Here is a 57,671-nt window from a genome sequence, read left to right on the forward strand (position 1 = left end):
CGGGCCGCAACGGCCTCACGCTGACCGTCGCCCCGCTGTACGACAACACCGCCCCACCACAAGGAGAACAATCATGATGGGCTTCACGTTCGGCTTCAGCAGCCTGCTGTTCGTATTCGCGCTGTTCGTGATCGCGTCGGCGATCCGCATCTTCCGGGAATACGAGCGCGGCGTCGTGTTCCTGCTCGGGCGCTTCTGGAAGGTCAAGGGGCCGGGCCTCGTGCTGATCATCCCGGTCGTCCAGCAAGTGGTGCGGATCGACCTGCGCACCGTCGTGTTCGACGTGCCCGCGCAAGACGTGATCACGCGCGACAACGTGTCGGTGAAGGTGAGCGCTGTCGTGTATTTCCGCGTCGTCGATCCGGAAAAGGCGGTGATCCAGGTTCAGCGCTACTTCGACGCGACGAGCCAGCTCGCGCAGACGACGCTGCGCTCCGTGCTCGGCAAGCACGAGCTCGACGCGCTCCTCGCCGAGCGCGAGCAATTGAACGCCGACATCCAGAAGACGCTCGACGCGCAGACGGACGCGTGGGGGATCAAGGTATCGGTGGTGGAGATCAAGCACGTCGACCTGAACGAGACGATGATCCGCGCGATCGCGCGGCAGGCCGAGGCCGAGCGCGAGCGGCGCGCGAAGGTGATCCACGCGGAAGGCGAGCTGCAGGCGTCCGAGCAGTTGCTGAAGGCCGCGCAGCGGCTCGCGCTGCAGCCGCAGGCGATGCAGCTGCGTTATCTGCAGACGCTCACGACGATCGCCGCCGACAAGAACTCGACGATCGTCTTTCCGTTGCCGATCGACCTGCTCAGTTCGGTGCTTGAACGCTTCGGCGGCGCACCGCGGTAATCCGTTGTGCCCGTCGCGGGCTGCCCCGTCGCGGCCCGCCGTTCGCCGCCTGGCGTCCGCCGTCGGCCGCGCCGTCCGCCGTCCGCTGTCCGCTGTCCGCTGTCTGCCGTCTGCCCATCCGCCATCCGCCGATCGTCCGATCCGCCGGCTCGATGATTCGATGATTCGGCCGCCCGCCGGCCCGACCGCTCACTCGCCGGCCGTTCGTCCGGCAGATCGCTCCCCATTTCAACTTCCGTTTCGACGCCCATTTCACCCCGTAGCGGCCCACGCCGCGCCGCCGCGCTTTTCGCCGACGAATTAGGAGAAGTACTCATCACAAACGCACGCTCGCGCGCGGTCAGTTGCTATAAGATCCTTACATTGATCAATGTCACATTTGCTGACGCAGCGCAATGACGGCACGCATCCGCGGCCGGCATCGCCGTTCAGAACGACGAAGAAAGGGAGACGACGCCATGGCCGAGCATCCGCTGCCGGAAATCCATATCGAAGAGCTGGACCAGTTCCGCTCCGTCCAGCAGCTCGCGTACCGCTGCGTCGAGACGGTCGGCGACATGCTGTACCCCGGCATCACCGAGAAGCAGGCTGCGAAGCTGATGATCGAATGGGCGCAGGACCACGGCGTGCACGACTGGCTGCACAAGCCGTTCGCGTGGTTCGGCGATCGCACCGCGTTCGAGGGCTTCTCGGGACTGAAGCACCTGGGCGGCTTCAACCTCGCATTCTTCCCGAGCAACCGCACGCTCGAGCCCGACATGCCGGTGATCCTCGACGTCGCGCCCGTCGTCGACGGAATCGTCGCCGACGTCGGCTACGCAACCTGTCTCGGCCACAACCCGGTCCTCGAGCAACTGCAGGACGACCTGATCGCGCACCGCGAGATGATCGTGAAGCTCGTCAAGGAGCGCCGCACGCTCGCCGAAGTCGCGCAGGAAGTCGACGCGCTGTGCCGCCGCCAGGGCGTCGAGCCGCGCCACAAGGCGTATCCGTTCAAGGTGCTCGCGCATCGCGTCGCGAAGCTGCACAAGCTGTCGAAGCCGCGTTTCGTCGCGCGCTTCGGCCTCAACTCGACGCGCAACCTGCTGCTCGAGCAAACGCGCGCGGGCAAGGAACAGGGCTGGTCGCCGCTGTGGTCGATCGACGCGCGCTCCGATCACGCGCCGACGCCCGGCCTCTGGGCGGTCGAGCCGCATCTCGGCTTCGCCGGCGTCGGCGCGAAATTCGAGGAGTTGCTCGTCATCACCGACGACGACGCGTACTGGCTCGACGACGACCTGCCGCACGTGCGCCGCTGGCACGCGCGCGAGGCGAGCAAGCAGCTTGCGCAAGAACAGGCCGCGTGACCGGATTCGCCGCGCGCCCTCCTTTCCGACAACAAGACAAGACATCACGATGCAGCCTCTTTCCGACGAAGCGCCGCTCGCGCTGTTCGAATCGGTTCACGCCGAAACCGCCGTTCCGGCCGGCGACGTCACGCTCGCCGCGAAGACCTGGGGCGACGCGTCGCGTCCCGCCGTCGTGCTCGTGCACGGCTACCCCGACAGCAGCAGCGTCTGGCACCGCGTCGCGCCGCTGCTTGCGAAGTCTTACTACGTGATCGCGTACGACGTGCGCGGCGCGGGCCTGTCGACGAAACCCGCGCGCACGGCCGACTACCGGCTCGAGCGGCTCGTCGACGATTTCGTCGCGGTGATCGACGCGCTCGCGCCGAAGCGCGCGGTCCACGTGATAGGCCACGACTGGGGCTCGATTCAGGGCTGGGAGTTCGTCACCGAGCCGCGGCTCGCGGGGCGCATCCTGTCGTACACGTCGTGCTCCGGGCCGAATCTCGACCACGTCGGCTACTGGCTGCGCCAGCAGCTCGCGCGTCCGTCGCCCGCATCGATCAAGCGTCTCGGCGGCCAGCTCGTGCGCTCGTGGTACGTGTATCTGTTCCATCTGCCGTTCATCCCCGAGCTCAATTGGCGTCTGTGGCTCGGCCGCGCGTGGCCTTCGCTGATGCGCCGGCTCGAGCGCACCGACGTCGGCCCGCGCCCGACGCAGACCGAGGACGGCGTGAACGGCGTGCGCCTCTATCGCGCGAACTTCATCCGCCGCGTGTTCGCGCCGCGCGAGCGCTACGCGCACGCGCCCGTGCAGGTCGTCGTGCCGCTGCGCGACAAGTTCGTGAGCCCCGCGCTGTCGGCCGACATCGCGCGCTGGGTGCCGGCCTATTACCGCCGCGAAGTGGCCGAGCGGCACTGGCTGCCGATGTCCGAACCCGAACGCTTCGCCGCGCTCGCGCAGGAGCTGATCGAAGCGGTCGAGACGGGCGCGGAGCCGCCCGCGCTCGCGCTTGCGCGCCGCGCGAGCGGCACCGGGCCGTTCGTCGGCAAACGCGTCGTGATCACGGGCGCGGGCAGCGGCATCGGCCGCTGCGCGGCCGTCGAATTCGCGAAGCAAGGCGCGTCGATCGTCGCCGTCGACATCGACGAGCAGGCGGCCGAGCGCACCGCGCTCCTCGTGCGCCTGCTCGGCGTCGAGGCGCACGTGCGGCGCGTCGACGTCGGCTCGGCCGACGACATGGAAGCGCTCGCGAACTGGGTCGGCGACGAGCTGGGCGGCGCGGACATCGTCGTCAACAACGCGGGCATCGGCATGGCGGGCGGCATTCTCGACACGTCGGCCGCGCACTGGGAGCGCATCCTGCGCGTGAACCTGTGGGGCGTGATCCACGGCTCGCGCCTGTTCGCGAAGCAGATGGCCGCGCGCGGCGCGGGCGGCCACATCCTCAACACGGCGTCGGCGGCCGCGTTCGGCCCGTCGCGCGACCTGCCCGCCTACGCAACGACAAAGGCCGCGGTGCTGATGCTCAGCGAATGCATGCGCGCCGAGCTCGCGGATCACGGCATCGGCGTGACGGCCGTGTGCCCCGGCTTCGCCGAGACCGGCATCATGGCGTCGACCCAGTACGCGGGCGCGAAGAGCGCGCAGGACGAAGCGCGGCTGCGCAAGCGCGCGACGAAGCTTTATCAGATGCGCGGCCTGAAGCCGGAGACGGTCGCGAAGGCGATGGTCGACGGCGTGCTGCAGAACAAGGCGGTCGTCGCGATCGGCGCGGAGGCGCACGCGATGCGTTTCGTCGGGCGCTTCACGCCGTGGCTCGGCCGGATGATCGCCCGCATCAGCATGGCGTCGCATTGAGCGGCGAAGCCGCCCCGACCGTTGGAGGAGACATCGATGAATGCCCCGGAAAATCACTACCTGATTAAAGCGCGCCACGTCAAATTCGATTTCGCCAAGACACCGATCCAGTGGATCGAAGGCGATCCCGAAAGCACGCACATCATCAACACGCTGAACCTGCTGTTCCCGGAAGGCGAGCTGTGGTTCTGCCGCGTGTACAACAAGGCGCTGCCCCTCATCACCGATCCGGCGCTGCACGCGGACGCCGACGGCTTCCTGCGTCAGGAAGCCGTGCATTCGCGCTCGCACGGCAGCGTGCTCAAGCACTACTACGAGCGGCATGGGATCGACACCAAACCGTTCACGCAGCGGATCAACTGGCTCTTCACGAAGGTACTGGGCGAACGCCCGCTCGGCCTGAAGATCGGCCACACGCGCTTCTGGCTGCGCCAGCAGCTCGCGGTGATCGCATCGCTCGAGCACTTCTTCGGCTATCTCGGCAACTGGGTGCTGAACGCGCGTGGGCTCGACGACGGCCGCGCCGATCCGACGGTCGTCGATCTGCTGCGCTGGCACGGTGCGGAGGAAGTCGAGCACCGGGCCGTGGCGTTCGACATTTACCAGCATCTCGGCGGCCACTATGTCGAGCGCGCGGTCCACATGACGTTCGTGATCCTGGTGCTGCTCTACTTCATCACGTCGGGCGCGAAGTACATGTACGAGCGCGATCCGAGCACCGGCCGCTATCCGGGCTTCGTGCTGTCGTGGTGGCGCGGGTCGCGCCGCGGCCATCTGCCGTCGTTCTGGAAGACGATCGGCGCGGCGCTGCGCTATTACCGGCCGAGCTACACGCCGCACGGCGAAGGCTCCACCGAGGTCGCGCTCGCATATCTCGCGCGCTCGCCAGCGGCGCAGGCCGCCGCGCACGGCGGCAACTGGGGAACGGGGAAGGCAGCGCCCTGACGCGACGGCGGACGGGCACCGTGCGAGCACGCGCGGGGCCCGATTCAATTCACTTTGTGTGCCCGCGTGTCGTCCGCTTCGCCGGCGCAGCACTCGTCGCTTCAGTTCAGCGGCGTCTCGGCCGCTCGCATCACCGCCTGGCCGGGTCGTCGCGCTTCGCCGGCTTGCCGTACTTCTCGCCTTCTCGCCTTCTCGCCTTTGAGCCTTTGAGCCTTCCGGCGCATCGAACGACGCACGTACCCACCTTGCTCGATTCGTGTCGCGCCGCGGCCGCCGCCCGCAGTCGCCGCGCATGCCACCGGAACCTGCGCCATTGGACAACCTCGGCACCTCGCGCTCGCCGCGCCGTGCCGCGCCGCGCCGCCTTTCGATCCATTCGCCCCGCGCCATCCCGGCACACCTGGAAAACGCCTGTGCGCGCCGAGCCCCATGCCGCCGATGCCGAAAACGGAATGAACGCGCCGCTTGTTGCCGTCTCCGTCGATCCGTACATTCGCGGCACGCACGCGTGACTTTATTTCACGGAAGCCGGTTTGACATTGTCATCCAATCTTCATAAACAATAACAATGACCCCGAACTTAAATTATTAAATTGCTTCATTTACAAGGAGCAAATCGTGCCGATAAGAGAATTAATAAGCGCGCCGATTACCAACGAACAAAGACGTCGATCATTTCGGGACAAACTGGCGGCCGGCCGCGCGCTGCGCTTCATCGAAAGCCACAGTCCGATTTCCGCAATGATCAGCGAGAAGGTTTACGTGGCGGACGGTGCCACGCAATCCGAGTTCGACGGCTTCTGGTCGAGCTCGCTGACCGACTCGACGCTGCGTGGCCGACCCGACATCGAGATCCTGGACATCGCGAGCCGGCTGCCGAACGTCCAGCACATTTTCGATGTCACGACCAAGCCGCTCATCATCGACGGCGACACGGGCGGCAAGCCCGAACACTTCGCGCTGAATGTCCAGTCTCTGGAACGATCCGGCGTGTCGGCGGTGATTATCGAAGACAAAACGGGGTTGAAGAAAAATTCGCTGCTCGGCAACGACGTGATTCAACACCAGGAATCGATCGACGACTTCTGCGAAAAGATTCGCGTCGGCAAAGCGGCGCAGATCACCGACGATTTTCAGATCATCGCCCGCGTCGAAAGCCTGATTCTCGACAAGGGCATGCCGGACGCGCTCGAACGCGCGGCCGCCTACTGCGAAGCCGGCGCCGACGGCATCATGATCCACAGCCGGAAGAAGGACGCGGACGAAGTCGTCGAATTCGCGCAGCGGTTTCGCGCGCTCGGCCACGACGCGTATCTCGTCTGCGTTCCGACGAGCTTCAATGCGATCTCGTTCGGCGAGCTCGCGCGGCACTTCAGCGTCGTCATCTACGCGAATCATCTGTTGCGCGCCGCTTATCCGGCGATGCTGGCGGTCGCGGAAGGCATCCTCGCGCACGGCCGCACGCTCGAAATCGAGGAGCGCTGCCTGCCTGTCAATGAAATCCTGAAGCTCATTCCGGGAACCGCCTGACCATGAAATCGGAAGACCTGATCGGCATACTGACCGATGCCGGCGTCGACCTCGCGGCCGGCGTTCCGGATTCCTTATTGAAATCGTTCTGCGGTCGCTTGAACGATCCGGATTGTCCGCTTCGTCACATCGTCGCGAGCAGCGAGGGGGCCGCGATCGGCATCGCGATCGGCCACCATCTCGCGACGGGCCGCATGCCGGCCGTCTACATGCAGAACTCCGGCATCGGCAATGCGATCAATCCGCTCGTGTCGCTCGCGGATCGCGCGGTGTACGGCATTCCGCTCGTGCTGATCGTCGGCTGGCGCGCGGAAATCGCGGCGGACGGCTCGCAAGCGCACGACGAGCCGCAGCACGCGACGCAGGGCCGCATCACGCTGCCGCTGCTCGACGCACTGTCGATCCGTCATCTCGTGTTGAACCGCGCGTACGACGATGACGCGGCGATCGCGCGGCTGATCGATGACGCGCGGCGCACGTCGCAGCCCGTCGCACTCGTCGCGCGCAAGGATACGTTCGACGATGCGCCCGCCCACCGGACGAACGTCGCACACGCGCAGCTCGGCAAAATGACGCGCGAACGCGCGATCGAGCTGATCGTCGAGCATGCGGGCGACGCGACGGCGATCGTGTCGACGACGGGCGTCGCGTCGCGCGAGCTCTATGAGCTGCGCGAACGGCTCGGCCAGTCGCACGCGCGCGATTTCCTGACGGTCGGCGGCATGGGCCACGCGTCGCAGATCGCGGTCGGCATCGCGCTCGCCCGCCCACGACAACAGGTGATCTGCATCGACGGAGACGGCGCGCTGCTGATGCATATGGGCGGCCTCGCGTACTGCGCAAGCGCGCCGAACCTCGTGCACGTCGTCATCAACAACGGCGTCCACGATTCCGTCGGCGGACAGCGCACGCTCGCCGCGCAGTTGCGGCTTTCGCACATCGCGGCATCGTGCGGCTACGCGTTCGCCCGGACCGTCGCGACGCCGATCGAGCTGGAGAGCGCGCTTCATCACGCAAGCCTCCTGGACGGCAGCGCGTTCATCGAAGTGACGTGCCGGCCAGGCTATCGAAGCGATCTCGGCAGGCCGCGCACGTCGCCCGCCGAGAACAAGCGCGGTTTCATGGCGTTCCTATCCCACAACGGAGCAACACATGATCGAAACGACCACGCGCAGGAAAGTGGCGTACAGGACGCTGTCCAGTGCGCTCGGCAGTGAGGTGTACGGCTTCGACACGCCGTTCCCTAACGATTCCGACGCCGTTCGGACGCTGATCGACGCGTGGCATGCGGGCGGCATCTGCCGGCTTCGCCAGCAGCGGCTCGGCATGGCGGAGTTCGTCGAGTTCAGCCGGATCTTCGGCAAGCCCGAACGCGCGCTGAACCAAGAGCAGAAGCTGACGTCGCGCGACGATCTGCCCGAGCTGATGATCGTGTCGAACATCTTGGAGAACGGCGTGTCGATCGGGCATCTCGGCTCGAAGGAAGCGTACTGGCACACCGACATGTGCTACACCGACGTGCCGCCCATCGCGAGCATCCTGTATGCGATCGAGGTTCCCGCGCATGGCGGCAACACCGAGTTCATGAACATGTACAGCGTCCACGACGCGCTGCCCGCGTCGCTGCGCAAACGGGTCGCCGGCCTGTCGATCAAGCACGATCGCAGCTACACCGCGGTCGGCGAGCTGCGCTACGGGTTCGACTCCGTCGTCGACGTGACCGCCTGCCCCGGCTCGGTCCATCCGATCGTGCGCGTCCATCCGGTCACGCAGCGGCCGTATCTGTATCTCGGGCGCCGATTGAACGCGTACGTCGTGGGCCTGCCCGTCGACGAATCGGAAGCGCTCCTCGACGAACTGTGGCGCTACACCCGGCTCGACGGCATCACCTGGACGCAGCGATGGGAAGTCGGCGACATCATGATCTGGGACAACCGCTGCACCATGCATCGGCGCGATGCGTTCGACGAGCATGCGCGGCGCCTGATGTGGCGCACGCAAATCGAGGCCGATCCCGCGCGGCCGCTGTAGCACCCGCGCATCCGACACGAACGATTGCGAGGCCCAATTGACCGCTCATCGCACCGCCGCTTTCGACCGCGTCGCGCGCGCGCTCGGCGCCCGTGGCAAAACGTCGTCCGGCACGACGCTCATCGTCAGCAATCCGTACAATCGCGAAACGATCGCCGAACTGCCGCTTAACGACGGCGACGACGCGCGGCGCAAACTGCAGGCCGCCGCGCGTTTCAGGAGCACGCTCAGCCGCCACGACCGCATCGCCGTGTTCGAAAAGGCAATCGCGTTGCTCGCGGCCGAAAAGCGCGACGCGTCGATCCTCGTCACGCTCGAATCGGGCCTGTGCCGCAAGGACACGATGTACGAGATCGACCGCGTGATCAACGTGCTGCGCGCGGCGATCGTCGAGCTGAACCGAGACGACAGCCAGACATTCTCGTGCGACAACACGTCGAGCGCCGACAAGCGCAAGATCTTCACCGTTCGCGAGCCGCTGCGCGGCGTCGTCGCCGCGATCACGCCGTTCAACCACCCGATGAACCAGGTCGCGCACAAGATCTGTCCGGCGATCGCGTCGAACAACCGCGTCGTGCTGAAGCCGTCGGACAAGACGCCGCTGTCGGCGCTGTACCTGCTCGATCTGTTTCGCGAGGCCGGATTGCCGGAACCGATGTTCGACGTCGTGATCGGCGAGCCGGACGTGGTCGGCTCCGAACTCGTTCGCAACGAGCATGTCGAACTCGTCGCGTTCACCGGCAGCGTCGCGGTCGGCAAGCGGATCGCCGAGATGGCCGGCTATCGGCGCGCGATCCTCGAGCTCGGCGGCAACGATCCGCTGATCGTGATGGAGGACGCCGACCTCGACCGCGCCGCGCGACTCGCCGCCAGGGGCTCCTACAAGAATTCCGGTCAGCGCTGCACCGCGGTCAAGCGCATCCTTGTCGAGCGATCCGTCGCGGGCAAGTTCATCGAACTGCTCGTCGAACACAGCCGAAGCTGGAAAACCGGCGATCCGATGGACGAGCACGTCGACATCGGCACGCTGATCGACGATGCGGCCGCGACCGAATGCGCGCGACGCGTCGACGAGGCGGCAGACGCCGGCGCACGCGTGTTGTTCGGCCATCGCCGCGACGGCGCCGCCTATGCGCCGACCGTGCTCGACCGCATCGATCCGGCGCTGCGGCTCGTCCAAGAGGAGACGTTCGGCCCCGTGTCGCCCGTGATCACGTTCTCTGGCGTCGACGAAGCAATCGCGATCGCGAACGGCACGCGATACGGATTGTCATCGGGCGTGTGCACGAACCGGTTCGACTACATCATGCATTTGATCGCCCATCTCGATGTCGGCACCGTCAACGTGTGGGAGGTGCCGGGCTTCCGGATGGAAAGCACGCCGTTCGGCGGCGTCAAGGATTCAGGGCTCGGCAGCAAGGAAGGCATGCAGGAGGCGATCAAGAACTTCACGAACCTGAAGACCTATTCGCTGCCGTGGGGCCCGCTCGCGCAACCCGATGCGGCATGAAGGAACGGGCATGCGCGATGCGGCGCGCGTCAGCCGGCAGCCGCCGCCGCGAGCCAGTCCTCGAACTTGCGATGCAGCGCGGTCTTCTGAATGCCGATCGGCGTGACCACATAGTAATCGTGCGGCGCCACCCGGATGTCGCCGAACGGCGCGACGATCCTGCCGCTCGCGAAATCGCGGCTCAGCGTGACGACCGGCCCGATGCCGACGCCGAGATCGTCGACGATGCCCTGGAACGTCACATGAAAATGATCGAAGCGCTGCCGCCTCGTGAAGCGGTTCGCGTCCAGTTTCGCCGCAGCGAACCAGTCGTCCCAGTGGCGCGGGCGCGTTTCGGTTTCGAGGATCGTATGGCGCGCGAGATCCTCGAGACGATCGAGCGGCACGCGGCTCAGCAGCGACGGCGATGCGACGACCGTGTGATGATCGCTGAGAAAGCGGATCGCCGATTGGGGATTGAAGACCTGATCGTCGCGTCTTATCGCGACATCGCAATTCCCGCCGCTCGGCTGTTGCTGCGTCGTGACGGTCAACACCTGCACCATCGCGTCCGGATGCGCGTCGCGAAACGCCGCGAGACGGGGAATCAGCCAGCGCATGCCGAACGTCGTCGGCACGCTGATGCGCAGCACTTGCCGCGCGCTGCCCTTGCCGTAGCGCTGAACGATGTCCGTCAGCGCGTCAAGCGCGCCGCCGAGCTCCTGCGCGAACGCTCGCGCATGCACGGACGGGACCATCCGCTGACCGTCCTTCTCGAAGAGGCTCGTGCCGAGCCACGATTCCAGCGTCTGAATCTGGCGGCTGACCGCGCTGTGCGTGACGCACAGCTCGTCGGCTGCCGCCGTGAAGCTTCCCGCGCGGCACGCGACCAAAAACGTTCGGATTGCCGCCAATGGGGGGAGTGCCGACATGGCTCGTACTTTATGTCACGGATGCGTGAAATTTTAGCACTGTGCCCGACTTGCCGATTGACTACGATGCAAGATCGTCCCCAATCCGGAGGTCGACTGGTCGAAGAGGATTTTCAATGACTGCTTATGCGATCGTATTGCTGATCGGCGTCGTCGCGGGCGTCGTCAGCGGCGTCATCGGAACCGGTGCGTCGATCATGCTGCTGCCGCCGCTCGTGTTCTATTTCGGTCCGAAGCAGGCCGTGCCGATCATGGCGATCGCCGCCGTGCTGGGCAACGTCTCGCGCGCGTACGTGTGGCGCCGCGACATCGCATGGAAAGCGTTCTTCGCCTATTCGATCGCCGCCGCGCCGGCCGCCATGCTCGGCGCGCGGACGCTGTGGGTGCTCAAGCCGCAATGGGTCGACTGCGCGCTCGGCGTGTTCTTCCTGTCGATGATCCCATACCGATACGTAGCAAGCCGAAACGAATTTTCATTGTCGGCGTGGCAGTTGTCCGCAGCGGGCGCGGTCGTCGGCTATCTGACCGGCATCGTGTTCTCCACCGGCCCGCTGACGCTGCCGATCTTCTCCGCCTACGGGCTGCTCAAGGGCGGCCTGCTTGCAACCGAAGCAGCGGCGTCGCTCGTCGTCTATGCGAGCAAGCTTGCCGCGTTCGGGCAGCTTGGCGGCCTGCCGCTCGACGTGGTGATCAAGGGCACGCTCGTCGGCGCATCGCTATCCGCGGGCATCTCGATCGGCAAGGCGGTCACGCTGCGCCTGTCGACGAGCGCGTTCCACCGGCTGCTCGATCTCGTGATGCTGTCGGCCGGCACGACGCTGCTGTGGGGCGCTATGCGCTGATTCGAAGCCCGTGCGTCAGCCGGACCGAATAGCCGCTGCGCGCTCGGCGCGCCACGTGCCATTCGCGTTTGCGGCGAAGCCACGTTGCCGATTCGGCAACGATCCGGCAACGATCCGTTTGCGGCTCGCGCTGCCGTCGCGGAGTCGAACGACTCGCCGTGCGCCGGTCCGCTCGATTCCGCGATACGGCACACGCGATCGCTTCACGTGGCCTCGCATTGCGCCACCGATCTGATGTCGACATCCCCCTTTCGACGACTCGGCGCCCGCGCCAGTCCGGCCGTGACGCGAACCACGCTGCCGCGGCGCAACGGATTCGTTCCGCCCTACTGAGGACCGCGCGCCGCGGCGGCATGCGCGCCGGCTGGCATCGTCGTCGCGAACGCCGCGTCGCGCCGGCGAACACGGCAATCGCGCTTGCCACAATATTTTCGTTGACAAGCCAACGAAGGATGACGAAACTCATCGACATGGATACGCGCCTGCACATCGCCATCGTAAATGCCCACCCGCCAATGAACGCCCGTTGTGGCGTGTCACCGGGGGCGCTCGCGCGTTAGCTATCCGCAACATCGGATGTCAAGAGGCCCCCGCCGGAAACGGTTGGGGCCTTTTTCATTGCGCTGCGCTCCTTCCGCCGGCTCTATTCAGGAGAAGACGATGGACCAGGCAAGCCGGTTGTTATTTCGTCCCGATTCGACGCGGCACGACGGATATGACGCGATCCAGCTGCCGCGCATGACGCTTCACTTCGCGCTCGAGCCGCGCGCGATGATGACGTGGCTTGCGCGCAGCCACACCGAGATCCGCGTGCTGAGCTCGCGCGTCTGGCTCACGCGCTCGTACAGCGTCGACGACTACTGGCTGCAGCCGGGTGACGTGCTGCACGTGCCGCGCGGCGAGCGCATCTGGCTCAGCGCCGACGGGCCGTCCGCCGCGGAGGTCTCACTGACGACGGCGTACGCGCGCCGGCGCGGCTGGATCGGCGGCATGATCGACGGGCTGCTCGACATCGCGGCGGATCTGACCAGTCCGCGCCCGCGTTGACGCGTCGTGCGAGCAGACGCAGAGGCATGCCGCGCCGGCTCGACGCGACAAACGCCGTTGTGAACCGTTTGGCGTCTGTTGCTTCGCGCGATGAAGCGAAGCAACGGACGCCTCGCGAAAGCGACGGTGAAGCTCACCGTCGCGTCGCATAAATTTCGCGCAGTCGCGTCGGCTTCTATCATCAGGACCGCTATGCATTTCGAAGCCGAGAGAAGCGAAATCAACAAGCGGCCGATCGATGCCGGTACCGCGTGACGCAACTTCGCCCGTCGCCCGCGTCGGTCGAATACCGTCGGCCGTGCGTCGTCATCGGATGCATCGGATCGGAGCGCTCACGCACGACCGATCGAACAAAATCGCGCGCGCCCTTCGAATCGCGATGCGCGCACGATGATCCGTCGACGCACGACAACTGCGAACTCGGTTCGCGCGGATGCCCCGCCGACGGCCAGCCGCCAGCCGCATCGCGCACGTCGTGCCGAATCGCGTGACCGCGAGCACGCGATTCGTGCATACAAGCGCGCACGGCGTTTCAGGAAAAATGAGGAAACGTTGCGCGCACCGGTTCGGTCCGTTCCCCGAACGAACGCACGCAACGCATGTGTTGAACGACGACGCCCCGATCGATGAACGGCGCGCTCGAAATGGCGGCGAAGCGCGCACGACAAAGCGCGCCGAAAACATCGCGGCCGGCGGGCACGTGCCGCACGCCGCGAACCGTTCGCACGCGACGTTACGTGCTCGCCGCGAGACGCGGCCCCGACGCGCCGCGCACGGCCGTCGACGGCTCTTCGTCGGTCTTTTGCACCTGCGCGCTCACCCAAGGATCGATGCCTTGCTTCTGCACCTCTTCGAGAAACGACACGCGCGCGCGCCAGTAATCGGCCTGCAGCTTCGCGTCGATCACGCGCTGCTCGGCGGCGAACAACTCCATCCGTGCAGTCACGAGCATCGACGCCGCGCTCTTCTCGGGAGTGGGGGCGTGACGCAACGCCCATCGGCTGATCCAGTTCAACATGCTTGCCTCCGTATTGACGGATGAAATCGCGTGGGGCGCGTCCCACCTGCGAAACCCTGCCCCTGCACTCACCTTCAGCTGCCACTGCGAAATGCGCCGATTCCCGCGTCCGCTCCCGGCACCCAACGGCCCCGACGCGAGCATTGTCTCTATCCTAGTGAGAGAATCGCGTTAATGCGATGACGACTTGCATTCTTTTACACAAGCCACCTTATTGCAACATCCTAAAAAACAACGATATCCCATTGATCCAGAAGAAAAATATCCGTCGAAAAATATATGTAAACACCTATCTCTAAAATCAACGGATTTGTAGCAGGAATTGGGTGAATTTCCGGATGTCGATCGTTCGGCAGCGCATGCTTTCGACCGAAACCTTACGCCGATTCTCATGGACTTTTTTCTTTTCATGCGATTGGCGCGGGCATCATGCGGCCGCAAAGCCGGCGAGCTTGCCTGCCGTGCAATCCGCCAGGAATCGCGCGAGGCTGGCCATGCAGCCGCATGTTTCGACCGCGTACGTTCGAACATGACGCCGTACCGGCATGCACGACAATGGGGCGTCGCGCCGTCGCAGCGCGCGAGCACGCGCCATTGCGGCATGAAAGTCCATCACGTCGCATTCGGCCGATTTCGATGCGCCCACTCGGTCGCGCCTGCGATACGGCTCGCCGTTGCTTTCGAAGATATTACGATCGGCAATGCGAACCATGCATGACGGTCCGCCACTCGCACGCAACTTGTTCGCCACTCGTGCGCATATCAAGCCGTCATTCGTGCGCGGCGCGTCGACGCGCCACGCACCGCATGTCGTCGCCGGCTCGGCGTCGCGTGCGGCGCGCACAACGCGCGCAATGCGTCAGTCACGCGCAACGTTCATCCGCAGGCCGCATTCCGTCCGTCATCGGAGCCCGCCTTCGTCGGGCCACCGGTAACCGAGCAGCCTCGAACGCGCATACGCGAACTCGCGTACCGCGCCGCGCTGATTGCCGCCGAACAGATACACGCGTTCGTCGTCGTGCCGCACATAGAAGCCGACATGCCCTCGCCAGCTCGTCGGACGATCGCGCGTCAGCACGGCGACGCATCCATAGGCCGGCTCGCTCAGCGCACGGCCCCACTCGAGCCACGATCGCGCGAGCGCCGAGCCCGTTCCCGATATCCCGACGCGCGCGAAACACCAGTTGACGAACGACGAGCACCACGAAATCTTGTCGTCGTAGCCGGCGAGATTCGTGCAGCCGTTGTATTCGATGATGCGCGGATTGCTTGCGCCGGCCCTGAAACGCCGAACGCCCTGTTCCGCGAGCGCGACGGACATCCAGGCAGGATGGCCGGCATCGGCTTGCTGTTCGCCGGGCGCCGGCACGACGCTTTCATGCATTCGAGCGATCGACGTCAAGCTGAACTCTCCAGTTCGTGAATAGGCGGCGCACCGGCACGGGCGTCGACGCCGTTCGTTGTTCGCCGTTCGTTGTTCGTTGTTCGTTGTTCGTTGTTCGACGCCGCCAGGGCGCCGCACGCGGCGCACGCCCTTCTCGCTACCGGCAAGCGGTCATTTTAACGACTCGCCGACGAACGCGTGCGCGGACGCCGCCCGCCCGAATTCTCGCCGCGCTCGCTGCGCGAGCCGCCGCGAGCGCGATGTCGAATCGCGATCAATCGCCACAAATATATCGTCCCGCCTATGTCCGCTATTACAATCCGCCGATAGCCGCCCAATAGTGGCTGGTTACAGTACGTCCGCCACGCGGGCAACACAACTCACAAAGCATTCAGCAACACGACTACTCGACCGGAGAATCGCCCACATGGAATCGATCAAACGGTACTTCGGCTTCGCGGAAGCCGGAACCGACTTGCGCACCGAAATACTCGCGGGCGTCACCACGTTCCTGACGATGGCCTACATCATCTTCGTCAACCCCGCGATTCTCGGTGATGCGGGCATGCCGAAGGAATCCGTCTTCGTCGCCACGTGCCTCGTCGCCGCGCTCGCATCGGTCATCATGGGCCTGTACGCGAACTACCCGATCGCCTGCGCGCCGGGCATGGGCCTCAACGCGTATTTCGCTTACACCGTCGTCAAGGGCATGGGCTTTACGTGGCAGGCCGCGCTCGGCGCGGTGTTCATCTCCGGCTGCCTGTTCCTGCTCGTCACGCTGTTTCGCGTGCGCGAAGTGATCGTCAATGGGATTCCGAAGTCGCTGCGCATCGCGATCACCGCGGGCATCGGCCTTTTCCTCGGCATCATTTCGCTGAAGACGGCGGGCGTGATCGTCGGCAGCCCGGCGACGCTCGTCACGCTCGGCGATCTGCACAAGCCGACGACGGTCCTCGCGATCATCGGCTTCTTCGCGATCGTCACGCTCGATTACCTGCGCGTGCGCGGCGCGATCCTGATCGGCATCATCGGCGTGACGATCCTGTCGTTCTTCTTCGGCGGCAACGAGTTTCACGGAATCTTCTCCGCACCGCCGTCGATCGACGCGACGCTGTTCAAGCTCGACATCGGCGCCGCGCTGTCGACGGGCATCATCAACGTGATCCTCGTGTTCTTCCTCGTCGAGCTGTTCGATGCGACGGGCACGCTGATGGGCGTCGCGAATCGCGCGGGGCTCCTCGTCGAAGGCAAGATGCATCGCCTGAACAAGGCACTCCTCGCCGACAGCACCGCGATCGTCGCGGGCTCGGTGCTCGGCACGTCGTCGACGACCGCATACATCGAAAGCGCATCCGGCGTGCAGGCGGGCGGGCGCACCGGCGTTACCGCGATCACGGTCGCCGTGCTGTTCATTGCATGCCTCTTCATCGCGCCGCTCGCGAGCGTCGTGCCCGGCTACGCGACTGCGCCGGCGCTGCTGTACGTGTCGTGCCTGATGCTGCGCGACATGGTCGACGTGCCGTGGGACGATGCGACGGAGGCCGTGCCCGCCGCGCTCACCGCGTTGCTGATGCCGTTCACGTACTCGATCGCGAACGGCGTCGCGTTCGGCTTCATCGCCTACGGCGGCCTCAAGCTGCTGACGGGCCACGCGAAGCAGGTGAAGCCGATCGTCTGGATCATCGCAGCGATCTTCCTGTTCCGCTACTTCTACCTCGGCGCCGAATAACGGCGCGACGCGCGGCGGCGAACGCGCAAGCGACTGCCGCCGCAAACGGCTCGTCCGCGTCTGGACGCGCGGGCGACGACGCAGCCGTATGGGGAACGGTAATGCCGCGCGACGATGCGCGATCTCGGAAGCCGACGCAACGACGGCATGCGCCGGGCGACAGATTCGTCGGCAATGCTTGAATTCCCAACTAGCCCGCCGCCCGCGCGACAGTTGCGCGCCGGCAAGACGTCTCGCCGCGATCCGGCGGCGATTGTCACGCGTGCGGCTCCCATGCGCGCTTGCTCGTGCGTTCGCGAGGCTGCTATGGCCGCGACAGAACGCAATAGGAACGTCACCGCTGACGCATCCGCACACCGGCGAGAGTCCGACGTAATATCCGACCGAAGGACGTCAACGAAGCCGGCGTCCTCACTGCGAATTCCATTCGGCGCAGACAGCGACGCATTCGTCTTTAGGAGAACCGATCGAACGAAGATCGACCGCGAGCGACCGATTCGGCGCGCGGCCAATAAGCTCGCTTGCGCGGCGGAACGGCTCGTCGGCAACCGATGATTCGACGGTGCGAGAGTCGACTGCGAAGAGAGATCCGCGAAACATGCAACGCCGCGACAGTCGCGCCCGGAAGGAGCACGTGTTCTCATCGCGACCATTCGAAGCGCGCCTGCGCGCTCGTCGACAGGCGGCTCGATAAGCGAATCGATTAGCGGCTCAAAAAGCGGTTCGATAAACGGCTCGCAAGCGACCGAACGAAGCCCGACGAACAACCGACGCAGCGCTCGCGCAAGCGCAGCCGGCCACGGCCACGCAACGCAACGCAACGCATCGTCGCGCGCATGCCGTCCACTGCCGCGAATCCTCAAATCAACGACCCGCAGAAGCGAACACGCCCGCGTGTCGACGCAGGCCTGCACGCCGCATCTCGCAAGCATGCCGAACGAATCCACTTCGGCTCAAAAAAAACGAGCGCCACCCGCGGGCAGCGCTCGTTCGCGAAGTCGGCGCAATCTAGCGCACGTTCGCCTCGTAAAACCTGACGTACCCGCTTCTCAACACCACGCATTGCGCGCGGGTCTCGGACAACAGGCGTCGCGCCGCGGCCTCGATACGGAGCCGGTGCGCATCGAACGCCCCCACCATATCCTCGAAGCGCGGCGAAGCGGCACCGTAATGGTCCTCGAGCGCCTCGGCGGTGATATGGCATTGAACCGGCTCGCCGTCGACCATCGCCATGAACGCGAGCGTCAATTCGCGCCCCGAATATTCGGGCGCATCGTTCGTGAACTGGATCTGCATCGGAACCGCCTTTGCCGTAGCTCGAGAATGCAAGAAACCGCGTGCCGCCGGAAGGATTCGCCGGCCGGAAGCGCGCGGGCTGACCGGAGCGGCTGTCGTGCGGCGAGCGGCGCGCGCTCGCCGGATGCTCCGGTTGACTTCACTTTAGTCGCTTTCCGGCACGACACAAGATTTCGTCAAAAAACCCTGCGCGCGCGCAGGCTCCCGCGCATTCTTCTGTCAATTGACCGCGCAACGGCTTGACTGCAGGAAGAATCGTGCGATGAATCGTCGTGGGAATCGCACACCGGATTCGACTGCGAATCCCGGTGTCAGGCAGTTGCAAACGAGAGGGAGCGATGGTCCGCGCCGCATTTCCGCGTGCGGTTCGTCGACCGGCGAACTCCGCTCGCGGGCCGTCGGGTTTCGCGCGAACGAGCTTCGATGGCCTTCGCTCGAGTCGACGCGCGCACCGCCGCGCCAAAGCCCTTTATATTGCGACGGGCATGCGGGTTATATGCCGATCGCATTCGGCAGCGCTCGTCGCGTCGCACAACGCGCGAGCCGATCGAGCCCCACGGCGCCGCGAGCGCGCTCGCCGTCGCGCCGCCCGCAGGCCATCCCGCTCACTTCTTTTCGTCCTTCGGCCAGACGTTCAGTGCAACCGCGCAAGTCGTCACGCCGAGCGCAATCGCCGCAGCGCCATATCGCACCGCAGCATCCTGGTCGAACAACAATCCGTGGATCGCCACGGCAATGCCGGCCAGCGAGACGAACGTCGCGATCGCGGCGAGCACCACTCTCAGTTCCGTCCGAACCATGATGATTCTCCCCGAACGGATGCATGTCGCGGCGCATGCTGAATTGCGGGGACCGTTCATGATTTCCGCATCGGTCCGGGCGGGGCGCGGCGCGTGCGCACCCTGTTTCCATCATTGCAGGCCGGGGCACAAAAGCAAGCGAAATTCGATTTGCGGTCGCACATCGCGCGCGGCGCTTGTATGATGGGCGTGCCCGCGCCGCCACGTCCACCGCTGCGCCGGTCGAGCGGAGCGCACACTCCGTCGGCGGGCCCCATGGAGACAAGTCATGCCGCAATCTTCCGTGCTGCCCGCCGTGGCGAGCCGCGTCGACCTGCTCGCGCAAGCGCACGCCCGCTCATCGTCGGTGGGCCTGCGCGCATCCGAATTGCCCGATTTTTCGCCGCTGTCGCGCACCGCGCTGCGCGAACTGATCGACGGCAGCCAGTCGCTGTACACGCATGCGCGCCCGGTGATGGACACGCTGCACACGCAGATCGCCGACACGCAAAGCCTCGTGCTCCTGACCGATCGGGACGGCGTGATCCTGCACAGCATCGGCGACGCCGATTTCGTCGAGAAGGCGAATCGTGTCGCGCTCTGCCCCGGCGTGTCGTGGGCGGAGGACACGCGCGGCACCAACGCGATCGGCACGGCGCTCGCCTCGGGCCAGGCGCTCGCCGTCCACGGCGCCGAGCATTTCCTGCGCGCGAATCACGTGCTGACCTGCTCGTGCGCGCCGATCGTCGATCCCTTCGGCCGCATCCTCGGCGCGTTGGACGTGAGCGGCGATCCGCGCGGCTTCAGCTCGCACACGCTCGCGCTCGTGAAGATGTCCGCGCAACTGATCGAGAATCATTTGTTCGCGAACCAGTGCGCCGACGCGCTGCGCGTGCGCTTTCACGCACACGACGAATTCGTCGACTCGCTGTTCGCGGGCCTCGTCGCGTTCAGCCCGAGCGGCGCGCTGATCGCGGCGAACCGCAGCGCGCAATTCCAGCTCGGCGCTGGTTTCGATGCGCTGCAGCATCGCGGCTGCGACGAGCTGTTCGGCCTGTCGTTCGCGAAGCTCGCGCAGCATGCGGCGCACGAGCCGCTCGCGTGCTTCGCGCTGACGCTCGGCAGCGGCGTGCGCGTGCGCGCGCGCTGTGAATTCGCGGATGCGCAGCGCACGGCCGTTCCGGTGACGAGCCGCATCGCGCCGCCCCGTAACGCCGAGAGCACGCGCGACGACGATCCCGACGCGATCACGTTCGCGACGCTCGACACGGGCGATGCGCGCATGGCCGCCGTGCTGCAGCGCGTCGGCAAGGTGCGCGGGCGCGACCTGCCGGTGCTCGTGCTCGGCGAAACCGGCACCGGCAAGGAATGGCTCGCGCGGGCGCTGCATCGTGCGTCGCCGCGCCGCGACGGTCCGTTCGTCGCGGTCAATTGCGCGGCGTTGCCTGATTCGCTGATCGAAGCGGAGCTGTTCGGCTACGAGGACGGCGCGTTCACCGGCGCGCGCAAGCGCGGCAGCCCCGGCAAGATCGCGCAGGCGGACGGCGGCACGCTGTTTCTCGACGAAATCGGCGACATGCCGCTCGCGCAGCAGGTGCGGCTGATGCGCGTGCTGCAGGAACGCGCGGTGATGCCGCTCGGCGGCGCGCGCGCGGTGCCGGTGGATTTGCGGATCGTCTGCGCGACGCACCGCGATCTGCGCGGGATGATCGCCGCCGGCACGTTCCGCGAGGATCTGTTCTACCGGATCAACGGCCTCGCGGTGACGCTGCCGGCGCTGGCCGAGCGCTCGGACCTCGAGACGCTCGTCGCCCGCGTGCTCGCGCGGCTCGCGCGCAGCGAGCCGATGCCCGCCGCCGTGTCGCCGGCCGTGCTCGCCGCGTTTGCGCGCTGCCGCTGGCCCGGCAATCTGCGTCAACTGACGAACGTGCTGCGCACGGCCGGGATGCTCGCCGAAGGCGAAACGCAAATCGACGTCGAGCATTTGCCCGACGATTTCTGGCTCGACTGCCCGCAGCCCGCGCGGGAAGCCACGGCGACACCCACCGACGGCGACGCGGCCGGCGCGGCAGCGGCGTTCGCCACCGCCGCGCCGACGCTGCAAGCCCATCAGTTCGCGCTGATCGACGGCGCGCTCGACCGGCATCGCGGCAACGTGTCGGCGGCCGCGCGCGAGCTCGGGCTCGCGCGCAACACCGTTTATCGACATCTGCGCAGACGACGGCCGCCAGACGTCTGAATCGTCGGTGCCGCCGGTGCCGCAGCCAGCCGCGGACGGCGAGCGCGGCACCGCGCGTGCGGCCTTGCGTACGATGCGCAGATGGGCCGCGCTGCGTGCGCGGCGAAACGCGCGAGCGCATCGGGTATCCTTGCGGCTTCATCGTCCACGACACCGCGCCGCCGCTTACGATCGCATGACCGAAGAACGTTCGCACTGGGTGCGAGTCGAGCCGCTCGGAGCCGGCTTCGACGCGCCCGAATCGCTGTCGCTGCTCGAAGCCGCGGGCTTCGCCGGCGTATCGCTGCCGCGCTCGTGCCGCAACGGCACGTGCCGGACCTGCCTGTGCCGTCTGCGCGAAGGCTCGATCGTCTACCGGATCGACTGGCCCGGCGTGAGCGCCGAAGAAAAAGCGGAAGGCTACATCCTGCCGTGCGTCGCGATCGCGCGATCCGATCTCGTCATCGAGGTGCCTGACGCCGAATGAACGCACGCGCGGGGATCGTGCAAGGAGATCGCAGGTGTCCGCGCCGGGCCGCGCACGGCGGGCATGATCGCATGCCGCCGCGCGCCCGCCCGACAGCCGGGCCGCCGCCGATCACATGGTCGAAAGACATGCACGGCCGCGTATCGAGCGCGCTTCGCTCGACAGTCGACACCACACCGCTCGCGCCGCGAATCGCGCCGACGCCGCGCAACGCCTGCGTGCACGCGGACAGACAACGGCCGCCGTCATCGGCTGGTGCAGGCCGACACGACAGGATCGTTGCTCCCCGTATGGACGAAACCGTCCGACACCCATTGATTCGAGCCGAGCCGATACCAGAGCCGCGTCGCACCCCAGTTGCCCCGCACCGTATCGCCGTACGCATAGCACGCGAGCTGGACCGTCGCGCCGTTCGCGACGGTGCCGACGACCGAAGCGGACAGCGACGGCGCGCTGCGCAGGTTCACAGGCCCCGGCGCCTGCACGGTCGCCTTCACGGACGGCGACGGTTCGGCCGGCCCGCCGCTGTCCTCCGAGCCGTAATTGGTGAGTGACGCCTGCACGGACACGCGCCGCTGATTGCGGATCGCATAGCCCGAATACGCACCGCCGCCTTCGAAGAACTGCCAGCCGCCGATCGTCTTGCCGTTCACGGGCACATCGCTGCCGCCCTGGCTCAGCGCGAAGTGCACGTGCGGCCCGGTCGTCTGCCCACCGCACGGCAGGCCGTTGCCGACGCGCCCGAGGTATTCGCCCTGGCGCACGCGCGTGCCGCTGCCAGCCTGAGTCAGCTGAACCATGTGGTAGTACGTGGTCGCATAGCCGTTGTCGTGGACGACCTTGACGATCGCGCTGCCGTTGCGCTCGCAGCTTTTGTAGAGAACGCCGCCACGCGCGGCGAGCACCTGGCCGTTGCCGATGGAAAAGTCGAGCGAGTTGAACGGGCGGCTTTCGCCGCTCCAGCCATGCGCGCCGCCCGTCCAATACCACGCGGCGCCTTGCTGCCACGGCAGCGCAAGCCCCGTCTGCCCCGCCGCCGCGCTCGGCCGCGACGCGGCGGGCGCGCGGCCTGCATTCAGATGCGCGCGCTCGTCGCGGGGCAGCAGCTTCGCCGGCGCCGCGGCGGCAAGCGCATAAAACGCATCGGTGCCTTCGATGCCGACGACCCATCCGTCCTTTGCGCGTTGCGCGACGAAGAGCTTCGACACGGGGTAGGCCGGCGAGTCGTTCGGAACGACCTGCGTAACGGTGCCGAACACCCATCCGGCCTCCTGATCCGACTTGATCGGCTCGATCACGTCGTCGCGCGCAGCGGGCGCGGCCGGCCCCTGCTTGCCGAGCCGAGTGGAGAAAGCCTGCCGGATTGCCTGCTGCAGGTCCGGTGCATCGACGGGCACCGCATACGCGGCGCCGGACAGGCCTGCCGCCATCAACGGCACGGCCATCAAACGCTTGATGGAATCGGATGCACTACGCCAGACCATCGGGCCCATAAGAACGCCTCCCTTATCAGTGAACGTCGTCATTTCGACGGACGGGACCGACTGCGGCCCGATGCGGTGTCGTCGGCCGACGCGACCACAGCGATCCCACGGTGAACCTTGACAGCTCGATTCGGACTGCTTAGCAGCTTGACCAAACCGACAAAGCCCTTACGCCCCGGGAATCATAGTGACTTTCCTCTAAAAGTAAACCTTGCAATCGACAAATCGATCGGATTTACGAAGGCAGCCATCCCGCTATTTCATCGATATTGGCACCAGAAACGTATATTGAAATAGTGATTGTTTCAGATATGCGCATGAGAATTTATTCGTCACGAAACGGCGAATAAGGAAGGAATCCGAATGATGTCGGAGCCGGATCGATCGATCTGACCAAGCATGTCCGTCATGCGAACAAGAACACAAAACGCCTTCTTTTTCAGGCGCTTAATGTCACGCATGCAATGATCCACGAGAATCACGGGCAGCCGATGAATCGGCCGACCGGATCAGGAAAAATCGACATTCACCGCGTTCATGATGCACGCCGATAAGATGCGGTTCTAAAAAATAAATGCCGTGATTACATGAATCCGTTCGAATCGGCGGTTATGTCACCTGGAACACAATCGCATTGACCGGAGAATGCGACCGAACGCGCCATGTTCTAATTTTCCGAAATGCGCGTTCGTCCGCCGGTATCGTTGCGCGAGCGACGTGCCCGCGATGCCGCCGTCCTACGCGCCGAGATACGCGCTGCGGATTCCGTCGTTCGCCAGCAGGTTCGCGCCGGTGTCGGCGAGCACGACCCGCCCCGTCTCGAGCACATAGCCGCGATCGGCGACCTGCAACGCCTTGTGCGCGTTCTGCTCGACGAGGAACACCGTCACGCCCTCGTCGCGAATCGTCCGGATGATGTCGAAGATCTGCGCGATCACGAGCGGCGCAAGGCCGAGCGTCGGCTCGTCTAGCAGCAGCAGGCGCGGCCGGCTCATCAGCGCGCGGCCGATCGCGAGCATCTGCTGCTCGCCGCCCGACATCGTGCCCGCCCGCTGCCCCGAGCGCTCCTTCAGCCGCGGAAACAGGCGATAGACATGCTCGACGCCCTCGTCGATCTCATGGCGGCTCGCGAAGAAGCCGCCCATCTTCAGATTCTCCAGCACGGTGAGGCTCGGAAACACGCGGCGCCCTTCCGGCGAGATCGCGAGCCCCTGGCGCATGATCTCGTGCGTCGGCATCGCGGTGATGTCGCTGCCCTCGAACAGCACGCGCCCGCTCGACGCGCGCGGCGTGCCGCACACGGTCATCATCAGCGTCGTCTTGCCCGCGCCGTTGCTGCCGATCAGCGTGACGATCTCGCCCTTCTTCACTTCGATCGACACGCCCGACAGCGCCTCGATCGCGCCGTAGTGCGTATGGACCTTCTCCAGCTTCAGCATCACTCCTCTCCCAGATAGGCCTTGATCACGCGCGGATCGTTGCGCACTTCGTCGGGCCGGCCGATCGTGATCGGCCGGCCGTGCTCCATCACCAGAATGCGATCCGAGACGCCCATCACGAGACTCATGTCGTGCTCGATCAGCAGCACCGCGACGCCGAACTCGCGGCGCAGCCGGTCGATCAGTTGCTGCAGTTCGACCTTCTCCTGCGGATTGAGGCCCGCCGCCGGCTCGTCGAGCATCAGCAGGCGCGGGTTCGTGATCATGCAGCGCGCGATCTCAAGGCGGCGCTGATGGCCATACGAGAGCGTGCCCGCGGGCCGGTTCGCGACCGCCGTCAGATTCATCCGGTCGAGCCACACGGCCGCGCGCTCGAGCGCGTCGCGTTCCGCGCGGCGATACGCGGGCGTCGCGAAGAGGCCGTGAAAGAGCCCCGACTTCACCTGCCGATGCTGCGCGACGAGCAGGTTCTCGACGACCGTCAGCGACTTGAAGAGCCGAATGTTCTGGAACGTGCGCACGAGCCCCTTGCGCGCGACCAGGTGGCTCGTCAGCCCGCCGATCGAATGGCCGTCGAGCACGACGCTGCCCGCCGTCGGCCGATAGAACCCGCCGATGCAGTTGAACACCGTCGTCTTGCCCGCGCCGTTCGGGCCGATGATCGCGAATACCTCGTCGCGGCGCACGTCGAAATCGATCCCGTCCACCGCGAGCAAGCCGCCGAAGCGCATCTGCAGCGCGGACACCTTCAACATTTCCGTCGTCGCGCTCATTGCGGCAGCTCCACGTGGGGGCGGCTCGCAGGCAGCAGGCCCTGCGGACGCCACATCATCATCAACACCATCACGAGGCCGAACATCAGCATCCGGTATTCGGCGAAACCGCGCGCGATCTCGGGCAACAGGGTCAGCAGGATCGCCGCGAGAATCACGCCGAGCTGCGAGCCCATTCCGCCCAGCACGACGATGGCGAGAATCAGCGCGGATTCGATGAACGTGAACGACTCCGGATTCACGAGCCCCTGGCGCGCCGCGAAGAACGCACCGCCGATGCCGGCGAACGACGCGCCGAGCGTGAACGCCGACAGCTTGATGCGCGTCGGATTGAGGCCGAGCGAGCGGCACGCGATCTCGTCGTCGCGCAGCGCCTCCCATGCGCGACCCATCGGCATCCTGATCAACCGGCTCGTCACGAAGAGCGTGAAACAGACGAGCAGCAGCGCGATCAGGTACAGGAAGATCACGACGTGCTCGCCGCTGTACTCGAGTCCGATCAGCTCGTGGAAGGTTTTCGCGCCCTCGACGCTCGCGCTTCGCGCCATCTCGAAGCCGAACACCGTCGGCTTCGGGATGCCGGAGACGCCGTCGGGGCCGCCCGTGATGCTCGTCAGGTTGTTCGCGAGCAGGCGGATGATCTCGCCGAAGCCCAGCGTGACGATCGCGAGATAGTCGCCGCGCAGCCGCAGCACCGGAAAGCCGAGCACGAAGCCGAACGTCGCCGACGCGAGCGCGGCGAGCGGCAGGCATTCCCAGAACGTGAGCCCGAAGTACTGGTTGAGAAGCGCATATGTGTAGCCGCCGACCGCATAGAAGCCGACGTAGCCCAGATCGAGCAGGCCGGCGAAGCCGACGACGATGTTCAGGCCGAGGCCGAGGATCACGTAGATGAGCGCGAGCGTCGCGACGTCGATCGCGCCGCGCGAGCCGAAGAACGGCCACACGAAGCCGAACGCGACGAGCGCCCAGACGATCGCGCGCTGCTCGCGCGCGCCGAGCGGCGGCGTCGCGGGCATGCGCACGGCCGCCTTCGCGCGCACGAGCGCGGGCTTGAACAACTGAAACAGGAACACGGCGGCGACCGCGATCCAGACCGGCCGCCAGTGCGCTTCGAGAACGACCTGATAGCCGTCGAGCTTCAGTTGAAGGCCGAGGATCGGCACCGTGAGGATCGCGGTCAGCACGGCGGCCGTCACCGCGTGCTTGAGCGATCGCACGGCCGGCACGCCGGCCGTCGTGCGGACGGAAGTCATCGCTTGATTCATGGGCGGCCTCACACCTTTTCGATGTCCGACTTGCCGAGCAGGCCCGTCGGACGGAACAGCAGGATCAGCACGAGGAGGCCGAAGGCCACCACGTCCTTGTACTCGGCGGGCATGTACCCGGAGGCAAAAGTCTCGGCGAGACCGAGCAGCACGCCGCCCAGCATCGCGCCGGGAATGCTGCCGATGCCGCCCAGCACCGCGGCCGTGAACGCCTTGATGCCCGCGACGAAGCCGATATACGGATTGAGCTTGCCGATCGTGAGCCCGATCAGCACGCCGCCCACCGCGGCGAGCATCGCGCCCAGCACGAACGTGAACGAGATCACGCGGTTCGTGTCGATGCCGAGCAGGTTCGCCATCCGCATGTCTTCCGCGCACGCGCGGCATGCACGGCCCATCCGCGAATGCGAGATGAACAGCGTGAGCGCGATCATCAGCACGATCGTCACGCAGACGATCAACAGGCGCGCATACGGCACCGTCACGTCGAAGTCGCCGCCGACGTGAATATCGAACGCGCCGGAGATCAGCACGGGCACCGACATGTCGCGCGCGCCCTGGCCGATCTGTACGTAGTTCTGAAGAAAGATCGACATGCCGATCGCGGAGATGAGCGGCACGAGCCGCGGCCCGCCGCGCAGCGGCCGGTACGCGACGCGCTCGACCGCGAACCCGTAGAGCCCCGTGACGACGACCGACACGACAAGCGCCGCGCCGAGCACGAGCGGCAGCGGATAGCCCGCCGACGTGCCGATCGCGGTCAGCGTGACGAGCCCGACGTATGCGCCGATCATGTAGATCTCGCCGTGGGCGAAGTTGATCATGCCGATGATCCCGTAGACCATCGAATAGCCGATGGCGATCAACGCATAGATCGCGCCCAGCGTGAGGCCGTTGACCAGTTGCTGGGCGAATTGAGGAAAGAATTCATTCATGCGGGAAGCTCCCGTTCGCGCCGACGCGCATGCATGCGCCGCCGCTCGCGAAAGCGGCGGCGCATGCAGCGCACGGGCGTCCGATCTCGATGCGCCCGCCCCGCGGCGGCCCGCTCGCGCGACGGCGCAGGGCCAGCGCAGGGCCAATGCGACCCGCCCCGCTCGAACGTGCAGCGGGGCGGACGGGCAGGCAGATACTCCAGTTAGTTGGCGGCCGTCTTGGTCGCGTCCTTGTGCCACTTGTAGACGACGAACTTGAACGATTTCAGGTCGCCCTGCGCGTCGTACGACACCTTGCCGATCGGCGTGTCGAAGCTGTGCTGGTGCATGTACGCGGCGACCTTCGCCGGATCGGTGGTCTTCGCGCCCGCGATCGAATCGGCGATGATCTTCACGCCGGAATACGCGGGCATCTGGAACGTGCCGTTCGGATCGCGCTTCTTGTCGGCGAACGCCTTCACGAGCGCCGCATTGGCCGGATCGGCGGTGAAGTCGGCGGGCAGCGTGACGAGCATGCCTTCCGAAGCCGGGCCGGCGATCGCCGTCACGTCCTTGTTGCCGACGCCTTCCGGTCCCATGAACACGGCCTTCACGCCCTGTTCGCGCGCCTGGCGCATCAGCAGCCCCATTTCCGGGTGATAGCCGCCAAAGTAGACGAAGTCGACGCCCTGCGACTTCAGCTTCGTGACGACCGCCGAGTAGTCGGAGTCGCCCGCGTTGATGCCTTCGAAGATCACGACGGGCACCTTCGCCGCGTCGAGGTCCTTCTTCACCGCCGACGCGATGCCCTGGCCGTACGACTGCTTGTCGTGCAGCACGGCGACCTTCTTCGGCTTGACCTTGCCGATGATGTACTGCGCGGCGGCCGGCCCCTGCTGGTCGTCGCGGCCGATCGTTCGGAACACGAACTTACGCTTCTTGCCCTCGGTCAACTGCGGCGCGGTCGCCGACGGCGTGATCATCACGATGCCTTCGTTCTCGTAGATGTCCGACGCCGGAATCGTCGAGCCCGAGCACACGTGGCCGATCACGTACTTGATCTTCTGGCTGACGATCTTGTTCGCCACCGCGACCGCCTGCTTCGGCTCGCACGCGTCGTCCATCATCACCACCTCGAACTTATTGCCGCCCGCGCCGCCGGCTGCGTTGATCTGCTCGATCGCCGTCAGCGCGCCGGCCTTGACCATGTCGCCGTACTGAGCGACCGAGCCGCTCATCGGGCCGGCAATGGCGATCTTCACGGTTTCCGCATGGGCAGCGGCGCCGGCTGCAACGAGCATCGCGGCGAGAGAGATGGACGAAAGACGGGACAGCATCATCAGGAGCTCCTCGATTATGTTTAGTCATACGGGCAAGGCAACATGACTTGCGCAATCGAACAACACCCGTGGACGAAACGACTTGGAGCACGCCCGAGACGGAAAGACGGACCTGCAGATGGAACAGCGCTTGCGGGGCCCGGCAGTGTCAGCCGCCGTCGCGCGCGACGGAGACCTTGGTTCGGAAAGACAACGTGATGCGTCTTGTATTGCGCAAGCGATTCGCCTGCCCCGCTTACCTCACTGCTCGTCGGACGGATATGCCGACAGCCGTTGGCAAGGCAGCCGAAATTATAGGATCGTTTTTCATCCATCTGACCAGAATTAACGGACGAATCAGGGAAAACACGCAGTCCGCGCGGCCTCTCGGGCGCTCGGTTGCGCCCGTCGTTCGCATGCTGCACCGCAGCCGGATTCGACGGCCGCGCGACCGTTCGCGCAACCGCCTCGCGCGATTTCCCTTTCGCTGCGGACGTTTATCGCGACGCTGCGGCGCACCGTAAGACGAGCCGAACCCGATCCGGACGTCGAGCGACGGCGGCACGCGATTCGACCTCCGCAGCGAGGTACGACCGCCCGACCATCCGAACGACACGAGCGCCATGCAATATCCGCCGGCATGCGCGCATATACCGGCAATTTCATCGGGGACATAGCAGGCATTTTGGAATTTCGATGAAATAATGCGAGCGCGCAATCGGTCAGCCGGCCCTTTCATTTTCCCGTCGAGCCGGCTTGCCCGGTTCAGGCGGCACCGTGCCGGCCGGTCGCGCGATTCGCCCGCCGTTCGACTCCGATCCAACTCCGATCCGGCGGAAATCGGCCGCCGTTCGCACCACGCATCATTTACGCTCGCTTCATGGATTTCGACGTCATCGTTCTCGGCGCCGGCATCGTCGGCGTATCGGCCGCGCTGCATCTGCAGGATCGCGGCCGCAGGGTCGCGCTCGTCGACCGCGGCGCGCCCGGCGGCGGCACGAGCTTCGGCAACGCCGGGCTCATCGAGCGGTCCTCCGTCGCACCGTACGCGTTTCCGCGCAACCCGCTCGCGCTGCTGCGCTACGCGATGAACCGCTCGACCGAACTCTATTGGGATCGTGCGTCGCTGCCGTCGTTCGCGCCGTGGCTCGCGCGCTTCTGGTGGGAATCGTCGCCGCGCCGCCGTGCGGCCGCCGCGCGCGACATGCTGCCGCTCATCGAGCTCAGCGTCGCCGAGCACGATGCGCTGATCGCGCGCGCGAACGCCGGCGACCTCGTGCACGCGCGCGGCTGGATCGAAGCGTATCGGACGCCGGAGCGCCTCGAGCATGCGGCGCGCGGTGCGCGGCGCGACGCGAGCCGGCACGGCCTGCGCGTGGCGACGCTCGACGCGTCCGCGCTCGCCGCGCAAGAACCCGCGCTCGGCGCTGGGTTCTGCGGCGCGCTGCACTGGCTCGACCCCAAGAGCGTCGTCGATCCCGGCGCGCTCGTCAAAGCGTACGCGCGGCTCTTCGAGCGCGACGGCGGCGCGCTGCTCGAAGGCGATGCCGCGAGCGTCGAATCAAGCGGCGACGGCTGGCACGTGAGCACGGCCGACGGCGTCGCGACGGCGCGCGAAGTCGTCGTCGCGCTCGGCCCCTGGTCGGATACCGTGTTCGCGAAGCTCGGCTACCGGATACCGCTGCGCGAAAAACGCGGCTACCACATGCATTACGCGCCGCCCGACGGCGCGCCGCTGTCCGCGCCCGTCGTCGATCTCGAGCACGGCTACGTCGTCGCGCCGATGCGCGGCGGATTGCGGCTCACGACAGGCGTCGAGATCGCCGCGCGCACGCTGCCGCCGACGGGCGTGCAGCTCGCGCGCGCGGAGCGCATCGCGCAGCCGACGTTCAGGCTCGGCCCGCGGCTTGATCCCGCGCCGTGGCTCGGCTTTCGGCCGTGCACGCCGGACATGCGCCCCGTGATCGGCGCGGCGCCACGACACCGCGGCATGTGGTTCGCGTTCGGCCACAACCATCACGGGCTCACGCTCGGCCCCGTCACGGGGCGCCTGCTCGCGGAAATGATGTGCGGCGAGCCGACCGTCGCGGACGTCGCGCCGTTTCGCGTCGAGCGGTTTCTGTGATTCGAAGCGGGAAGCCGCGGGAGCGCGGGGGGCGGCAGCGGCATTCGATACGCCGGCACGCTCGCTCGCGCACCGTGACGAGAAGCGCCGCCGCGAATGCATGCCCCGTATGCGTTCCAACGGCAAAGGACCGGCCGACATAATCCGTGCATCATGTCGCTCGCCACGCGCCGCATGACCGATTCGCTATTCGCCCACTAAACAAAACCTGCGCGGCGGCGAAACTCAGGAGCGATATTGCGCGATCGTCGAAGCGCGACGAGCGCCTAATCGGTCATCGCGCAACGAGCAACGGGCTACGCCGCCCGCGAATCATTGCACGTTGAACGAATGGTGCTTTGCAATTTTCACAACGAACATCGTCTGAACAATCAATGCAGCCGAATCGGACGCACGAATAACCGAATTGCACTCGAACGCGCCGCGCGCAAAACGATCGCGCAAACCGTCTTCGCGTTGAAGCGAGAAACCTTGACACGCGGCGCAACAACGTGACAAAGCACTCGCCCGCACCGCATGCGCGCGCCGCGCGATGACGATCCGCAAACGGCGAATGCCGCGTGCAGCAGGCTGCGGCACGGCTCGGACGCGTTCTCGCACTCCGTTCGCGCACCATTCGAGTGAACGATTCCGCACTCCACTTTTGCCCGCAAATGGAAATCGATTGTTTCTAAATCGGCAAAAAGTAATTTGAGCCAGACAGGATGTTTTTTCCGCGCGAGCGCGCTTACATTTAGCGCACCCCTCTAATGGAAATCGCTACGGAATCGACGGAAAGCAGTTGCAATAACTGCCTAGGCCGATACCGCACGAGCTTTAGGAAACGGCAAAATGAAGTCCTCCAAATCCCAGCCTGTGCTCGATCCCGCTGACGTTCACGTCGAAATCCTCGAACGCTCCGACACGCTGCTCGTCGTCCGCTGGGTCGAACCCGGCCGCTGCCACTACGGCGAGCAACGCTGGCGCCGCCGCTTCGCGCAACGCACCGGCACTTGTGCGCTGTCGCGCCAGGTGATCCACCGCGGCGACGAAGTGTTCCGCCCCGCCGAGCGCCCGGCGCCCGCCAATGCAGGCGCGATGATTTCCGCCGCCGAAGTGCTCGGGCACGCGAGCGGCAAGTAACGCCGCGCCACACCACGCGGTTAGAGCGGCGTCTCTAGCCTGCTTCTTGTCTTCGCCGTCTTGCGTCACTACCGTTACATCAATCAATGTAACGGTGTAAAGGGTGCGAACGGCGGAAACGCCGACGCTCCGCTGCACCGGGCCCAGGGCCCATTCGCGCAAACGGCGGGCCCGAGAACGCGCTGCCCGACGGCGCGCCAACGGATGGAGACGAAGATGCATGCATGGAGCGCGCAACACGTGCTGCCGCAAGGCGGAAAAGTCGCGGTCGTCACCGGGGCCAACAGCGGCCTCGGCTGGCAGATCGCGGAAACGCTCGCCGCCAAAGGCGCGCAAGTGGTGATGGGCTGCCGGGAGTCGGCGAAGGGCGAACTGGCCGCGCACACGATCCGCACCCGTTATCCGCGCGCCCGGATCGAAGTCGAAGCGCTCGATCTCGCCGATCTCGCATCCGTGTGCCGCTTCGCCGACGCCGTCACCGATCGCCACGGCCGCGTCGACATTCTCTGCAACAACGCAGGCGTGATGTTCCTGCCGCTGCGCCACACGCGCGACGGCTTCGAAATGCAGATGGGAACGAACCACCTCGGCCACTTCGCGCTGACGGGCCTGCTGCTGCCCGCGCTGCGCGCGTCGCACCGCGCGCGCGTCGTGACGATGTCGAGCGGCTTCAACCGGCTCGGCAAGATCCGTCTCGACAACATGCTCGCCGAGCGCGGCTACAACAAGTACCGCGCATATTGCGACAGCAAGCTCGCGAACCTGATGTTCACGCTCGAGCTTCAGCGCCGCTTCGATCGCGAGGGGCTGTCGATCCTGAGCGTGGCCGCGCATCCGGGCTACGCGGCCACGAACCTGCAGTTCGCCGGCCCGGCGATGGAGAATTCGTCGCTCGGCTCATTCGCGATGCGCGTCTCGAACCGGCTCGTCGCGCAGCCGGCCGAGGTCGGCGCGCTGCCCGCGATCCACGCGGCAACGGCGGCCGACGTCGTAGGCGGCGCGTACATCGGCCCCGCGCACCTGTGCGAGACCCGCGGCTATCCGGCCGACGCGCGCATCCCGCACCAGGCGCGCGACGCGCAGATGGGCGCCCGCCTATGGGAAAAATCCGAACAACTGACCGGCGTGCGCTATCTCGACACACCGTCGCCCGGCTCGCGCCGCGGAAACTCGCGCTACGACGCGACGTTCCGTGCGCTCTGAAGCATTTCGCCAAGCCCAAGCTTGCCGCTTCGCCCGCTGCCCCCGCAGCGGGCGGGCGGTTTTTTTTGCTGTGACACCCCACCGCTTGCGGTCTGGATTTTTTCAATTTACGAAAAGATATTTCGCGAAAGCCAGCGTTTACCCGTAGGACCCCGAAGACTACGATGTAACCAATCGCTTAAGACATGGTGTCGAAAGCGAAATCGATAAAACATTCGGAGGTTCTCATGAAATCGCTCGTTTACGCTGTCGTCACCGCTTCCGCCCTGAGCGCTTCGTTCGGTGCGTTCGCGCAATCCAACCCGTCGCTGAGCCGAGCGCAAGTTCGCGCGGAGCTGGTCCAGCTCGAGAAGGCCGGCTACCACCCGGGCGTGTCGAGCCCGTACTATCCGGAAGACATCCAGGCTGCCCAAGCACGCGTGCAAGGCGCCGCCGACACGAGCGGCTACGGTGCGCAAGCCACGCCCGTCGCGCACATCGGCGCGCCGGCCGCCACGGCTCCCCGCTCGCCGCGCGATTCGATCTACTTCGGTCAGTAAAGCAGCACGCGCGCTGCGCGGCCCCGCCTGATCCGGCGGCCGCGCAGCCTGAAATCCGCATGGCGCACCGGCCGTTTCCGCGCGCCATCGCCCCCATTCGGGCCCCTAACCTCCGCCGCTCCGCAGGGAGCGGCTTAGCCTGGGCGCCTGGCGCCTAGGCGCTTTTTCGGCTAAGGCGCAAGTTCGCCGCTACGGCGGCCCCGTCAATCGAAACACGGTCGATCCTTACACAATATGTAAGGATCGATTTTGTTCATGCGTGCCTTGCATGCACGCGTCGTGCGCGGGCCGTATCGAGCATCGGCACGGCCCCTCCTCAGCGCGCGGCATGACGCGCATTCGGCTACAAAAACACTCGCCCGCATCCTGCCCGGTCACATTCCAATCGACGCGAACCTCTCGATTTCGCGTCGACGTCGATCGTTTCGCCCGGCTCGCATCCGCTTGCCGAGCGACGCGATGCGGCGCGTGCTGCGTGTGTATTCCCACCGCCCACCATCTTTCCCGATGCGATCGGTGAACGCTCGTCCGGCGCCGCCGTCCGAAGCGCCGCGCGTTCGGCGCACTTCACGCGTCACGCGCCGGGCGCGACCAGAAAATCGCATACGATCCGATGCATCCGCGCGGCCTGCGGACTCGTGTCGAGTGCGCGCCAGCAACCGTGGACGAGCCCGTCGCCGTGCCAGAAGCGCGCGACGCCGCCCGCCGATCGAATGCGCTCCGTATAGACGCGCGCATCGTCGCGCAACGGATCGTGCTCGGCGCCGACCGCCAGCACGGGCGGCAAGCCGTCGAAGCGCCGCGCGCCGAGCGGCATCGCTTCTCGCTGCGGTTCGGCATCGCCCCAATAGAAGCGGCGATACGCGTGAACGTGCGCGAGCGTGAGCATTGGCGCGTGCGCCTCCGCCTCGCGTGCGGGCGATTGCGGCTCGAAGCCGAGCATCGGATAGACGAGCGCGACCGCGCACACGCCGCCGCCCTCGCACCCGTCATCACCATGCGCTGCGCGACCGCCGTCGCGCAGCGCCGTCGCAACCGAAGCCGCGAGCGTGCCGCCCGCGCTGTCGCCGGCGAGCCGAAGCGGCAATGCAATCGGGCGGAACGGCAGCCGGCCGTCGAGCGCCGCGACGCAGACCTCCAGACAATCGTCGAGCGCGGCCGGCGCACGATGCTCCGGGGCAAGCCGATAATCGACGGCGATCACGTCGAGCCCCGTGTCCGCCGCGATCCGGGCGGCGATGAGCGCGTGACTGTCGAGCGAACCGACGACGAAGCCGCCGCCGTGAAAGAACAGCACCGTCCCGCGCGCTTCGGAGCGCCGCGAACGATAGCGCCGCAAGCCGATCGTGCGGCCGTCCGCCGCGGCGAAGTGCGCGACGGTCACGTCGATGTCCGCAGGCAACGCGGGCGTCCACGCCGCGGCGAAGCGCTCGTAGAGCACGCGCTGTTCGGCGATCGGGCGCGATGCGGCATCGTCCGGATACCACACGGCGACACGCGCGACGAACGCATCGATTTCCGGTTCCAGCATCGCGCGCCTGCGACGGTTCGTCGATCCGCGTCGCGTCAGCGACGCGCGGGCAGACCGATCACACGCCCGGCGTAAGCCGGCTCGGGATACCCGCGCTGCCGCGCATGCAGATTCGCGATCCGCTCGGCGACGTCGGCGTCGAACGGCGCCGCCTTCGGTCCGCTCGTGTCGACGTGCAGCAGCATCTGTTCGCTCACCGACACCGCGCCGTCGGCCCCTTGCGCGAACATCTCGAGATACAGATGCAGCCGCTTCGCGTCGTGCGCGAGCACGCGCGCATCGACCCGCACGCGCGTCCCCTCCTTGATCTCGTGCAGATAGTTGACATGCGCCTCGAGCGTATAGACGGAGCGGCCGCGCGCTTTGCGCGCCGCGTCGTCCAGACCGATCGCGTCGAGCAGCGCATCCGTCGCGAAGCTGAAGATCAGCAGATAAAACGCATCGCGCAGATGCCCGTTGTAATCGACCCATTCCGCGCGCACCGTGTCGCGGTGAATCGTCAGCTCCGTCGCTTGCGTCGCGGCCGTCGTCATCGTCAATCCTCGTAGCGCATCCCGTGGCGCGCCTTCACCGCGGCGATCGCCGCGATCACTTCGGTGATGCATTCGTCCCGATAGCGCTCGAGTTCCTTGATGCTTCGGTGTCCTTGCTGCTCGGCGGTGCCTTCGACGACGCGGTCGATCAGCGCATCGGTCAGCTTCGGCGCGACGAGCTTGGTCCAAGGCAGCTCCAGAGCGGGACCGAACTGCTGCATGAAATGACGCATGCCGGCCTCGCCGCCTGCCAGTGTATACGTGAGGAACGTGCCCATGAACGACCAGCGGATGCCCGCGCCAAAACGGATCGCGTCGTCGATCTCGCCCGTCGTCGCAACGCCTTCGTCGACGAGGTGCAGCGCCTCACGCCACAGCGCCTCGAGCAGGCGGTCCGCGATGAAGCCCGGCACTTCCTTGCGCACCCGCAGCGGCCGCATGCCGAGCGCACGATAGACGCCGATCGCCGCATCGACGGTTTCGGGCGCGGTGCGCGCGCCGCCCAGCACTTCGACGAGCGGCAGCAGATAGACCGGATTGAACGGATGGCCGACGATGCAGCGCTCGGGATGCCGCGCGCGTGCATAGAAATCCGTCGGCAGGAGGCCCGACGTCGACGACGCGATGATCGCATCGGGCTTCGCCGCCCGGCTGATCTGATCGTGCAGCTCGAGCTTCAATGCTTCGCGCTCGGGCGCGCTTTCCTGAATGAAATCGGCGCCGGCGACGCACGCTTCGATCGTCGAGACGAAACGCAAGCGCGCGGGCGACGCGCCGGACGCGAGCCCGGCGCGCTCGAGCGCGGGCCACGCGTTCTCGACGTTCGCGCGCAATTGTTGCTCCGCGCCGCCGGCGGGGTCCCAGGCGACGACGTCGAGTCCGTTCGCGAGCGCGCGCGCAACCCAGCCGCTGCCGATGACGCCCGCGCCGATCGCCGCGAACGTGTTGATTTCGGTGATGACAGCCATGAATCTTCGATCCTTGAACGAGAAGATGACGCGAAAGGGCCGATCCGGCGCGGCGTGCGCGCACGGCCGCTCCCGCAACGTTGTCCGGTGCTGCGCCGCGCTCGCGCTATGCGGATTCGGCGATCGCGCGCCGCTCGAGCGGACGCTCGCCGCGCGGCGGCAAGCCGAGCTTGCGTCGCCCTTCGGCCGGCGTCAGCACGCGAGCGCCGAGGCGCTCGACGATCTCCCGCGCGCGCTCGACGAGCGAGCCGTTCGTCGCGTGCACGCCGCGATCGAGCCACAGGTTGTCTTCGAGACCGACGCGCACGTGGCCGCCGAGCAGCATCGCCTGCGCGACCATCGGCATCTGCATCCGGCCGATCCCGAAACCCGCCCAGTGCGCGCCGGGCGGCAGGTTGTCGACCATCGCCTTCATCGTGCCGGTGTCGGCGGGCGCGCCCCACGGAATGCCGAGGCAAAGCTGGAAGAGCGGCGGATCGTCGAGGAGTCCTTCTTTCAGCAGTTGCTTCGCGAACCACAGATGGCCCGTGTCGAAGATCTCGAGCTCGGGCTTCACGCCCAGTTCCCGGATTCGCTTCGCGCCCGCGCGCAATTGCGCAGGCGTCGATACGTAGATGTAATCGCCGTCGCCGAAATTCAGCGTCCCGCAATCGAGCGTGCAGATCTCGGGCAGCAGCTCCTCGACGTGCACGAGCCGCGTCAATCCGCCGACAAGGTCCGTGCCCTTGCCGAAGCGCATCGGGTCTTCGCCCGCGCCGATCTCGAGATCGCCCCCCATGCCGGCCGTCAGATTGATGATGACGTCGACGTCGGCCGAGCGAATCCGGTCGACCACCTCGCGATACAACTTCGGATCGCGGCTGCCGCGGCCCGTCAGCGGATCGCGCACGTGGCAGTGCGCGACCGTCGCGCCCGCCTTCGCGGCTTCGATCGCCGCATCGGCGATCTGCTTCGGCGTGACCGGTATCGCCGGATGCTTGCCGACCGTGTCGCCCGCACCCGTCACCGCGCACGTCACAATGACTTCCTGATTCATCGCTGTCGCCTCGTTCAGATTCAAATTCGAATTCGGATGCGCGCCGCCGCGCCGATATCATGGGCGGCGAACCTTAGGCTCAGAGCCCCAGATAAGCCTTCACCGCGGCAAGACCATCCCTGCCGTCGTAGGTCTTCACGCCGGCAAGCCAAGCGTCGAGCGCCTGCGGGTTCTTCTTGAGGTACGCCTTCGCGGCTTCCGCCGGCTTCACCTTGTTCATCACCGCCTGCATCAACTGGTTCTCCATTTGCGTCGTGAAGCGCAAATTGCCGACGAGCTTGCCCGCGTTCGGGCAACGCGTCATGTAGTCGGGCGCCGTCAGCGTATACACGCGCGCTTCGCCGTAGTTCGGACCGAACGCCGCGTCGCCGCCCGACAGATAGTTCATGCTGATCTGAATGTTCATCGGATGCGGCTCCCAGCCGAGGAACACGACCCACTTCTTGTCGCGGATCGCGCGTTCGACCGTGACGAGCATCCCCGCCTCGCTCGACTCGACGAGCTTGAAGCCGCCGAGCCCGTACTGGTTCGTGTCGATCATCTTCTGGATCGTCGCGTTCGCGCTGCTGCCGGGCTCGATCCCGTAGATCTTGCCGTCCAGCTCGGCGCGGTGCTTCGCGATGTCGTCGAACGATTTCAGCCCGGCTTGATACACGTAGGCCGGCACCGCGAGCGTCGCCTTCGCGCCCGACAGATTCGGCGGCTCGACAACGGCGATCGACTTCGAATCGAGGAACGGCTGCAGTTGATGCTGCTGCACCGGCCACCAGTAGCCGAGCGACACGTCGAGCTGCTTGTTCTTGAGGCCTGCGAACGATATCGGCACGGACGAGATCGTCGTCGTCGGCTTGTAGCCGAGACCGTCGAACAGCAGCGACGCGAGTGCCGTCGTCGACGTGATGTCGGTCCAGCCGATGTCCGCGAAACGCACGTTGCGGCATGCGGCCGAATCCTGCGCGAAGGACGGCAGCGGCAGCGCGCATGCGATGGCGAGCGCGGCGCCGAGTACGAGTGTCGTGGTGGACTTCATGGTGGCCTCCCTGTTCGACGGATTCCGCAGGCAATTCAAGGGGACGACAGGCCTGCACCGTGGGCTCAAAGTTAACGGGCCATATTCGCGGCAAGGCGACCGACGGCGACCTTTTCTTGCCTGTTTGCGACTATGCGTAAAAACCATTAGATCGACGAATCGTCAGGCATGGCGGCGATTGATCGGCATGTATCGCGCGACGCGCCTTGCCTGCCTGCGTCCTGCTTGCTACGCTCGGCCCATTGCTTCCGAAGCACACGCGCGATGCCAGAAGAGTTCCATTTCCTGCTGATGCCCGGTTTCTCCGCGCTAGGCTTCATGTCCGCCGTCGAGCCGCTGCGCGTCGCGAACCGCTTCAGGCCGAATCTCTATCGCTGGTGCATCGTGAGCGCAGACGGCGCGCCCGTCGTCGCGAGCAACGGCATCTCGCTGAACGCGGACGCCGCGTTCGCACAGATCGAGCATGCGCACACGATCTTCGTGATCGCGGGCTTCGACCCGCTCGCGTGCTACACACGCACGCTCGGCGACTGGCTCAAGCGCGAGTATCGGCGCGGCGCGACGACGGGCGGCATCGACACCGGCAGCTTCGTGCTCGCGGAAGCGGGAATCTTCGACGCGTCGCATGCGCTGACGCTGCACTGGGAAGCGCTCGCCGCGTTCCAGGAGCGCTATCCGCGCCTGAAAACGACGCAGGAGTTGTTCGAGATCGACGAGCGGCGCATCACCTGCGCGGGCGGCACCGCGTCGATCGACATGATGCTCGACCTGATCGGCCGCCGGCACGGCGCCGATCTCGCCGCGACGATCTCCGAGCAGTTCGTGCTGAGCCGAATCCGCCAGCGCTCCGATCGCCAGCGGCTCGAGATCGCCGCGCGCTACGGGGTGCACAACCGCAAGCTGATCCAGGTGATCGGAACGATGGAGCATCACATGGAAAGCCCGCTGCCGTCCGACACGCTCGCGCAGGCAGTCGGCGTCACGCGCCGCCAGCTCGAGCGGCTGTTCAGCACGATCCTCGGCGATACGCCGACGCGTTTCTATTTGCGCCTGCGGCTCGATCGCGCGCGCGAACTTCTTCAGCAGACCGATATGACGGTCGCCGCCGTATGCGCGGCATGCGGCTTCGAATCGCCTTCGCATTTTTCCCGCACTTATCGCGCGCAATTCGGCGCGAGCCCGAGAAGCGACCGCAATACGCTGCGCTGAACCGCGTGCTGCGCTGAGCCGGACGCGTTGCCGCAGCCGCGATTGCGGCGGTGCAAAATCACGCGCCGCCAGACCGTTTTCGCTTATCGAACCGCCCCTCGAAAATAATTCGAAATATCATTGAAAATATTCTGTAACATGTTCTAAAAATAGATAGGCAGACTAACGACGTGAAATTCCAGTACGGCTGGTCATTTGCCGAATAGAAAAGCAGCATTCCAAATATTTATTCCGAGGGGTTTGTAATGACGATGCTCATACAGCCATCGCAGCGCTTGCCGTTTGCTCCGCCCGCCGTTCTCTGGCGGTTCCCCGTCCCTCCACCCCGCACGCTTCGCGCGCGCTGATTCCTCTCGGCGTCGCGCCGCTTTCGTTGTTGTTTCGCCCGCCTGCACCGGCCCGTCGAGGCCGGCGCACGGGCCAGGTCGTCCCTGCGGTTCCCGTGGTTTCGTTTGTTATCCAAACCTTTGAAGACGAGGACAATCTATGCAAACATCCGTCAAAGCGTTGCCGTTCGCACTGAGCCTTGCCATCGGCCTCGGCGCCGCGCTGCCTGCGTGGGCCGATTCGAAGGCCCCGAATCCGCAAGAAGAAAGCCGCCGCGCGAGCCTCACGCGCGGCGTCGTGCCGCCCGTGGAGAAGGCCGGCAAAACCGGGCAGTTCCGCCCGGGCGCCGTCGCCGTCACGCTCGCAAGCCCGTCGTTCCACGCGAAGAAATCCGACGCGGCGACGATGGCGCGCGAGTTCGTCGCCGCGCGCGCCACGCAGCTCGGCCTCGACAAGACGGCGCTCTCGAATCTCGTCGTCGCGTCCGAACGCGCCGACGCCGATTTCACCGTCGTCCGCTTCCAGCAGCGCGCCGCGGGCCTGCCTGTCTACGATAGCGACATCGCCGTCACGGTCGCGTCCGACGGCCGCGTGCTGTACGTCGCGAGCAACGCGGTGAACGGCGTCGCCGCCGTGTCGAGCAAGACGCAGGCGGTCGACGAGCAGCAGGCGCTCGATCGTGCGCGCGCATACCTCGGCGTCGGCGGCTTCGCGAGCGTGCAGTCGCAACTCGTCGCTTTCGTCGACGGCGCGGGCACCCATACCGCGTGGAAGGTTCGCGGCAAGCCGCAGGACAGCCTGCGCGGCGATTGGGAACTGATCATCGACGCGAACAGCGGTGAAGTGCTGCGCGCCGAAGACAAGGCATCCTATGCAACGGACGGAACCGGGCTCGTGTTCCTGCCGGACCCGCTGTCGTCGACCAAAAGCAGCTACGGCAGCACCGGCTACAAGGACAACAACGACGCCGACTCACCGCAATTGAACGCCGCGCGCGTGCGCGTGACGCTCAAGGATCTCGCGCAGACAAGCGGCGGATACAAGCTGACGGGGCCGTACGCGTCGTGCATCGACTTCGATTCGCCGTTCGACAACGCGTGCCCGGTGCAGTCGTCGCCGACCTTCGACTTCACGCGCTCGAACCTGTACTTCGAAGCGGTGAACGCGTACTACCACATCGACACCTTCCTGCGCTACGTGAACCTCACGCTCGGCATCAAAGCGTTGCCCTATCAGTATTCCGGCGGCGTCCAGTACGATCCGCACGGCGAATCCGGCGCCGACAATTCGTCGTATTCGTCTGGCTCGGGCCGGTTGTCGTTCGGCCAGGGCGGCGTCGACGACGCCGAGGACGCAGACGTCGTGATTCACGAGCTCGGCCACGGTATCCACGACTGGATCACGAACGGCGGGTTGTCTCAGGTCGAGGGCCTGTCCGAAGGCACGGGCGATTACCTCGCGGCTGCGTACAGCCGCGATTTCAATCAATGGAGCCCGTCCGACGCGCAATATAACTGGGTCTACAACTGGGACGGCCACAACGAGTTCTGGCCCGGCCGCGTCACGAACTACAACGTCGGCCGCACGTACGCGCAGGTCCGCAATTCCGAGATCCACACGGCCGGCCAGTACTGGGCGTCGTGCAACATAGTCGCGCGCGACGCGATCGGCGGCACGGCGATGGACAAGGCATTCCTGAAGGGGCTGTCGATGACGAACAGCTCGACGAACCAGAAGGCCGCGGCTCAGGCCGTGCTGACCGCGGCGGCGGCTCTCGGCTACAGCAGCGCGCAGCTCGATGCGATCGGCAACGCGTACAACAAGAGCTGCACCTACGGCGTGACCGTGCCGCAAAAGCTGTAACCCGCATCGAGAAAAAGACCTAAGCGACAACGTACGCGGAGCGCGCGGCGCGATCTGCCGCGCGCCCTTCCCCACGACCGTATCTCCCTCAACCTGAGGAGATCGAACATGTCCAAGCTCCAGCACGTCGCCGCCGCGGTATGCGGCGCCCTCTACGTGTCGGCCGCCCACGCCGCGCCGGTGTGGATCACGCTCGCCGATCCCGCGTTCCGCGAACTGCGCCTGATCGATCCCGCCGCGACGAGCCGCTACAGCACGGCCGTCGCGACGGGCAACGCCGCACGCACCGAGACGGTCCACGTCGCGCAAATCGACGATTCGCAGCTCGAATCGCTGTCTCAGGCGATACGCCGCACGCGCGGCCACGGCCCCGGCTTCTTCGTCCACGCCACATTCGACGAAGCGCGCACGTCGCTGCAACCGAGTGTCGCCAAGCAGGCGGCCGCGATCGACTACCCGATCACCAACTCCCAGCAGGTCCGCAACTGGATCTCGCAACTGCAGGCGAGCAACATCGTCAGCACGATCGTGTCGCTGTCCGGCTTCACGAACCGTTACTACACGACGTCGCACGGCGTCGCCGCATCAGACTGGCTCGCGCAGCAGTGGAAGCAGCTCGCCGGCTCGCGCGCCGACGTGACCGTCGAGCAGTTCACGCACACCAGCTGGCCGCAAAAATCCGTGATCCTGACGATCAAGGGAAGCGATCCGGGCGCGGGCGTCGTCGTGATCGGCGGCCATCTCGATTCGACGGTCGGCCGCACGAGCGAAAACACGCGCGCGCCGGGCGCCGACGACGACGCGTCCGGCATCGCGAGCCTTACCGAAGCGCTGCGCGTGCTGCTCACCAACCGCTATCAGCCCACGCGCACGCTGAAGTTCATCGGCTATGCTGCGGAAGAAGCAGGCCTGCTCGGTTCGCAGGCGATCGCGAAGCAGTTCAGGGCGCAGAACGTGAACGTGGTCGGTGCGTTCCAGCTGGACATGACGAACTACAAGGGAGATCCGAAGGATATCTACCTGATTACCGACTACACGAACTCGGCGCAAAACACGTATCTCGCGAACCTGGCGAAAACCTATCTGCCCGAGCTGACGGTGGGCACTTCGCAATGCGGGTACGCGTGTTCCGATCACGCATCGTGGAACGCGCAAGGCTATCCGGCATCGTTCCCGTTCGAAGCGGACCAGAACGACAATCCGTACATCCACTCCGCGTACGACACGCTCGACCGGTCGGACTCACAGGGCAATCACGCACTGAAGTTCGGCAAGCTCGCGCTCGCGTATGCGGCCGAGCTGGGCGGCGGACTGACGCCGTCCGCCAAGCGGTAAGCCGCGACGGGAGCGGCGCGCATCGCACGCCGCTCCCGAGCCGGAGCGCGTCGCCGCGGGTCAGAACGAGTGACGCATCCCGATGCGAATGTCGGCTTGCGTCTGCGTGCTGGACGGCGTGAAGCTGTAGCCGATCACGGCATCGACGCCGTTGGACGCGCGCAGGTAGTCGCCGGAGAGGTAGACGTCCGTGCGCTTGGACAGCAGATAGTGAACGCCGGCCGATCCCTGATTCCAATGATGGCCTTCGAAGCGCGTGTGCTGGTAGCCGGCGACGAAGCTGAGCGCCGGCGTGAACTGGTACAGGCCGCCGCCTTCGTAGACCTGCATGTGCGACGTGTTGCCGAAGCCCTTGATCGTCGTATACGTGAAATTGCCGGACAGCGTCAGCTTGTCGAGCGTGTAGCTCGCGCCGACGCCGAGCGTCCCCTGGCTGTCGACGTTCATCGGCGTATTCGCGAACAGGTCGGTGACCTTGCCCGTCGCCGGATCGACGCTGACGGTCGGCTGGCCGAGGAACGTCCTCGTGCCGATCATCGCGTACGGATCGAACGCATAGATGCCGGACGGATTGTTCAGATGCGTGTAAGCCGCGCCCACCGACAGATTGCCTTGCGTGTAATTCGCGCCCGCGCTCCACGCGCTGTTGCGATGGAAATCGCCCGCGACGTTGCCGAACGAATACATCGCGCCGAACTTGAAGCCGCTGAAGTCATTCGACAGGAACTTGACGGAGTTCGGCAGACGGTCGCCGTTGAAGCGGTCGAAGTCGCCCTGGTGGATCGCGTAGCCGCTCGCCCACGCAGAGATGTTGTTCAGATAGACCATCTCCTCCGTCATGTCGAGCTGATTGCCGAACGACAAGGTTCCCCAATTGTTCTGCAATCCGACGTAAGCCTGCCGGCCGAATTCCGCGCCGCCGAAGCCAAGCTGGCCGTTACCCAGACGAAAGCCGCTCTCGAGCACGAAGACCGCCTTCAAGCCGCCGCCGAGATCTTCGGTGCCCTTGAAGCCGATCCGGTTGCCATACGACACGCCGTCGTCGAACTTGAAGACGTGCGAGCCACCCGTGTTGTTGACGTACGTGACACCGGCATCGAGAATCCCGTACAGCGTGACGCTGCTCTGCGCGCGGCTTGCGCCCGGCGCGATTCCGATTGCGAGCGCGATCGCGCTCATCACGGCAACATTCGATTTCTTCATTGTCGGCACCCCACCCTGCCCATTCGATAAGAAAAAAGATTCCCGCCTTGACCACGCGAATCCGCGACTATTGCTGAAACGACGCACCACTCCGACGGCCGTTGCGCATCTCGCACACAATCGGATGCCGTTGGCGAAAAATACAAACCCATTTTTCGCCCTACCCGTCTCCAGGCGACGTCGAATGGTCACGATGCGACGAACCGGGCCGAAGCCGACGTCGGCCGTCAGCGCGGCTCGCGCTGCAGGCAAGCGCAGCGCGCCGTTCGCGGTGGTCACGCCGCCGAGCGATTCGTCGACAAGCGGCGAATGCGTGCGCGACGCGCGTTGCGCGGCGCCCACAGCGGAACGTCTATCCTGCAGCATCGCGGCGATTATTCCGTTCTCCAGATTGACTGTGAACGTCATCCGCCGGAACAGGCGCGCGAGAGATTCGCTCACTGGTTCGAGAAATCCGCGCGTGCGGCGGTGTCGCCGATTGCGCCTCTGGAGGTCGGGCCAAAATGCGCGTCCCCGCCCGACAGGTGAACGAGATGGGATGCCGTATTCATCAGATGCGGCTCTCAGCCGAGGAATTCGATCCGTTGGCGGCCTCGCACCGCGCATTCGACCTGCGTCAGCATCCCCTTCTCGCTCGGTTCGACGAGTTGCCCGTTCGCCGGCTCGAGCGCCTCGTCCGCAATCGCCCGTTTGCCCGCAGGCGCGCGCCGTGCCGCTGTTTCGATGCTGCTTCGATGCTGTTTCGCTGCCATTTCGCCGCCGGTTGCCCGACGCGTGCGCGTGACGCCCCACGCATTGGCGCGCCGATTCCAGCGGCGCGGCGATTCGGTTCTATCCGCATTCGATCCGGCTTGATTAACTTGTGCGTCGCCTCGGAAGCCCGGCACTCGCGCCGGGCACGAGACGCCATCGAGTCAGAGGAAACACATGTCCGTTCCACAACGTCCCCTTCAGTTCGTGCTGACGCTGTCGTGCCCGAGCGCGGCGGGCCAGGTCGCCGCCGTCGTCGGGCTGCTCGACCGGCATCGTTGCTACGTCGACGAGCTGACCGTCTTCGACGACGATCTCAGCGAGCGCTTCTTCGTGCGCTGCGTGTTCCATGCGACGGGCGACGTCGATTCACTGCGCATCGACGCGCTGCGACGCGAGTTCGAGCCGATCGCGGCGCGCTTTCGCATGCAATGGGCGATCCACGATGTTGCCGCGCGGCCGAAGGTGCTGATCATGGTGTCGAAGCTCGAGCATTGCCTCGCCGACCTGCTGTTCCGCTGGAAAATGGGGGAGCTGAAGATGGACATCGTCGGGATCGTGTCGAACCATTCGGATCTCGAACCGCTTGCCGCGCAGCACGGGCTGCCGTTCCGGCATTTCCCGATCACGGCCGACACGAAGGCGCAACAGGAAGCGCAATGGCTCGACGTGTTCGAGACGAGCGGCGCCGAGCTCGTGATTCTCGCGCGCTACATGCAGGTGCTATCGCCCGAAACGAGCGCGACGCTCGCGAACCGCGCGATCAACATCCACCATTCGTTCCTGCCCGGATTCAAGGGGGCGAAACCGTACCACCAGGCGCATGCACGCGGCGTGAAGCTGATCGGCGCGACCGCGCACTTCGTCACCGACGATCTCGACGAGGGGCCGATCATCGAACAAGTGGTCGAGCGCGTCGATCACTCGTACCGGCCGGAGCAACTGCTTGCGGTGGGACGAGACGTCGAATGCATCACGCTTGCGCGTGCGGTGAAGGCATTCATCGAGCGCCGCGTGTTCCTGAACGGCGACCGGACCGTGGTGTTCCAGTAGCGCGCACGGCACGTTCGCCGATTCGCGACGGCCCGGATGCGCCAATGCATCCGGGCATCCCCGCCGGCGCACGCCGGCTATCGAACCCAAGCGAAGTAATAAGACATCCCGATCGTCAGCACGGCAGCCGCGAGCGCCGCGTATGGCGCCGCATTCAGCCACGTGCGGCGCGCCGGCACGACGAGTTCCATGTCACGCTGCATCTGCGTGGGGAAACGACCGCGATCCTGCCAGTAGTGCCGATAGACGAATACCGGCACGATCAGCAGCATCGCGATCAAGCCGTTGCGCAACGTACCCGCGCCTTGCAGGTCGGCGCCCGCGCCGACGTAGACAAGATTCGCGTAGCCGCAGATCGAGCCGAGCACGAGCAGCCACGTCGGACAACGGAACGGCCGCTCCCATCCGCCGCGATCCATCCGGTGAATCCAGCCCGACTGCAAATTCAGGAAGACGAACAACATGTAGCAGACGTTCGAGATCGACAGCACCGTCATGTAGTCCGACATCAGCAGCAGCACGAGGTTGAAGCCGAGATCGGTCCACATCGCGCGCGTCGGCGCGCCGTGCTCGTTCACGTGCGACAGGTACTTCGGCAGCCAGCCGTCGACCGACGCCTGGTAGAGCGTTCGTGACGAGCCCATCATCGACGTCATCACGATCAGAAGGATCGACAGCATCAACATCACGACGATCGCGTTCGCGATCCACGCGCCGCCGCCGACGATGCGCGCCATCGCTGCCGCGACGCCCGTGCCGTCACCGATGCGCGGATCGAGCATCGCTGCGGTGCCGAGCGCGCCCTGGAACGCCATCGGCACGAGCGTCATCACGATCAGGCACAGCGCGCCCGACCAGAAGATCGCCTTCGCGGTATCGCGACGCGGATCGCGGAATTCGCGCGTGTAGCAGACGGCCGTTTCGAAGCCGTACGACGCCCAGCCGGCCATGAACATCGCGCCGAGCGCCATCACGACGCCCTGCCCGTTCCAACTGCCGAACGTGGCGGCGGTGAGATTGCCCTGCGCGTCGTGGCCGAGCGGCAACAGCGGCAGGAGATTCGACATCGGCACGTCGCCCGTGACGAACGGCACGATGCCGACGATGAGAAGCGGCGTCAACGACGCGATGCCGAGAATGCGCTGCGTGCGTGCGGCTTTCGATGCGCCGCTGTGCTGCAACTTGAACGTGATCAGCAACAGGATCGTCGCGATCACGAAGATGGCGTTGACCCGCAGGGTCAGGCCGGGTTTGATGAAACCGAGATCGGCGAGCGTCCATTGCCAGTGCAGGATCGCTGCGTCCGCCGGGAACAGGCTGGTGAGCGCATAGCTTGCCGCGAGGCCGCAGCCGAGCGCGAGCATCGGCGACCACGCGAGCCAGTTGCACCACACGGAAACGGGCGCGATCAACTTGCCGTATCGCACCCAGCCGATCGCACCGTACACCGATGCGCCGCCCGATTTATGGGGAAATAGCCCGGAAATTTCCGCATAAGTCGCGCTTTGAATCAAACCCATCGTGATCGCGGCGATCCACACCGCCCACGCGGGCTGGCCGATCGTCGCGCACACGCCGCCGATCGTGAACAGCACGCCTGCCGGCACGCCGCTCGTTACCCAAAATGCGTCCTTCCAACTGAGGCCACGATGCAGCGTGCGGCCTCTTTCTTCATGTGAGATGGTTGCCTCAATCTCGCTGGTGCTGCGCGCGCGCAGTCCTGCTTGACTCATCCAAAATCCTCCCGTGAAGACTCCGCACAAGGGTACATTTTAACAACACTTCGTTGTGCGAGTCGAAAAATGTCAAAAATCCTGCGGGGAAACCCGCTATTTTTGCGAATTAGTTCGGATACCTTCGAATTTTCTCCCAACCGCTCAAGCCCGACCGCACGGGCCTGAGCGCACGAACGTCACTGCGCGGAAGCGGTCCATTCGCCGACGCGATCGCCATGCGCGGCGATCCATGCGTCGGCCGCCGCCGCGGGCTTCGATCCGTTCTGGATCGCGAGCATCACGCCGTCGATCTCGCCCGGCTTCCACTGGAACTTCTTCAGGAACGCGACAACGGGCTTCGCCTTCGTTTCGAGCGCGGGATTCACGACGCTATCGACGTGTTCCGCTTCGCCGTAGACCTTCTTCGGGTCGTCGAGGAAACGCAGCTTCCATTTCGCGAACATCCAGTGCGGCGCCCAGCCCGTCACGACCACCGCCTTGTTCGCATGGATCGAGCGTGCGAGTTCCGCCGTCATCGCGCTGCCCGAGCTCGGCATCAGCGAATAGTTCAGACCATATGCCTTGATCGTGTCGTCGGTCTTGCGCATCACGCCTGCGCCCGCGTCGATGCCGACGATGCGGCCGGAAAACTCGCCCTTCTCCGCGTTCAAATCGTCAATCGACTTCGCTTTCACGTAGCTCGGCACGATGAGGCCGATTTTCGCGTCGGGGAAATTAGTGCCGAGATTGACGACCTTCGTCTTGAACTGATCCCAGTACGCACCCTGCGTGACGGGTAGCCACGCGGAGAGCGTCGCGTCGAGATCGCCGCGCGCGACGCCCTGCCACATCACGCCCGCCGCGACCGGCACGAGCTGCACCGGATAACCGAGCTTCATCTCGATGATGCGCGCGGCGACGTTCGACGTCGCGACGCTGTCGTCCCAGCCTTCGACATAGCCGATCTTCAACGTCGGCTTCGTATCGGCCTGCACAGGCGCGACGGCGGCGAGCATCATCGACAGCACGCCGCAACCCATTAGTTTCGCGAGGAATTTCATGATCGATCTCCTTGAGGTTGTCGGAAAGCGAAGGGCCTCTCTAGGTTCTTCAATCATAATTGCCCGGTATCGTTCTTTTACGACACGTTCTTGCGCGCCCGCGACGCGCTCACTTGTCGACGACGAGATCCGACAGCGGCTTGCTGCAACACAGCAGCACCATGCCCTGATCGATCTCGCGCTGACGAATGCCGCCGTTGTGCTTCATGTCGACCTGGCCGGACACGAGCTTCACCTTGCAGGTGCCGCACATGCCCTGCGTGCACGACGCGGGCAGACGCACGCCCGCGCGCCGTGCCGCGTCGAGCACGTGCTGGTCCGAGCCGCATGCGATCTCGCGATTGCTCTTTGCGAACGCGACCGTGAATTGCCGCGCCTGCGCATCGCCCGAAGCGTCGCTCGACGTATCGGCCGATGCGGCTTCTCCGTCGAGGGTGCGCGCGCCGTTTTCGGCGAGCGTCTCGAACGAGAAGCTCTCTTCGTGATAGCGGCTGAGATCGAACCCGGCTTCGTCGAGCATCTCGCGCACCGCCTTCATGTACGGCGCGGGCCCGCACGTGAAGACCTCGCGCTCGAAGAAATCCGGTGTGATCAGCTTGAGAAGCGGCAGCGACAGAAAGCCCGTCACGCCGTGCCAGTTCGTGCGCGCGCCGAGCCGCTCGCAGACGAACGCGGCGCGAAAGTTCGCATGCGTCGACGCGATCAGGTCGAGCTCGCGCGCGAAGATGATGTCGTCCGGCGTGCGCGCGCTGTGGACGAACACGATGTCGCGATCCTCCGCGAGATCGTGGTGCGCGCGGCTCATCGACATCAACGGCGTGACGCCCGAGCCCGCTGACAGGAACAAATACTTGCGCGCCGGATGCCGTGCGCACGTGAACTCGCCCGCCGGGCCGAGCACGCGCAGCGGCGCGCCCGGCTGCAGGTTGTCGTGCAGCCAGTTCGACACCTTGCCGCCCGGCACGCGCTTGACCGTGATCGAGATCGTATGCGGCCGCGCGGGCGACGACGAGATCGTGTAACAGCGGTTGATCGTCTCGCCGTCGATGTCGAGCTCGAGCGTGACGAACTGACCAGGCTCGAACGAGAACGCGCGCCCCTGCGGCGAACGGAAGAAGAAGCTCTTCACGTCGTGCGTTTCCTGCCGCACGTGGCAGCAGACGAGCGTCTCCTCGACGTCGCTCGTCCAGCGCTCCGGCAGCGCCTGCCAGAACGCGGGGCGCGTCACGCGGCTGTCGGCCGGTTCGAAATTCGCGGCATCTCGCATCATGTTGCGCTCCGTCGTCGTGCTATGCGCCGAAATGCGCGGCGAGGCGGTCGATGTACCACTCGCAGAACTTCTCGACGAGTCCTTCGGTGTACGGAGAATATGGGCCCGGCTCGTACGCGGAACTCGCCGCGCCGCGTTGCGAGAACTCGACGAGTGCGCGATCCTGGTCGTTCGTCGCGTTCCAGACGGCCGTCAGGTTCTTCACGTCGTAATCGATGCCTTCCTTCGCGTCCTTGTGAACGAGCCATTTCGTCCGCACGAGCGTCTCGCCGGCCGACAGCGGGATCACCGAGAACGTGACGATGTGGTCGCTCATGAAGTGGTGCCACGAATTCGGCTGCGTCCAGAACGACAGCCCGCCGAGATCGGCGCGGCGGAATTCGCCGAGCAGCTTCTTCGACGCGACCTTCGCGTCGAGCGTCTGCGATTCGCCGCTGCGGTCGAGCGGCAGCCGCTGCGTGCGAAAGCCCGTCACGTCGGTCAGGCGCTCGACCTCGACGGACGGCAGGCTCAGTGCTTCCCACTGCGCGGCGCGCTCGACGCAGGTGCGCTCGAACGCGGCCATCCCTTCGGCATTCGCGGGCGACGGCTGATAGCCGAAGCCGTATTCGTACAACGAAATGGTCAGCTCCGGATGGTTCGCGACGCAGTGATAGCACTCGCGATTGTTCTCCATCGTCAGCTTCCAGTTGCCTTTCTCGATGATGTCGACCTGCGCGGCGATCTTCGTGTTCGGCAGATCATGCGGCAGCAGATACGGCTCCATCGCCGCGCGCATCGTCGCGAAATCGGCAGGCGGCTCGTCGGCCAGGCACACGAACAGGAGCCCCGCGAGATTCTGCAGATGAACGGGCTTCAGACTATGCTTGCAGCGATCGAACTTCTCGCCCATATGCTCGGCGAACATCAACTGGCCGGTCAGGTTGTACGTCCAGCTGTGATACGGGCACACGATGTTGCCGACGGAGCCTTTTTCTTCGTTGCACAGTCGTGCGCCGCGATGGCGGCACACGTTATGGAACGCGCGGATCTCCATGTCGTCGTCGCGCACGATCAGAATCGAATCCGCGCCGAGCTGAACCGTCACGTAATCGCCGGGCTCGGGCACGTCCGGCTCGACACCCACCTGAATCCAATGCCGCCGAAAGATCGCGTCCATGTCGAGCGCGAAGATCTGGTCGCTCAGATAGAACGGGGCTTCGAGGCTGTAGCCCGCCTTTCGCCGGGCCACCAGCGCGCGGATGTCTGTCGATACTTTCATCGTTTGCTCCGGATTCCTTGCATCCATGGTGTTGTTGCCGACAGGCCTCGTTCAGTAGTCGATGAGCTGATGCTCGCGCAAATACGCAAGGATCACTTGTGCTTTTTCGACCGAACTCCCTTCAATTACGACGTTTCCGCCGCGGCTTTCAGTCGTCGTAGCGGACAGCATCCGCGCGTGGCCGGAGCGCTTGTCGGCCGCCGCGAGCTTCACCGGCTTGCGCTCGGCCGGACGCGTCGTCCATCGCGCGGCGTCGGCCGACGGGCGCACCGCGGCGCGCGTCGCGCGCACCTCGCCCGCGCGCAGCCGCGCATACGCGTAGCGCGGCTGCGCATTCGCGAGCGGATGCACGGCGACGACGGCAGGCAGCGCCGCGTCGACACGCCTACGAACGCCTTTCGGCAAGAATTGCCTCAGCGTCGCGCGTCCCGCGTCGATGCTCACGTCGACCGCCGCACCCGCGAACCGCCAGCCGAGCGCCGCGGCGATGCGGTACGGCAGCATGCCCGTGTCGTATGCGCCTTCGGCTCGCGTGCCGGTCAACACGAGATCGTGGCCGCGCACGCGCTCGGCGAGCGCGGCGGCAGCGTCGTCGCCGTCCGCGCATTCGAGCACCTCGACGCGCGCCGCGCCGAGCGCGAGATAGTCGGCCAGCGCCGGGCAGCGCGGATCGCCCGCGTGGATAACATCGAGCCGCGCACGATGTTCGGCCGCCAACGCGCGGCCGATCTCGAGCGCGGCCGCATCGTTGCGGCTGTAACGCGGCGCGCCCGACACCGGATGGCGCCCTACCGACACCAGCACCGCGATGCTTGCCAGCTTGCGATTCGCGTTCATGCAGCGGCTCCCATGTATTCGCTTTCCCTCGATGCGGCGCTCGATCGCCCATGCGTGGCGCGAGCCGCGCTCACCGCGTCGATCAGCGCGGCGATCGTCGCCTGCGCATCGCCGACGATCGTCAGGTTCGCGCGCTTGACGATCGGCGCGCTGCCGTCGAGATTCACCGCGATCACGTGACGGCAATCCTTGATCCCCTGCAGGTGCTGAACCGCGCCCGAAATCCCGAACGCGATGTACACGCTCGCGTCGACCGTCTTGCCGGTCGCGCCGACCTGCTTGTCGCGCGTGAAATGCCCGTTGTCGACCGCGACGCGGCTCGCGCCGATCGCCGCGCCGAAGGTTGCCGCGAGCGTCTCGAACGCGGCGACGTCGGTCACGCCGTTGCCCGCCGACACGATGAAGTCCGCTTCTTCTAGCGCGACCTGCGCGGCATCGATCTCTTCGAGGCCCAGGTCGTGGTAATGGTCGCCGGACGAAGCACGTGCGTCGGAAACGGCATCGAGCGTGCGCTCGAGCGCCGCGCCGACGAACGGCAGCTTCGGGTCGACCGCGTTCGGCGCGAGCAGCACGACGTCGAGCAGCGTGCGCGTCGCGAAGCTGCGTTTCGCGTTGACGTACACGCCGACGTGATCCGCCGCGATTTCGGCGACGTGCGTCGCGACGCTCGCGTTCGTGGCCGCCGCATAGCGTCGGCCGAGATCGCCGTCGCCCGTCGCGTTGTCCGGCATGAACACGTGCTGCGGCGACAGCGCCGCCGCGCACGCGCGCAGCGCATCGAGCTCGCGCTCCGGCGCGAACGCGCGGCGGTCGAAGCCGCGCAGCACGATCAGCGTGTCGGCGCCGAGCGCGCCGGCGTCATCGTTCAGTTCTCCGAACACGACGAGCGCGACTTCCGTGTGCGCATCGGCGAGCAACGCGGCGGCCGCGAGCGTCTGGCGCGCGTGCTCGTCGAGCGCGCCGCGCTCGCTGTGCGCGGCAACGAGGAACACGCGCTTCGCGTCCCGCACGACGCGCACCGGCTTCGTGGCCGTCGCGCCGTGCGCGTGCGGCGTCCACCGCGCGGCGTCGCCGGATGCGCCGCCCGTCTCGCCGAGCGTGATGCGTTTGAGTCCGGCCGCGGTGACGACGAACGGCCGGCGCGGATCGATTCGTTTGAGCGTGGTCATCGGGTCACTCCAGCGAGGCGGCGACGAGTTCGGCGACGTCGAGCACGTCGGGCCGCGGGCCGACGACGCCTTCGAGCATCGCGGTGCAGTTCGGGCAGCCGACCGCGACGACATCCGCGCTTACCGCGCGCGCATCGGCGATCCGGATGTCGGGAATCCGCTGCTTGCCCGGAATGTCGGTGAGCGGTGCGCCGCCGCCGCCGCCGCAGCAGCGGCCGCGCATGCCTTGACGCTCCATCTCGACGACCTGGATGCCGATCGTCTTCAGAAGCTTGCGCGGCGCTTCAGTCTCGCCGTTGTAGCGGCCGAGATAGCAAGGGTCGTGATAGGTGATGCGCTTCTCGCGCAGCGCCTCGGCCGCCTGCGGCTTGATCTTGCCTGCCGCGACGAGCTCGGCGACGAACGTCGTGTGATGCTTGACCGTGTAGCGGCTGCCGAGCGCGCGGTACTCGTTGCGCAGGCTGTGCATCACGTGCGGATCGGCCGTCACGATCTGCTTGAACGACAGCGCGCCGAGCGTGCCGATCAGGCGCTTCGCCATCTGCTGAAACGTCGCTTCGTCGCCGAGCCGGCGCGCGACGTCGCCCGTATCGGTTTCCGCGCGGCCGAGCACCGCGTAATCGACGCCCGCGTGGTTCAGCACCTTCACGAGCGCGCGCAGCGTGCGCTGATAGCGCATGTCGAACGCACCCTCGCCGGCCACGATCAACACGTCGACGTTGCGCCCCGGCTGCGCGACGGGCGCGCTCAGATCGACCGACCAATCGTAGCGCGCGGCCGCGTCGTAGCCGCCCATCGTGCCCGTCTCGCGCAGGTTCGCGAGCACTTCCGCGCCCTTGCCGGGCACGGCGCCGTGCACGAGCGTCTGGTTGCGCCGCATGTCGACGATCGCGTCTACGTGCTCGATCAGCATCGGGCACTCCTGCACGCACGCGCGGCACGTCGTGCACGACCACAGCGTGTCGGCCTCGATCAGCGACGACACGATCGGACGCTGCGGGCCGCCGCCGTGCTGGCCGACAGGAATGCCGGGCGTCGGGCTGCCCGCGTAAGCGGCGTCGGTGCCGCCCGCCATCCCAATGACGAGATCCTGAATCAGCTTCTTCGGATTGAGCGGCTGACCCGACGCGAACGCGGGGCACGCGGCCTCGCACTTGCCGCACTGCACGCACGCATCGAAGCTCAGCAGTTGGTTCCAGTGGAATTCGGCCGGCTTCGCGACGCCGTACTCGTCGTGTTCGATGTCGGACGGCTTCAATGCGGTCGGCGGCGTCGCCGCGCCATTGCCGGTGTACGGCTCGCGCGTCGCCGCAAAGCGTTCCTGGCGCGGGTGAAACGCGAGATGCAGGAGACCCGCGATCGCATGCTTCATCGGCCCGCCCTTCGCCGCGCCGAGCGTCATCGCGAACGCGCCGACGCCGATCAGCATCGCGCAAAGCACGGCGAACGCGCCCGACATCGCGGCCGTCGGCACGAGCATGAACAGCACGAGCCCGAGCGAGAACGCGCCGAGCAGCCACGGCAGCGTATTCCACGGGCCGCGCGACAAACGCGCGGGCACGTCCTTCGCATGGCGGCGGCGCCAGACGAACACCGCGCCGACGAGCATCGAAAGCGCCGCCAGAAAGATCAGCTTGTCGAGCCACGGCGAGTAGATCGCGAGCCCGTAGTTGACGAACACGAGCGCGAGCGCGGCGAGCGCGCCGCCCGCCGTCGCGACGTGCGTCTTCGCGATATACGGATCGCGCGCGACCACGTGATGCAGATCGACGAAGTAACGCTTCGGAATCGCAAGCAGATTCGCGAGCCCGAATGCGCCGGGCGCGCTCGCGCGGCCGAGCCGCCAGTACGACGAACGCTTCGCGACCGCGAACGCGAGGCCCGCGAGCGACAGCCACAACAGCGCGGTGATCAGGATGGCCGGATTCATCGTCAGAAATCCTTCACGAGGCGCAGCGCGTCGTAGATCGCGCCGTGGATGTTGTGCATCGAGATGCAGTCGCCGACGCGAAACAGCAGGAAGCGGCCGTTGCCGAGCGCCTCGGAAAGGCACGGTTGCGGCTCGGCGGCGAACAACTTGTGCACGTCGATCTGCCCGCGATTGACCGACTCGGGCTTCAGCTTCCAGTACAGCGCGTCGTTCGGCGCGATGCCGTTCTCGATCACGACCTGATCGACCGCGCGCTCTTCCTGCTCCTCCGTGTATTCGTTGCGCAGCACCGCGATCTTCTTGCCGTCCTCTTCGTACACGCGATCGAGCCAGTAGTTCGGCGTGTGGATCACGCCCTGTGCGTACAGGCGGCGATAGAAGATCGGGAACGTCGTGCCGCCGCAGTCGTCGGCGATCTTCACGTCCGGCGTGACGATCTCGACATTCGCGCCGCGGCTCGCGATGAAATCGGCGACGCCCGCGCCCGCATGCGTGCTGACGCCGTCATAGACGAGCACGTTCTTGCCCGGCTCGACGCGGCCCGACAGGATGTCCCACGAGCTGACGGCGAGCCCGTCAGCGACGCCCCACGCCGGCACCTGATCGGTGAAGCTGCGCCCGCCCGTGGCGAGCACGATGATGTCCGGCTTCTCGGCCATGATCATTTTCTCGTCGGCTTCGACCCCGAGCCGCCGATCGACGCCGAGCCGCTTCGTCTCCATGTCGAACCAGCGCACGATGCCCGCCATCTGCTCGCGCTGCGGCGCCTTCGCGGCGAGCACGATCTGGCCGCCGACTTCCGTGTTCTTCTCGAACAGCACGACGTCGTGGCCGCGCGAACGCGCGACGCGCGCCGCTTCGAGCCCTGCGGGCCCCGCGCCGACCACGACGACCTTGCGCCTCGGTCCACGCGACTTCTCGATCACGTGCGGCATCGCCGCCTCGCGCGACGTCGCCGCGTTCTGCACGCACAGCACGTCGAGGCCGTTGTACTGGCGGTCGATGCAATAGTTCGCGCCCACGCACTGCTTGATCTCGTCCTCGCGGCCGTCGCGGATCTTGATGACCATGTGCGGATCGGCGATCTGCGCGCGCGTCATGCCGACGAGATCGACCATTCCGCTCGCGAGCAGGCGCTCGGCCTGGCCCGCGTCGCGAATGCTCTGTGCGTGCATCACCGGAATCTTGACGACCGACTTGATGCCCGCCGCGAGATGCACGAACGGCTCGGGCGGCAGCGCCATCGGCGGCATGCAGTTCGCGAGCGTGTTGTGCGTGTCCGCGCCGGAGCCGATCACGCCGAGATAATCGATCAGGCCCGTCTCGGACATCGCCTGCGCGATCTCCTTCAATTGCTCGTGACCGAGGCCGTCCTCGTGAAATTCGTCGCCGCACATCCGCAGGCCGACGCAGAAGTCGCGGCCGACTGCCTCGCGCACGGCCTTCAGCACCTCGACGCCGAAGCGCAGCCGGTTCTCGAGGCTGCCGCCCCATTCGTCGGAGCGAAAGTTCGTGCGCGGGCTCCAGAACTGGTCGATCAGATGCTGGTGCGCGGCCGAGATCTCGATGCCGTCCATCCCCGCATCCTTCACGCGCTTCGCGGCCGCCGCGAAATCGCCGATGATCCGCCGGATTTCCTCGACCTCG

Annotated in this window: 50 protein-coding genes (2 of these 50 running past the window's edge); 22 read left to right on the forward strand and 28 right to left on the reverse strand. The window is 66.0% G+C overall.

Features of this window, described 5'->3' with window-relative positions; all coding sequences use genetic code 11:
* The 9 genes from X946_RS23040 to phnY form a co-directional block, all read left to right on the forward strand.
* Positions 1-77, forward strand: the final stretch of a protein-coding gene (locus X946_RS23040) for an NfeD family protein (RefSeq protein ID WP_038752561.1). It extends 1,414 nt beyond the left edge of the window; 77 of the gene's 1,491 nt are visible here — the last part of the coding sequence; its start codon lies off the left edge, out of view; the stop codon is at positions 75-77.
* Entirely contained in the window at positions 74-844 is a 771-nt protein-coding gene (locus tag X946_RS23045) for a slipin family protein (RefSeq protein ID WP_038752564.1), read from the forward strand. Before X946_RS23040 ends, X946_RS23045 begins: the two co-directional genes overlap by 4 nt.
* Positions 845-1,302: 458 nt before the next feature.
* Positions 1,303-2,190, forward strand: coding sequence for a M24 family metallopeptidase (locus tag X946_RS23050; RefSeq protein WP_038752566.1), 888 nt, complete (start codon positions 1,303-1,305; stop codon positions 2,188-2,190).
* 49 nt (positions 2,191-2,239) lie between these two features.
* Positions 2,240-4,030 (forward strand): SDR family oxidoreductase, encoded by a 1,791-nt coding sequence (locus tag X946_RS23055; protein WP_038752569.1) that lies wholly within the window; start codon positions 2,240-2,242, stop codon positions 4,028-4,030.
* Between the two features lie 36 nt (positions 4,031-4,066).
* Positions 4,067-4,975 carry a metal-dependent hydrolase gene (locus tag X946_RS23060; protein WP_038752706.1) on the forward strand — a complete coding sequence of 303 codons (909 nt, stop codon included), beginning with the start codon at positions 4,067-4,069 and terminating at the stop codon, positions 4,973-4,975.
* 618 nt (positions 4,976-5,593) lie between these two features.
* Complete coding sequence (gene aepX, locus X946_RS23065) at positions 5,594-6,505, forward strand: phosphoenolpyruvate mutase (protein WP_038752572.1); 912 nt, start codon at positions 5,594-5,596, stop codon at positions 6,503-6,505.
* A gap of 2 nt (positions 6,506-6,507) precedes the next feature.
* A complete protein-coding gene (gene aepY / locus X946_RS23070; RefSeq protein WP_038752575.1) occupies positions 6,508-7,722 on the forward strand; it encodes a phosphonopyruvate decarboxylase in 1,215 nt (404 codons plus the stop codon).
* Positions 7,658-8,536: a TauD/TfdA dioxygenase family protein gene (locus X946_RS23075; protein WP_081989974.1), complete on the forward strand. Its 879-nt coding sequence runs from the start codon at positions 7,658-7,660 to the stop codon at positions 8,534-8,536. The genes aepY and X946_RS23075 overlap by 65 nt, the downstream gene beginning before the upstream one ends.
* Before the next feature lie 37 nt (positions 8,537-8,573).
* Positions 8,574-10,046: a phosphonoacetaldehyde dehydrogenase gene (phnY, locus tag X946_RS23080; protein WP_038752581.1), complete on the forward strand. Its 1,473-nt coding sequence runs from the start codon at positions 8,574-8,576 to the stop codon at positions 10,044-10,046.
* A 29-nt stretch (positions 10,047-10,075) separates the two neighbouring features.
* Here the strand turns inward: phnY and X946_RS23085 are convergent, their stop codons facing one another.
* A complete protein-coding gene (locus X946_RS23085) occupies positions 10,076-10,957 on the reverse strand; it encodes a LysR substrate-binding domain-containing protein (RefSeq protein ID WP_038752584.1) in 882 nt (293 codons plus the stop codon).
* Between the two features lie 116 nt (positions 10,958-11,073).
* Here X946_RS23085 and X946_RS23090 point away from each other — a divergent pair, with 116 nt between their 5' ends.
* Positions 11,074-11,799, forward strand: coding sequence for a sulfite exporter TauE/SafE family protein (locus tag X946_RS23090; RefSeq protein ID WP_038752587.1), 726 nt, complete (start codon positions 11,074-11,076; stop codon positions 11,797-11,799).
* 660 nt (positions 11,800-12,459) lie between these two features.
* Positions 12,460-12,846 (forward strand): DUF2917 domain-containing protein, encoded by a 387-nt coding sequence (locus X946_RS23095; RefSeq protein WP_038752589.1) that lies wholly within the window; start codon positions 12,460-12,462, stop codon positions 12,844-12,846.
* 733 nt (positions 12,847-13,579) lie between these two features.
* Here the strand turns inward: X946_RS23095 and X946_RS23105 are convergent.
* From X946_RS23105 to X946_RS23115, 3 genes are all read right to left on the reverse strand, one after another.
* Positions 13,580-13,864 carry a hypothetical protein gene (locus tag X946_RS23105; RefSeq protein WP_038752594.1) on the reverse strand — a complete coding sequence of 95 codons (285 nt, stop codon included), beginning with the start codon at positions 13,862-13,864 and terminating at the stop codon, positions 13,580-13,582.
* Positions 13,865-14,291: 427 nt separating this feature from the next.
* Positions 14,292-14,576 carry a hypothetical protein gene (locus X946_RS35270; RefSeq protein ID WP_156432312.1) on the reverse strand — a complete coding sequence of 95 codons (285 nt, stop codon included), beginning with the start codon at positions 14,574-14,576 and terminating at the stop codon, positions 14,292-14,294.
* Between the two features lie 189 nt (positions 14,577-14,765).
* Entirely contained in the window at positions 14,766-15,248 is a 483-nt protein-coding gene (locus tag X946_RS23115) for an NlpC/P60 family protein (protein ID WP_038752708.1), read from the reverse strand.
* Positions 15,249-15,675: 427 nt separating this feature from the next.
* On the opposite strand from X946_RS23115, the gene X946_RS23120 reads away from it, so the two are divergent.
* The gene (locus tag X946_RS23120) at positions 15,676-16,977 is read left to right on the forward strand and encodes an NCS2 family permease (protein WP_038752600.1); all 1,302 of its coding nucleotides are present in this window, start codon (positions 15,676-15,678) and stop codon (positions 16,975-16,977) included.
* A gap of 1,008 nt (positions 16,978-17,985) precedes the next feature.
* Here the strand turns inward: X946_RS23120 and X946_RS23125 are convergent.
* Positions 17,986-18,273: a DUF1488 domain-containing protein gene (locus tag X946_RS23125; protein ID WP_038752603.1), complete on the reverse strand. Its 288-nt coding sequence runs from the start codon at positions 18,271-18,273 to the stop codon at positions 17,986-17,988.
* Positions 18,274-18,878: 605 nt separating this feature from the next.
* Complete coding sequence (locus tag X946_RS23130) at positions 18,879-19,073, reverse strand: DUF2964 domain-containing protein (protein WP_038752606.1); 195 nt, start codon at positions 19,071-19,073, stop codon at positions 18,879-18,881.
* Positions 19,074-19,341: 268 nt separating this feature from the next.
* Between X946_RS23130 and X946_RS23135 the strand changes: the two genes are divergently transcribed.
* Positions 19,342-21,291: a sigma-54-dependent Fis family transcriptional regulator gene (locus X946_RS23135; protein ID WP_038752608.1), complete on the forward strand. Its 1,950-nt coding sequence runs from the start codon at positions 19,342-19,344 to the stop codon at positions 21,289-21,291.
* A gap of 175 nt (positions 21,292-21,466) precedes the next feature.
* Positions 21,467-21,757, forward strand: a complete 291-nt coding sequence (locus X946_RS23140) for a 2Fe-2S iron-sulfur cluster-binding protein (protein ID WP_038752611.1) — start codon at positions 21,467-21,469, stop codon at positions 21,755-21,757.
* Between the two features lie 245 nt (positions 21,758-22,002).
* On the opposite strand, the gene X946_RS23145 is transcribed toward X946_RS23140, so the two are convergent.
* The 6 genes from X946_RS23145 to X946_RS23170 form a co-directional block, all read right to left on the reverse strand.
* Complete coding sequence (locus X946_RS23145; RefSeq protein WP_038752614.1) at positions 22,003-23,250, reverse strand: peptidoglycan DD-metalloendopeptidase family protein; 1,248 nt, start codon at positions 23,248-23,250, stop codon at positions 22,003-22,005.
* 728 nt (positions 23,251-23,978) lie between these two features.
* A complete protein-coding gene (locus X946_RS23150) occupies positions 23,979-24,680 on the reverse strand; it encodes an ABC transporter ATP-binding protein (RefSeq protein ID WP_038752616.1) in 702 nt (233 codons plus the stop codon).
* The gene (livG, locus tag X946_RS23155) at positions 24,680-25,453 is read right to left on the reverse strand and encodes a high-affinity branched-chain amino acid ABC transporter ATP-binding protein LivG (RefSeq protein ID WP_038752619.1); all 774 of its coding nucleotides are present in this window, start codon (positions 25,451-25,453) and stop codon (positions 24,680-24,682) included. Before livG ends, X946_RS23150 begins: the two co-directional genes overlap by 1 nt.
* Entirely contained in the window at positions 25,450-26,721 is a 1,272-nt protein-coding gene (locus X946_RS23160; protein WP_038752622.1) for a high-affinity branched-chain amino acid ABC transporter permease LivM, read from the reverse strand. Before X946_RS23160 ends, livG begins: the two co-directional genes overlap by 4 nt.
* 8 nt (positions 26,722-26,729) lie before the next feature.
* A complete protein-coding gene (gene livH, locus X946_RS23165; RefSeq protein ID WP_038752624.1) occupies positions 26,730-27,656 on the reverse strand; it encodes a high-affinity branched-chain amino acid ABC transporter permease LivH in 927 nt (308 codons plus the stop codon).
* Between the two features lie 203 nt (positions 27,657-27,859).
* Positions 27,860-28,975: a branched-chain amino acid ABC transporter substrate-binding protein gene (locus X946_RS23170; protein WP_038752628.1), complete on the reverse strand. Its 1,116-nt coding sequence runs from the start codon at positions 28,973-28,975 to the stop codon at positions 27,860-27,862.
* Between the two features lie 859 nt (positions 28,976-29,834).
* Here X946_RS23170 and X946_RS23175 point away from each other — a divergent pair.
* Positions 29,835-31,079, forward strand: coding sequence for an NAD(P)/FAD-dependent oxidoreductase (locus tag X946_RS23175; RefSeq protein WP_038752630.1), 1,245 nt, complete (start codon positions 29,835-29,837; stop codon positions 31,077-31,079).
* 312 nt (positions 31,080-31,391) lie between these two features.
* Here the strand turns inward: X946_RS23175 and X946_RS34400 are convergent, their stop codons facing one another.
* On the reverse strand, positions 31,392-31,658 hold the full coding sequence (locus X946_RS34400; RefSeq protein ID WP_152611785.1) for a hypothetical protein: 267 nt from the start codon (positions 31,656-31,658) through the stop codon (positions 31,392-31,394).
* A 252-nt stretch (positions 31,659-31,910) separates the two neighbouring features.
* Here X946_RS34400 and X946_RS23180 point away from each other — a divergent pair, with 252 nt between their 5' ends.
* The 3 genes from X946_RS23180 (at position 31,911) to X946_RS23190 (ending at position 33,943) form a co-directional block, all read left to right on the forward strand.
* Positions 31,911-32,201, forward strand: a complete 291-nt coding sequence (locus X946_RS23180) for a DUF3331 domain-containing protein (RefSeq protein ID WP_038752632.1) — start codon at positions 31,911-31,913, stop codon at positions 32,199-32,201.
* Between the two features lie 216 nt (positions 32,202-32,417).
* A complete protein-coding gene (locus X946_RS23185; RefSeq protein WP_038752710.1) occupies positions 32,418-33,404 on the forward strand; it encodes an oxidoreductase in 987 nt (328 codons plus the stop codon).
* Positions 33,405-33,631: 227 nt separating this feature from the next.
* Positions 33,632-33,943 (forward strand): DUF4148 domain-containing protein, encoded by a 312-nt coding sequence (locus X946_RS23190; protein WP_038752711.1) that lies wholly within the window; start codon positions 33,632-33,634, stop codon positions 33,941-33,943.
* A 574-nt stretch (positions 33,944-34,517) separates the two neighbouring features.
* Here X946_RS23190 and X946_RS23195 read toward each other — a convergent pair.
* The 5 genes from X946_RS23195 to X946_RS23215 all read right to left on the reverse strand — a co-directional run bounded on the left by X946_RS23195 (position 34,518) and on the right by X946_RS23215 (position 39,041).
* Positions 34,518-35,474, reverse strand: coding sequence for an alpha/beta hydrolase (locus tag X946_RS23195; protein ID WP_038752636.1), 957 nt, complete (start codon positions 35,472-35,474; stop codon positions 34,518-34,520).
* Positions 35,475-35,509: 35 nt separating this feature from the next.
* Positions 35,510-36,007, reverse strand: coding sequence for a thioesterase family protein (locus X946_RS23200; RefSeq protein ID WP_038752639.1), 498 nt, complete (start codon positions 36,005-36,007; stop codon positions 35,510-35,512).
* A 2-nt stretch (positions 36,008-36,009) separates the two neighbouring features.
* The gene (locus tag X946_RS23205) at positions 36,010-36,975 is read right to left on the reverse strand and encodes an L-carnitine dehydrogenase (RefSeq protein ID WP_038752642.1); all 966 of its coding nucleotides are present in this window, start codon (positions 36,973-36,975) and stop codon (positions 36,010-36,012) included.
* Between the two features lie 106 nt (positions 36,976-37,081).
* A complete protein-coding gene (locus X946_RS23210; protein WP_038752712.1) occupies positions 37,082-38,011 on the reverse strand; it encodes a 3-keto-5-aminohexanoate cleavage protein in 930 nt (309 codons plus the stop codon).
* A 79-nt stretch (positions 38,012-38,090) separates the two neighbouring features.
* The gene (locus X946_RS23215; protein WP_038752644.1) at positions 38,091-39,041 is read right to left on the reverse strand and encodes a choline ABC transporter substrate-binding protein; all 951 of its coding nucleotides are present in this window, start codon (positions 39,039-39,041) and stop codon (positions 38,091-38,093) included.
* Positions 39,042-39,305: 264 nt separating this feature from the next.
* Here X946_RS23215 and X946_RS23220 point away from each other — a divergent pair, with 264 nt between their 5' ends.
* The 3 genes from X946_RS23220 to X946_RS23230 all read left to right on the forward strand — a co-directional run bounded on the left by X946_RS23220 (position 39,306) and on the right by X946_RS23230 (position 43,775).
* Positions 39,306-40,250, forward strand: coding sequence for a GlxA family transcriptional regulator (locus X946_RS23220; RefSeq protein WP_038752646.1), 945 nt, complete (start codon positions 39,306-39,308; stop codon positions 40,248-40,250).
* A 486-nt stretch (positions 40,251-40,736) separates the two neighbouring features.
* Positions 40,737-42,440: a M36 family metallopeptidase gene (locus tag X946_RS23225; protein ID WP_038752649.1), complete on the forward strand. Its 1,704-nt coding sequence runs from the start codon at positions 40,737-40,739 to the stop codon at positions 42,438-42,440.
* Positions 42,441-42,548: 108 nt separating this feature from the next.
* On the forward strand, positions 42,549-43,775 hold the full coding sequence (locus tag X946_RS23230) for a M28 family metallopeptidase (protein ID WP_038752652.1): 1,227 nt from the start codon (positions 42,549-42,551) through the stop codon (positions 43,773-43,775).
* 60 nt (positions 43,776-43,835) lie between these two features.
* On the opposite strand, the gene X946_RS23235 is transcribed toward X946_RS23230, so the two are convergent.
* A complete protein-coding gene (locus X946_RS23235; protein ID WP_038752713.1) occupies positions 43,836-44,978 on the reverse strand; it encodes a porin in 1,143 nt (380 codons plus the stop codon).
* A gap of 563 nt (positions 44,979-45,541) precedes the next feature.
* On the reverse strand, positions 45,542-45,730 hold the full coding sequence (locus X946_RS36915; protein WP_052145149.1) for a hypothetical protein: 189 nt from the start codon (positions 45,728-45,730) through the stop codon (positions 45,542-45,544).
* Between the two features lie 175 nt (positions 45,731-45,905).
* Here X946_RS36915 and purU point away from each other — a divergent pair, with 175 nt between their 5' ends.
* Entirely contained in the window at positions 45,906-46,781 is an 876-nt protein-coding gene (gene purU / locus X946_RS23245) for a formyltetrahydrofolate deformylase (protein ID WP_038752655.1), read from the forward strand.
* A gap of 77 nt (positions 46,782-46,858) precedes the next feature.
* Here the strand turns inward: purU and X946_RS23250 are convergent, their stop codons facing one another.
* The 8 genes from X946_RS23250 to X946_RS23285 form a co-directional block, all read right to left on the reverse strand.
* A complete protein-coding gene (locus X946_RS23250; protein ID WP_038752658.1) occupies positions 46,859-48,514 on the reverse strand; it encodes an APC family permease in 1,656 nt (551 codons plus the stop codon).
* Between the two features lie 179 nt (positions 48,515-48,693).
* Positions 48,694-49,557 carry a glycine betaine ABC transporter substrate-binding protein gene (locus X946_RS23255; protein WP_038752661.1) on the reverse strand — a complete coding sequence of 288 codons (864 nt, stop codon included), beginning with the start codon at positions 49,555-49,557 and terminating at the stop codon, positions 48,694-48,696.
* 109 nt (positions 49,558-49,666) lie between these two features.
* A complete protein-coding gene (locus X946_RS23260) occupies positions 49,667-50,827 on the reverse strand; it encodes a hybrid-cluster NAD(P)-dependent oxidoreductase (RefSeq protein WP_038752664.1) in 1,161 nt (386 codons plus the stop codon).
* 19 nt (positions 50,828-50,846) lie between these two features.
* Positions 50,847-52,115, reverse strand: a complete 1,269-nt coding sequence (locus tag X946_RS23265; protein WP_100185421.1) for an aromatic ring-hydroxylating oxygenase subunit alpha — start codon at positions 52,113-52,115, stop codon at positions 50,847-50,849.
* 24 nt (positions 52,116-52,139) lie between these two features.
* Positions 52,140-52,925 (reverse strand): drug:proton antiporter, encoded by a 786-nt coding sequence (locus X946_RS23270; RefSeq protein ID WP_038752665.1) that lies wholly within the window; start codon positions 52,923-52,925, stop codon positions 52,140-52,142.
* Complete coding sequence (locus X946_RS23275) at positions 52,922-54,094, reverse strand: electron transfer flavoprotein subunit alpha/FixB family protein (protein WP_038752667.1); 1,173 nt, start codon at positions 54,092-54,094, stop codon at positions 52,922-52,924. Before X946_RS23275 ends, X946_RS23270 begins: the two co-directional genes overlap by 4 nt.
* 4 nt (positions 54,095-54,098) lie before the next feature.
* The gene (locus tag X946_RS23280; protein WP_038752669.1) at positions 54,099-56,024 is read right to left on the reverse strand and encodes a (Fe-S)-binding protein; all 1,926 of its coding nucleotides are present in this window, start codon (positions 56,022-56,024) and stop codon (positions 54,099-54,101) included.
* 2 nt (positions 56,025-56,026) lie between these two features.
* On the reverse strand, positions 56,027-57,671 hold the 3' portion of the coding sequence (locus X946_RS23285; RefSeq protein WP_038752671.1) for an NADH:flavin oxidoreductase. Its footprint extends 419 nt past the window's final position; only the last 1,645 of its 2,064 coding nucleotides appear in the window; its start codon lies off the right edge, out of view; the stop codon is at positions 56,027-56,029.

The organism is Burkholderia sp. ABCPW 111 (assembly GCF_000773065.1).
GTDB lineage: Bacteria > Pseudomonadota > Gammaproteobacteria > Burkholderiales > Burkholderiaceae > Burkholderia > Burkholderia savannae.

Bases quoted from the DNA above. Each gene is read 5' to 3' on its own strand.
- X946_RS23045 (WP_038752564.1), top strand. From the start codon at position 74: ATGATGGGCTTCACGTTCGGCTTCAGCAGCCTGCTGTTCGTATTCGCG.
- X946_RS23050 (WP_038752566.1), top strand. From the start codon at position 1,303: ATGGCCGAGCATCCGCTGCCGGAAATCCATATCGAAGAGCTGGACCAG.
- X946_RS23055 (WP_038752569.1), top strand. From the start codon at position 2,240: ATGCAGCCTCTTTCCGACGAAGCGCCGCTCGCGCTGTTCGAATCGGTT.
- X946_RS23060 (WP_038752706.1), top strand. From the start codon at position 4,067: ATGAATGCCCCGGAAAATCACTACCTGATTAAAGCGCGCCACGTCAAA.
- aepY (WP_038752575.1), top strand. From the start codon at position 6,508: ATGAAATCGGAAGACCTGATCGGCATACTGACCGATGCCGGCGTCGAC.
- X946_RS23075 (WP_081989974.1), top strand. From the start codon at position 7,658: ATGATCGAAACGACCACGCGCAGGAAAGTGGCGTACAGGACGCTGTCC.
- X946_RS23085 (WP_038752584.1), bottom strand. From the start codon at position 10,957: ATGTCGGCACTCCCCCCATTGGCGGCAATCCGAACGTTTTTGGTCGCG.
- X946_RS23090 (WP_038752587.1), top strand. From the start codon at position 11,074: ATGACTGCTTATGCGATCGTATTGCTGATCGGCGTCGTCGCGGGCGTC.
- X946_RS23095 (WP_038752589.1), top strand. From the start codon at position 12,460: ATGGACCAGGCAAGCCGGTTGTTATTTCGTCCCGATTCGACGCGGCAC.
- X946_RS23105 (WP_038752594.1), bottom strand. From the start codon at position 13,864: ATGTTGAACTGGATCAGCCGATGGGCGTTGCGTCACGCCCCCACTCCC.
- X946_RS35270 (WP_156432312.1), bottom strand. From the start codon at position 14,576: ATGGTTCGCATTGCCGATCGTAATATCTTCGAAAGCAACGGCGAGCCG.
- X946_RS23115 (WP_038752708.1), bottom strand. From the start codon at position 15,248: ATGCATGAAAGCGTCGTGCCGGCGCCCGGCGAACAGCAAGCCGATGCC.
- X946_RS23120 (WP_038752600.1), top strand. From the start codon at position 15,676: ATGGAATCGATCAAACGGTACTTCGGCTTCGCGGAAGCCGGAACCGAC.
- X946_RS23125 (WP_038752603.1), bottom strand. From the start codon at position 18,273: ATGCAGATCCAGTTCACGAACGATGCGCCCGAATATTCGGGGCGCGAA.
- X946_RS23130 (WP_038752606.1), bottom strand. From the start codon at position 19,073: ATGGTTCGGACGGAACTGAGAGTGGTGCTCGCCGCGATCGCGACGTTC.
- X946_RS23135 (WP_038752608.1), top strand. From the start codon at position 19,342: ATGCCGCAATCTTCCGTGCTGCCCGCCGTGGCGAGCCGCGTCGACCTG.
- X946_RS23140 (WP_038752611.1), top strand. From the start codon at position 21,467: ATGACCGAAGAACGTTCGCACTGGGTGCGAGTCGAGCCGCTCGGAGCC.
- X946_RS23145 (WP_038752614.1), bottom strand. From the start codon at position 23,250: ATGGGCCCGATGGTCTGGCGTAGTGCATCCGATTCCATCAAGCGTTTG.
- X946_RS23150 (WP_038752616.1), bottom strand. From the start codon at position 24,680: ATGCTGAAGCTGGAGAAGGTCCATACGCACTACGGCGCGATCGAGGCG.
- livG (WP_038752619.1), bottom strand. From the start codon at position 25,453: ATGAGCGCGACGACGGAAATGTTGAAGGTGTCCGCGCTGCAGATGCGC.
- X946_RS23160 (WP_038752622.1), bottom strand. From the start codon at position 26,721: ATGAATCAAGCGATGACTTCCGTCCGCACGACGGCCGGCGTGCCGGCC.
- livH (WP_038752624.1), bottom strand. From the start codon at position 27,656: ATGAATGAATTCTTTCCTCAATTCGCCCAGCAACTGGTCAACGGCCTC.
- X946_RS23170 (WP_038752628.1), bottom strand. From the start codon at position 28,975: ATGATGCTGTCCCGTCTTTCGTCCATCTCTCTCGCCGCGATGCTCGTT.
- X946_RS23175 (WP_038752630.1), top strand. From the start codon at position 29,835: ATGGATTTCGACGTCATCGTTCTCGGCGCCGGCATCGTCGGCGTATCG.
- X946_RS23180 (WP_038752632.1), top strand. From the start codon at position 31,911: ATGAAGTCCTCCAAATCCCAGCCTGTGCTCGATCCCGCTGACGTTCAC.
- X946_RS23185 (WP_038752710.1), top strand. From the start codon at position 32,418: ATGCATGCATGGAGCGCGCAACACGTGCTGCCGCAAGGCGGAAAAGTC.
- X946_RS23190 (WP_038752711.1), top strand. From the start codon at position 33,632: ATGAAATCGCTCGTTTACGCTGTCGTCACCGCTTCCGCCCTGAGCGCT.
- X946_RS23195 (WP_038752636.1), bottom strand. From the start codon at position 35,474: ATGCTGGAACCGGAAATCGATGCGTTCGTCGCGCGTGTCGCCGTGTGG.
- X946_RS23200 (WP_038752639.1), bottom strand. From the start codon at position 36,007: ATGACGACGGCCGCGACGCAAGCGACGGAGCTGACGATTCACCGCGAC.
- X946_RS23205 (WP_038752642.1), bottom strand. From the start codon at position 36,975: ATGGCTGTCATCACCGAAATCAACACGTTCGCGGCGATCGGCGCGGGC.
- X946_RS23210 (WP_038752712.1), bottom strand. From the start codon at position 38,011: ATGAATCAGGAAGTCATTGTGACGTGCGCGGTGACGGGTGCGGGCGAC.
- X946_RS23215 (WP_038752644.1), bottom strand. From the start codon at position 39,041: ATGAAGTCCACCACGACACTCGTACTCGGCGCCGCGCTCGCCATCGCA.
- X946_RS23220 (WP_038752646.1), top strand. From the start codon at position 39,306: ATGCCAGAAGAGTTCCATTTCCTGCTGATGCCCGGTTTCTCCGCGCTA.
- X946_RS23225 (WP_038752649.1), top strand. From the start codon at position 40,737: ATGCAAACATCCGTCAAAGCGTTGCCGTTCGCACTGAGCCTTGCCATC.
- X946_RS23230 (WP_038752652.1), top strand. From the start codon at position 42,549: ATGTCCAAGCTCCAGCACGTCGCCGCCGCGGTATGCGGCGCCCTCTAC.
- X946_RS23235 (WP_038752713.1), bottom strand. From the start codon at position 44,978: ATGAAGAAATCGAATGTTGCCGTGATGAGCGCGATCGCGCTCGCAATC.
- X946_RS36915 (WP_052145149.1), bottom strand. From the start codon at position 45,730: ATGGCAGCGAAACAGCATCGAAGCAGCATCGAAACAGCGGCACGGCGC.
- purU (WP_038752655.1), top strand. From the start codon at position 45,906: ATGTCCGTTCCACAACGTCCCCTTCAGTTCGTGCTGACGCTGTCGTGC.
- X946_RS23250 (WP_038752658.1), bottom strand. From the start codon at position 48,514: ATGAGTCAAGCAGGACTGCGCGCGCGCAGCACCAGCGAGATTGAGGCA.
- X946_RS23255 (WP_038752661.1), bottom strand. From the start codon at position 49,557: ATGAAATTCCTCGCGAAACTAATGGGTTGCGGCGTGCTGTCGATGATG.
- X946_RS23260 (WP_038752664.1), bottom strand. From the start codon at position 50,827: ATGATGCGAGATGCCGCGAATTTCGAACCGGCCGACAGCCGCGTGACG.
- X946_RS23265 (WP_100185421.1), bottom strand. From the start codon at position 52,115: ATGGATGCAAGGAATCCGGAGCAAACGATGAAAGTATCGACAGACATC.
- X946_RS23270 (WP_038752665.1), bottom strand. From the start codon at position 52,925: ATGAACGCGAATCGCAAGCTGGCAAGCATCGCGGTGCTGGTGTCGGTA.
- X946_RS23275 (WP_038752667.1), bottom strand. From the start codon at position 54,094: ATGACCACGCTCAAACGAATCGATCCGCGCCGGCCGTTCGTCGTCACC.
- X946_RS23280 (WP_038752669.1), bottom strand. From the start codon at position 56,024: ATGAATCCGGCCATCCTGATCACCGCGCTGTTGTGGCTGTCGCTCGCG.